A 57671-nucleotide genomic window follows, 5' to 3' on the forward strand; every position below is an offset into this window, starting at 1 on the left:
CGGCGTGTGTCAAGGTAGTTGTCGCGTCCGCCGCTATGCTGCTTTCCGGTACTCCTTAGGCTCCAGCTCAGCCCGCTCGGGGTTCAGGTAGACCACTGGATCCAGCTTCCAATTCCGGATTCCCCGCGACCAGCGCTGCGGGTGCCGGGCGCGCGCAGCCTGATACACCACCATTCGTCGCGCCAGCAGGGGTATCGCTTCCCCGCGGTGCCGCTGGTTCGGCGTGACATACTTCAGCCCGCTGTGACGGTGCTCCTCGTTGTACCAACGCACGAACCGATGCACCCATTCACGCGCCTGTTCCAGCGTATCGAATGGCCTCTCGGGCCACAGCGGGCAGTACTTGGCCGTACGGAACAACGCTTCGGCATAGGCGTTGTCGTTGCTCACGCGTGGGCGGCTGTATGACGGCACCACGCCCAGATCCTGCATCGCAGCGCGCATGCTCAGCCCCTTCATGACGCTGCCATTATCAGAGTGCAGCACCAGCGGCCGCCCAGCCGTTTGCTCGCGCAGACAGCCCAGTTCGAGCAGCCGGCGGGCATGCTCCACCGACTCGCTCTCGTGCACTTCATTGACCACCAGCTTGCGGCTGTAGATGTCCTGCATCATGTACCAGTAGAAGAAGCGACCCTTCACCGTAGTGGGCATCCACGTGATGTCCCAGCACCACACCTGATTGGCACCGTCTGCACGATGCGTGGTCGGCGCGCGGGGCTTGGCATTGTGACTGCGTCCACGTCGCCGGCTCTGCCCTGCAGCCCGAAGCACACGGTAGAACGTCGATTCCGACGCCAGGTAGCGGCCCTCGTCGGCCAACTTCGGCACGATCTGGTGCGGCGTCAGGCTCTCGTAGCCAGGCTGGTTGGCCGCTGCCAGCACGGCCTGCCGTTCTGCCTCGCTGAGCTTGTTCGCCGGCACCGGGCGCTGCGCTCCCGGGCGGCCATCCTCTGGCGCATGGCGCCAGCGCTGCAAGGTGCGCTCACTCAAGTCCAGTTCCTCGCAGGCCCTGGACTGGCGTGCACCGCTCTTTACCGCTTCATCGATCAACGCAATGGCATCGCGGCGATCCGAGACGTTGATCAGTCTTCCTCGTCCCTTCCCCAGATCGCCTCGGCTTTTTTTCTCAGCACCAGCAGCGCTGCTGTCTCAGCCAGCGCCGCATCCTTGCGCTTGAGTTCGCGCTCAAGATCCCGGATCCGCTTCTGAGCCGCCTGTTCCTCGCGGCGCTGCGCCAGGTCAGGCTTGTCTGGTGTCTTGGCATTGGCCTGCTCGCACGCGGCCCGCCACGCCCGGATCTGTTCCGGCTGAATACCCTTCCTGCGGCAGTATTCGGACAGCTCCGCCTCACTCAGGGGCGCCGTCTCCAGCACCACTCGGAACTTGTCCGCACTGGACCACTTATCACTTTGTTTGCCGTTGCCTGGCACAACCTTTCCTTGCTCTCGGGCCGCGTTGCGCCAGTTGCGCAGGCACACCGTTGTAATGCCTGTCTCCCTGGCCAACTCCGCCACCGACCGGTTCAAGGGCGGCTTCATCTGCTCGACCACCCATTCTTTGTACTCCGCCGGATAAGGCTTCATCTTCCAACCGTTACCGCCCCCCATTGTCCTTCATCGAAAGGCAGCGAGGCGACAACTATCCTGACATGGAGGGGAGCGACAAAAAGTAACCAAAAAACGCGTTTACCTGCGGGCACAAGCCCAAGCGCGTAGAACCCACCTCCTTCGAAATCGCTGATCTGGGAGTGGTGCCCCTTTCCAGCGACTGAGTCATTCCGGTCTCTCTCCCTGGTGCCGCCCATTTCGGCAAAACGATTAAAATCCAGGCTTCGCTTCCGCTACTGCCATGCACGCTCCTTTCGACGCCATCCTCCCCGCGCCTTTTGGCAAGGTCGGCGTACGTGCCGACGATGCGCAGATCCGCGAGATCTTCTATTTGCCTGCGAACGTGGAAAGCGTGGCGCCGCGCAGCGCGATCATCCTGCGGCTCGCTGCGCAACTGGACGCCTATTACGCTAACGCGGATGCGCCCTTTGACGTGCCGCTGGCCATTGCCGGCACGCCGTTCCAGCGGCAGGTATGGCAGGCGATTTGCGCGGTGCCGCGCGGCGGGCTGACTACCTATGGCGATATCGCACGCAAGCTAGGCGGCGTGGCGCGCGCGGTCGGCCAGGCCTGCGGGCAGAATCCGCTGCCGATCGTGATCCCATGCCATCGCGTGGTGTCCGCAAACGGCATCGGCGGCTTCTCCCACCATGCCGAGGACGGCTTCCACCTGGAAGTGAAACGCTGGCTGCTGCGCCATGAAGGCGCCATGCTGCTATGAAGCGTCCCGCCGGCACCAGCCGGACGACACGCAAGCCGCGCGCCATGCACGTCGATGCGGATGCCGCCGCACTCGATGCCGCCATCGCCCCCGAACTCGACCTCGTCGGCCGCTTCTGCGATGCCCTGTGGCTGGAGGACGGCCTGTCGCGCAACACCATGGACGCCTACCGGCGCGACCTCGCCTTGCTGGCGCGCTGGCTGCATCAAACCGGCAACGGTGGCCTGCTGGACATTGGCGACACCGAGCTGAATGCCTACTTCCTCGCGCGCCACCCCGAGACCCGCGCCTCGTCCTCGAACCGCCGCCTGGCCGTGTTCCGCCGCTTCTACCAGTGGGCGCTGCGCGAGCAGATGATCCAGGCCGATCCATGCATCCTGCTGCGCCCCGCCAAGCAGCCGCCACGCGTGCCCAAGACGCTCTCCGAAGCACAGGTGGAAGCCCTGCTCGAAGCGCCCGATACCGGCACGCCGCTCGGCCTGCGCGACCGCACCATGCTGGAGCTGATGTACGCGAGCGGCCTGCGCGTGTCGGAACTGACCCAGATGAAGACGGTGGAGATTGGCCTGAACGAAGGCGTGGCGCGCGTGGTCGGCGGCAAGGGCGACAAGGAACGCCTGGTGCCGTTCGGCATGCAGGCCGGCGACTGGCTGCGCCGCTACCTGGCCAGCGCGCGTCCCGCGCTGCTGGCCGGCCGCGCCTGCGACGCGCTGTTCGTCACGCAGCGTGGCGAAGGCATGACGCGCCAGGCCTTCTGGCACCTGATCAAGCGCCATGCGTTCGATGCCGGCATCAACGTGCCGTTGTCGCCGCACACGCTGCGGCATGCGTTTGCCACGCACCTGCTCAACCACGGCGCCGACCTGCGCGTGGTTCAGCTGCTGCTGGGCCACGCCGATATCTCCACGACACAGATCTACACCCACGTGGCGCGCGAGCGGCTGCGCGAGCTGCACCAGCAGCACCATCCGCGCGGCTAACGATCTGTTGTCCCGTCCTGCCTGCAACCCGACATGAGCAAATCGAAACATATCTCGGAAACCCCGGCTACCCAGTTCCTGCGCCGGCAGGGCACCGCCTTCGGCGAGCATCCGTATGAATACGTGGACCATGGCGGCACCGGCGAATCGGCACGCCAGCTTGGCGTGCCCGAACATGACGTGGTCAAGACCCTGATCATGGAAGACGAGCGCGCGCAGCCACTGGTGGTGCTGATGCACGGCGACTGCTCCGTGTCGACCAAGAACCTGGCGCGCCAGATCGGCTGCAAAAGCGTGCAGCCGTGCAAGCCCGAAGTCGCGCAGCGGCACAGCGGCTATATGGTCGGCGGCACCTCGCCGTTCGGCACGAAGAAGCGCATGCCGGTGTATGTGGAGGCGACGGTGCTGGAGCTTGAGAAGATCTATATCAACGGAGGACGGCGCGGCTACCTGATCAGCCTGGACCCGAAGCTCCTGACCACGCTGGTCGATGCAAAACCCGTGGAGTGCGCGCTGCCCGACTGACCCGCCGATGTCGGTGGCGGATATTGGGGAAGTCACGCTCGTGGCGAACCCGCCGCCGCGCTACAATCCCGCCAATTCCAGACAAGGCAGCCACTGCCCGCGCATCCCCTCATGGCCAACCTGCTATTCGCCCTTGCCGCCTACCTGATCGGGTCGGTCTCCTTTGCGGTCGTCGTCAGCAAGGTCATGGGCCTGCCCGATCCGCACAGCTACGGATCCGGCAACCCGGGCGCGACCAACGTGCTGCGCACCGGGAACAAGAAGGCGGCCATCTTCACGCTGATCGGCGACGCCCTCAAGGGCTGGCTCGCGGTCTGGCTGGCGAGCCGTTTCGGGCCCGCGTACGGCGTCGATGACAACGGCCTCGCCATGGTGGCGCTTGCTGTGTTCCTCGGCCACCTGTTTCCGGTGTTCCACCGCTTTGCCGGCGGCAAGGGCGTCGCCACGGCGGCGGGCATCCTGCTGGCCGTCAACCCGATCCTGGGCCTGGCCACGCTGGCCACCTGGCTCATCATTGCGTTCTTCTTCCGCTATTCGTCGCTGGCCGCACTGGTCGCAGCGATTTTCGCGCCGTTCTTCTACGTACTGATGGAAGGCATCGACGCCATGGCCGGCGCGATCCTGGTAATCGGCATCCTGCTGATCGCGCGCCACCGCCAGAACATCACCAAGCTGCTCACCGGCAAGGAAAGCCGCATCGGCGAGAAGAAGAAGGTCTGAGCGCCGCGCTGCTCTACTCCATCAGCGCCGGACCGAAATGCCGCCACGGATCGAATGGCGTCGCGACTGGCTGACGGGCTGCAATAAAGATGATGCGCGAGCGTGCCGGTGACTGGAGCAGCGCCGGCGCCTCAAGCGTCCAGCGCTTGCCGCAGATCTGCAGTAGCCGCGGCGCATCCTCACCTTCCAGGAACACCATGCCCTTGCCGCGCAACACGTGTGCGGGCAAGGCGTCGAGCGCGCGCTCCAGTTCGGCACGCCGGAAGCGGATCGACGAGGCAAAGCTGCTGCCGGCGAAGACATCGGCATGGTCGGCCCCGATGGTTGCGGCTTCATTGCCGATACCGCCCGCCATCGCGGTTGCGCCCAGGTCCGGCCCCAGGATCAGGCTCGGGTCGACCTCGCCGTGCCGGCATGCGTGCACGCGCGCATCCGGCACCTCCGCAGCCAGCCAGTCGCGCACCGCTTCCAGCGATGGCGCATCGACCAGATCCGCCTTGTTCAGCAGCACCAGGTCGGCCGCACCCAGCTGCGCACGCACGGTGTCGCCGACATAGCGGTCGGCAGCCAGGCGCCGCACGGCTGCGGCGTCCACCACCGTCACCACGCCTTCGCAGCGAAAGCCGGCATTGGCACGGCCGATCTGTGCGATGCGGGCCGGATCCCCCACCCCACTCGCTTCGACCAGTACGCGCCCGGGCGGATCGGGCAGCTGCAGCACCTTCAGAAAGGCCTGCATCAGGTCGCCGCCGACCGCGCAGCACACGCAGCCGTTGGTCAGGCTGATGATGCCCTCGGACATGCCCGGGGCACCACGGGCGATCAGTTCGGCGTCGATGTTGATGGCGCCGAAATCATTCACCATCACCAGCACGCGCTCGCGCTGCTGTGTGCGCAGCAGGTGGTTGAGCAGGCTGGTCTTTCCGGCGCCGAGAAAGCCGCCGAGCACCGTCAGCGCAATGTCCGGGCGTTGCATCAGGCATTCCCCGGCGCCGGAAAGACCTTGCCGCCCAGCACCGTGCCCCAGACGGGCACGTCGCGCAGGTTCGCTGGCGGCACCGCGAGTGGATCGTCTTCCAGCACCGCGAAATCGGCATGCTTGCCCACTTCGATGCTACCCACCAGATGATCCATGCGCAGCGTATAGGCGGCACCCAGGGTCATCGCGTGCAATGCGTCCTGCACCGAAATGCGCTCGCCCGCGCCCAGGACGCGGCCGCTCGCGGTCTGGCGGTTGACCGCGCACCAGGCGGTGAACAGCGGCCCGATCGGCGTGATCGGCGCGTCCGAGTGCAGGGAGAACGGCACGCCGCTGCGCAGCGCGCTTTGGGCGGCGTTCATGCGATTGGCGCGGTCCGGCCCGACCGTCATGGTGTAGTGCGCATCGCCCCAGTAGAACAGGTGGTTGGCGAACAGGTTGGCGCACAGGCCCAGCGCCGCCATGCGCCGGAACTGCGCGGGGGACGCAAGCTGGCAGTGCTGCAGCGTATGGCGGTGGTCCCAGCGCGGATGCTTGCGCAGCACGCCTTCGACCGCATCCATGGCCAGCTCGGTCGCTTCGTCGCCGTTGGTGTGGATATGCACCGTCAGGCCAGCGCGGTGATAAACGGCAAGCACCTCTTCTACCTGCTGCGGCGGCATCACCCACAAGCCGTTGGCGGCGCCGTTGTAGTAGCCCGGCCAGCTCATGCGCGCGGTAAAGCCCTGGATCGATCCGTCAATCACAAGCTTGACCAAACCGAAGTGCAGCTTGTCGGTATTGCCCTCCATCGCCTGCGCCACGCGCTGCGCGCCACCGCCTTCCTGATCGCGCAGCGGTGCGTAAGCCGGCACCATGCGCACGGGGAAATCGGGGTCCGCGGTGACCCGGCCCAGGTTGGACACGGCCTCCGCATCGAGGCTGTTGACCAGATCGGTCGCGGTGGTCACGCCGGCCTGCTGCGCCACGCGGCCAAAATTGCGGATGCCCTCCTCGGTTTGCCCGGCATCGAAGAACACATTGCCGAGCAGCCTGAACACCAGGAACATCGCGGCAAATTCCTGCAGCTCGCCGGTCGGCAAGCCGTCGCTGTCCTTGGCGATGCCGTCCACCGGCGTTGCGGCATCGATGCCCGCCGCTTCCAGCATGGCGGTGTTGACGTTCATCAGGTGCATGCTGGCATGCATGACCACGATGCGGCGCGTGGCCGAGACCTGGTCCAGGTGCCGCGCGGTCATGCGCGCTCGGCCGAAGTGGATCGGATCGAAGCCCCATGCCAGCAGCGGCTGTCCGGAGTCCTGCAACTGCGCCTGCGCTTCCCGCAGGCGTTCCACCACGGCGTCAAAGCTCTTCAGGCCGGGCCATACGCGCCCGTCCGGGCCGCGGCGGTCGTAGTAGCCGACATAGACGAACTTCCACATGCCGCCTTCGAGCAGATGCGAATGCCCTTCGATCAAACCGGGCATCAGTACTTTGTCGGCAAAGCGCGTGTCGAGCGTCGCCGTGCCCCAGCCGGCCAGGTCCTCGGCACAGCCTACGCCCAGGATGCGGCCGTCGCGCACGGCGACATGCGTGGCGACGGGTTGCATCGGATTCATGGTGAGGATCTTGCGCGCCGCGTAGACGGTGATGGGCGACTGGCTCATATGGGGTCTCCGATTATTCGTGTTGAAAGTCGTTGATGTCGTTGCGGCTCACGCAGCGGCCAGCGCCGGCTTGCTTGCCGGCACGCAACTGGCCATTGGCGAACGCGGCATGCCCTGCACCAGCTCGACGCGATGGCAGGCCACCGCATGGTCCGCGCCAAACTCGCGCAGTACGGGAGCCTCGGTCCGGCAGCGCGCCTCCGCCACCGGACAGCGCGTGTGGAAGCGGCAGCCGGCGGGCGGATTCAGCGGGCTGGGCGGATCCCCCTCGAGCCGGATGCGCGCACGGCTGGCCAGTTGCGCGGGATCCTTCACCGGCTCCGCGGACATCAGCGCGTGCGTGTACGGATGCAGCGGCGCACCGAACAGCCGCGCGCGGCTGCCGCGTTCGACGATCCGGCCGAGGTACATCACTGCAACCTCGTCGCACAGGTGCTGCACCACCGCAAGGTCATGCGAGATGAACACATAAGTCAGATCGCGCTCGTGCTGGATGCGCGCGAGCAGGTTGATCACCTGCGCCTGGATCGCCACATCGAGCGCCGATACCGGCTCGTCGCACACCACCAGCGACGGATTGACCGCCAGCGCCCGCGCAATGCCGATGCGCTGCCGCTGCCCGCCCGAGAACTGGTGCGGGAACAGTTGCTTCTGGTCCGGGCGCAGGCCGACCAGCCCCATCAGCTCGTCGACGCGTGCATCGATCTGCCGCGCGTCCATGCAGGTCAGCTGGCGCATCGGCTTGGCGATGATGGCCTCGACACGCTGGCGCGGATCGAGCGAGGAGTACGGGTCCTGGAAGATCATCTGGACCCGCCGCCGCATTTCAAGCTGTGCGGGTCCGCGCTCACGCAGCATGTCGATGCCATCGAGCATGGCATGGCCGCCCGTGCTCTGGATCAGCTGCATCAACGCCAGTGCGGTGGTGGACTTGCCGCAGCCGGATTCGCCGACGATGCCAAACGCGCTGCCGCGCCGCACCTGGAAGCTGATGCCGTCGACGGCATGGATCTTGGGCACCTTGGCGAAAGGATGCGGCCGGCGCAGGTTGTAGTGCACGCGCAAGTCGCGCACGTCGAGCAGGACATCCTGGTTCGAAGGCAATGGCATGGTTCAACCCTCCACGGCCACGGTGGCCGGTACAGCGCCGGCAGCTTCGCGCAGCCAGCAAGCCGCCAGGTGGCCGCCGTTATCGAACATCGGCGGCCGATCGCCGCAGCGGCTGGCCGCGCGCGTGCAGCGCGGCGCGAAAGCGCAGCCGGCGCCGAGCTGGTCCAGCGCCGGCACCACGCCCGGAATCTCGGGCAGAGGCGCGGGCCTGCAATCGCGCAGCGCACTGGCGGCATCCACATGCAGCACGCAGTCGAGCAGCCCACGCGTGTACGGATGCGAAGGCCGCGCCAGCACCGTATCGACGCGTCCTTCTTCGATCTTGCGGCCCGCGTACATCACCATCACGCGGTCGGCCAGTTCGGCAATGGCGCCCATGTTGTGGGTGATCAGGATGATGGCGGTGCCGAGCTGGCGCCGCACATCGCGCAGCAGGTCGAAGATCTGCGCCTGCACAGTGACGTCCAGCGCGGTGGTGGGCTCGTCGGCGATCAGCACCTTGGGACGGCCCGCCAGCGCCATGGCGATCATCGCGCGCTGGCGCATGCCGCCCGACAGCTCGTGCGCATACTGGTCAACGCGGCGGGCCGGCTCGGGAATCTTCACTGCATCGAGCAGCGCCACCGCTTCGGCGCGCGCGGCGCGCATGCCCATGCCGCGATGGCGCACGATGGTCTCGACGATCTGCTGGCCCACGGTGAAGACCGGGTTGAGCGCGGTCATCGGCTCCTGGAAGATCATGCCGATATCCCGGCCGCGCACGTCGCGCATGCGTGCGGGCGGCAGCGCGAGCAGGTCCTGGCCGCCAAGGCGGATGGTGCCTGCGGTGATGCGGCCCGGCGCTGGCACCAGTTGCAGCAGCGACAGGCTGGTCATGCTTTTGCCACAGCCCGATTCGCCGACGATGCCGAGCACCTCGCCGGCATCCAGGTGGAATCCCACATCGTCCAGGACGCGCACGGGTCCCTTGGCAGTGCGGAACTCCACGCACAGCCCCTCCACTTCCAGCAACGGCTTGCGGTCTCTTTCCATGCGGGCTCCTTCAGCGCTGGCGCAGTTTCGGGTTGAGGGCATCGTTGAGGCCATCGCCCACGAGACAGATGGCCAGCACCGTGAAGAAGATCGCCATACCCGGGAACATCACCGACCACCACGCTTCGAAGATCTGGTCGCGCGAATTGCCGATCATGTAGCCCCAGCTGGTGATATCGGGATCGGACAGCCCGATGAACGCCAGCCCGGACTCGAACAGGATGGCCACGCCGACGTTGAGCGCCAGCGCCACGATCAGCGGCGGCGAGGCATTCGGCAGGATCACGCGGAAAATGATATTGGCGTTGCTGGTGCCGATGGCGCGCTCGGCACGGACGAACTCGCGCTCGCGCAGCTTGAGGAATTCGGCGCGCGTCAGACGCGCCAGCGGCGGCCAGCTGACCAGCCCGATCACCACGATCACCGTGCCGATCTTGGCGCCGAACACCGCGACCAGCACCATCGCCAGCACGATGGGCGGCAGCACCTGGAAGAACTCGGTCACGCGCATCAGCACGGTGTCGATCCAGCCACGGTGATAGCCAGCCAGCGCGCCGACCAGCACGCCAATCACCAGCGTGGTCGCGGTGGCAGCGAGTCCGATGGCCAGCGTCACGCCGGCGCCGTGGATCAGTCCGGCAAGCACGTCGCGGCCGAGGTAGTCGGCGCCCAGCGGCGCATCCGCCGATGGCGGCGACAGCGGCGCGGCCACCACGTCCTGCGGATTGACGGCATAAAGCGCGGGTCCGATCAGGCCGGCCAGCGCAATGGCCAGCAGCACGAGCGCGCCGAGCACCGCGCCACGGTTATGCAGGAACAGTTTCCATCCGGTGTTCATTTCAGTCTCCGGTGCGAATGCGGGGATCGAGCAGGCTGTACAGGTAGTCGGTCAGGATGTTGGCCACCACCACCATCGCGCTGGACATCAGCAGGATGCCGAGCATCAGCGGATAGTCGCGGTTGAGCACGGCGTCCGAGGCCAGGCGGCCAAGCCCGGGCCAGTTGAACACGGTCTCGACCAGCACCGCGCCGGCCAGCGCGTGCGAGAACTGCAGCCCGGCCAGCGTGACGATCGGCAGCAGCGTGTTCTTGAGCGCATGGCGGTAGACCACCACGCGTTCGCTCATGCCCTTGGCGCGCGCGGTGCGGATATAGTCCGCGCCGAGCACGTCGAGCATCGTGGCGCGCGCCTGGCGGCTGTATTGCGCCAGGTAGATCATCGCCAGCGAAACCACCGGCAGCACCAGATGGTGCAGCACGTCTGCCGCCAGGGCCCAGCCCTCGGCGCGCTGGCCCATGGTGTACATGCCCGACGCCGGAAACACCGGCAGCCAGTAGGCGAAGGCGATCAGCAGCATCATGCCGCTCCAGAACACCGGCGCGGCAAAGCCTGCCAGCGACAGGAACGTCACCAGGCCGCTGACGGCGCCGCGCGGACGATGCGCCGACAGCGCACCGAGCAAGGTGCCGATCACCACGGCGAGCAGCAGCGCGGGCAGCACCAGCATCAGGGTATTCGGCACGCGATCGAAGATCAGCGTGGTCACGGGCTGGTGGAAGAAGAGCGAGTCGCCCAGGTGTCCGGACAGCACGTTGCCGACATAGGCCACCAGGCGCTGGCCCAGCCCGGCATCCAGGCCCATCTGCGTGCGCAGGGCCGCGAGCTGTTCGGCGGTCGCGCCGCCAGACTGCGCCGCGATCACGTCCGCTACGTCGCCGGGCGCGGCCGACAGCAACAGGAAATTGAGCACCACCACGGCCAGCACCATCAGGGCGCCGGCGCCGAGGCGGCGCGAGAGGTAGATCAGGGTATGCATGCGGAGCGGCCCGTTGGTTGATGATCGACGTGAGCGGCCCGCCGCGCCCATGGCACGGCAGGTCCCTTGTCCCTTCGGTACGGCCGGGCCTATTTGGCCCAGTACACTTCGTCGAACGGCGCGAACGCGCCCCAGATGCTGCCCGGCAGCCCGCGCAGTTTCTTGTTGGCGACCGAACTCACCGGCGCGGTGTTGAGCCACGCGACCGGTACCTCGCTGTTGACGATCTTCTGGAAGCGGTCGTAGAGCGCGGCGCGTTTGGCGGTGTCGGTCTCGGAGGCGGCCTCGGCAAGGATCTTGTCGACCTCGGCATTGGCATAGCCCTGCGTGTTGGACCAGATCACGCCCTTCTTGATATTGCCCGACTGGTAGGTGCGCGCGACGCCGATCACCGGATCGCCCCAGTTGAAGACCGAGTCGGTGGTCATGTCGAAGTCCCAGCTGGCGATGCGCTGCGACCAGGTCGGGAAATCCGGCGAGGGGCGCAGTTGCGCCTGGATGCCGACCTTGGCCAGTTGCGGGCGCAGGTACTCCGCCACCAGTTGCGAGGTATCCGGAGCGCCCGGCAGGAAGTCCAGGCGCAGCGCGAAGCGCGTGCCGTCCGCCTTCTTCGGATAGCCCGCCTCATCCAGCAGCTTGTTGGCGCGTGCCAGGTCCACCTTGTAGGGGTCCAGCGTCTTGCTATAGAACGGGCTGGCCGGATGGACCGGGCCCCAGGCCGGTTGCGAGCGGCCGCGCTGCAGCTTCTGCGAGATGAAATCGCGGTCGATGGCGTAGGAGATGGCCTGGCGCACCTTCACGTTGGCGAGCGGACCCTGGCGCGTGTTGAAGGCCAGCCAGTTCAGCGAGCCGACGCCCTCGTAGCCGCTGCGGGTGACCGTGAGCTTCGGATCGGCCGCGAGGCGGTCCACATCCGCGATACGGAACGGAGCGAAAGCAACGAAGTGAATGTCTCCGCGCTGCATGGCCAGCGCCGCCGCCGCGCGATCGGGCACGATGCTGTAGGTGATCTTGTCCAGGTACGGCTTGCCCTTGCGGAAGTAGCCGTCAAAGCGCGCCAGCGTGAGGTATTCGCCGGGCTTGTACTCGACGAAGCGGAACGGACCCGAACCGACCGGCGCGTTGTTCTTCGGGTTCTGGCGGATCGGCCCGTCGCTGTAGACATGCTTGGGCAGGATCGGCATCAGTGCCGGTGTCGAGCACGCGAGCAGCAGCGCCGGATTGGGCTGCTTGAGCCGGAACACTGCAGTGTGAGCGTCCGGTGTCTCGACCTTGTCCAGCGCTGCCAGCATCGCGGGGCCAAACGGATGATTGGCCTTGACGGTCTCGGCCGAGAACGCGACGTCGGCAGAGGTGATCGGCTTGCCGTCGTGGAATTTTGCGTCCTTGTTGAGCTTGAACGTGTAGGTCAGGCCGTCCGGCGACACGCTCCAGCTATCGGCGAGATACGGGTGGAACTGCCATTTCGCGTCGGCCTGCAGCAGGCTGGCGAACAGCTGCGATGCGGGCACACCCGTTGCCACGCCCGACTGGATGGCCGGGTTCAGCGAGTTGATCGCCGTGATCGAAAGCACATTGAGACTGCCGCCGCGCGTGACTTCCTCGCTGTGCGCGTGGGCAGCGGCGGACATCAGCAAGGCGGCGGTGCCGAGGCGCGTGCTCGCACGCACGATCTGTTTGAAGCTCGTCAACATCGGTTCTCCCTTCGTATCCGGCGTGCCGGCGCAAGCACCGGCAATGCCAGACCTGGCACGACCTAGAGGGTCCGTCCGCCCGGCAATGCGGCGGCGGCGATATCACTGACTTGAGGCGGGATCGAAGCGTGCTGTCTTGCACCGGCCCTCTGGTCTTATAGGCGAGGCGGCGCTGGACTCGATAGGTCCAGTTAAGGGGATTCGGTGGGGCCAGAGTCAGCGTGCCGTGAGCTACCCGTTGCAGGAGCGAGGCTGAGAGGAGATCGGTGAGTTGTCAATCGAGGTAATCCTGAGCCGCCTGTTCCCGCCCTGCTTCTTCTCGCGCCATATTCCGCTCGAAGCAACGGACACGAACTGAGCTCTTGCTTCGCGTCTTCCGCGAAGCACTGCAGAAATTCCTGCAGTGCAAATTCGAGTCTTCCCCATCCGCTTCGAAGCCGGTTTCGCCATTCTCGACCTGTTGCGTGGCGCAGGCACTTGCTTATTCACGCGCGCCCGACGGCCGTCCGCGTGGATTCTTGGAGGCCCCAATAAATGATGCAAGAACCTAGATGGCGGCCTGGACAAACTCAAGGTTGTCTTTGCTGCCGGTTCTGCAAAAGAACAGAAGGGATCTGATGCGAGAACCAACAAACGATCAGTGGAAAAGTATGGCGCCAGAACAAAAGAAGACCTACAAGGTCTTCATTGGCGTAGTTTTAATTCTTCTGGCCATACTTTTGATCAGGAAGTTGGTCTTTTGAATGACTCACCTCCGGTCCCGGATCGACGCCCCAGTGCCTCGGCATGTGGGCTCGCAGCCTGTCTCCATCTTCCCCTACGCCGCCGCCCCCCCAAACAACATCTCAACCCTAAACCCCCCATCCTCGGCATTCACAAGGTTAAGCTTCCCCCCCGCCTGCCGCACAAGCCGATCCACGATAGCCAGCCCCAGCCCCGAATGAGCATTCCCGCCGCGCGCTGGATCCAGCCGCACGAACGGCAGCGTAACGCGTTCCTTGTCCGCCTCAGGAATCCCCGCCCCCTGGTCTTCCACCACCAGCAGATACCCGTCCGGCGTGCGCGTCGTCGCGATGCATACCGGCGGCTTGCCATACACATAGGCGTTGTCGACAAGATTGCCGATGATCCGATCCAACTGCGTGGCAATCATTCGAAATCCATCACCGGCACCCAGCGACAGCACCACCTGCCGTTCCTGCTCCGCGAGCGAGGCAGCCAGTTCATTCACCCGACGGTCCACCGGCACCGGCCGCGCAGTCGGCTCACTGGTCTGTGCAAAGCTCAGAAACTGTTCCACGATAGCCGCCATCGAATCGACATCGCGCGTCACGCCCGCCGCCGCCTTCGGGTCCGACAACATCTCCGCGCGCAGCCGCAGCCGCGCCAGCGGTGTCTTCAAATCGTGCGCAATGCCGGCCAGCATGGTGTTGCGCTCCTGGTCGATGCGCGTCAGGTCCGCCACCATGCGGTTGAATCGCTCGATCAACTGGCGCAGCTCATGCGGCCCGCGCTCGCGCAGCGGCGCTACCGGCTGCTGCCGGGACAACTGCTCCGCAGCCGCCGCCATGTCGCGCACCGGCCGCTGAATCTGCCACGCGATCAGCAGCGCAAAGATGATGGCCACGCCCACGACAAGCATCACGCCCGGCACGAGCCGGTTGTCGGGCGGAGGATTGTGAACCCAAAGGATCGGCATGGCGATCCAGTTGTCGCGCGTCGGCAGCTTGATCCACAGCCGCGGCGTGGCTTCGTCCTCGACCCGGATCTCGGTGCCTTGCGGCAGGCGGGTGATGAACTGCTCCACCAGCCGCCGCGAGCGGCCCTTGGGCACGATGGTGTGTTCTTCGGCGCTGGCCTCGCTGGCCACCTCCACCAGGCTCGGCAGCGGCACGGGCGGGCGCGCATCGAGCGCGCGCTGGATGCTGGCGAACTGGAACAGCATCTGCTCGACCGAATAATCCACCTGTTGCTGGCGCCGGTCCATGCGCAGGATGGCCAGCCAGGAGAAATGGCTGATCACCAGCACGGCAGCGATCAGCAGCGCGATGCGGCCGAACAGGGTATCAATACGCAACTTCATGTCGGGCTCGTCGTTGCCGCCATGCCGTCAGATCGACAGCCGCGGCGGCATGGGCGTCACTGCGGAATGTCTTCGGCTTCGTCGGGCACGAACGTGTAGCCGCGCCCGCGCACGGTCTGGATGTAGCGCGGCCGCTGCGCGTCTTCGTCGAGCAGCCGGCGCAGGCGCCAGATCTGCACGTCGATGCCGCGATCGCTGATGCCACTGGCGGTGCCGTACATCAGCTCGACGATGCGCTCGCGCGAAAGCACTTCGAGCGGATGCATCAGCAGCAGCTTGAGCAGCGCGAACTCGGTGTCGCTGATCGACAGCACCTGGCCCGCGCGCTGCAGCGAGCGCTGTCGGAAATTCACGCGGAACGGCCCGAACGCGATCGACTCGCGGTCTTCGGGCGCAGCCGCCGGACGCGCCAGCTTGCGGCGCAGCACGGCATTGATGCGCGCCAGCAGCTCGCGCGGCGAGAACGGCTTGCCAAGATAGTCGTCGGCGCCGATCTCCAGGCCCACGATACGGTCGATCTCGTCGCTGCGTGCGGTCAGCAGGATCACCGGAATATCGTCGTTCTTGGCCCGCAGGTTGCGCAGCGCGGTCAGGCCATCGACCTTCGGCATCATCAGGTCCAGCACGATCAGCGCCGGACGTTCGCGCTCCAGGCGCGCCTGCAGGCCGTCGCCGTCGTGCAGCACGGAGACGGCAAAGCCTTGCTGGGTCAGGTACTCCCGCAGCAGGTCGCGCAGTTCAGGGTCGTCGTCGACGACAAGGATCTGGGTGGGCTGGTTCGTTCGCATAGGCACATGATAGTCAGGCTGGCCGCTTTCCTGCCGAATCGGGCTGGCGGCTTTGTTTCCGGAGATTACACGGGCGGCGCTGGTAATCCTCTGTAATAAACGCAGGCCGCGCTGAAACACGTGCATCCGGCGTCTCACATTATCCTTGCGGCATGGCATGCCTTTGCGCTGCCCGGCCTACCCGCAGGCCGCTGCCCCACGTGGGCAGAACCCCACGCCAGATGGGGCTAGTGCCGCACCTGATGCGGCATACTGCAAGCATCGCCGCGCCCGAGACCGCGCGAAGAACGCCGGCGCATAACGCGCCGCTCCCATGGATTCCGGACATGTCGAACCCCGAACAAGGCCAACACCTCACCCCGCCGTCCCGTCCACCGCAGGATCCCGGTCGCTCGCCGCGCCGCAAGCTGATCGCCACAGCCCTCGTCGTGCTGCTCGCCGGAGGCGGCTGGTACTGGTACAGCCACCGCGGCGCCGGCCCGGGAACGCAGGCGACCCCCGGCCCCGGCGGCGCCAGTGGTCCGGGCGCGCCGGGACGTGGCGGCGCCGGCGCGCCTCGCTCGCCGGTCGTGGTATCCACGGTCGCGCAGCGCGACATGGACGTAGTCCTGAACGGGCTGGGCAACGTCACGCCAGTGTCCAACGTCACCGTGCGCGCCCAGGTGTCGGGCCCGCTGCTCAAGGTGCTGTTCAAGGAAGGCCAGATGGTCAAGGCCGGCGACGTGCTGGCCGAAATCGACCCGCGCCCGTTCCAGGCCGCCGTGGACCAGGCCGTCGGCCAGCTGGCTCGCGACCAGGCGCTGCTGCAGAACGCGCGGCTGGACCAGAAGCGCTACAAGACCCTGCTACAGCAGGACTCGATCTCCAGCCAGCAGGTCGATACACAGGACGCGCTGGTGCGCCAGTACGAAGGCGTGGTCAAGACCGACCAGGGCAACGTGGATAATGCGAGGCTGCAGCTGGGCTATACCAAGATCGTCGCGCCGGTGTCGGGCCGCATCGGCCTGCGGCAGGTGGACCCTGGCAATATCGTCAATACGTCCGACACCAACGGCATCGCGCTGATCACGCAGATCCAGCCGATTGCCGTGCTCTACACCATCCCCGAAGACAACCTGCCCGCGGTGCTGAAAAAACTCAACACGGGCGAGAAAATGCCGGTGCAGGCGTGGGACCGCCAGATGCGCAACCAGCTTGGCGACGGCGCGCTGCTGACCACCGACAACCAGATCGACACCACCACCGGCACGGTCAAGCTCAAGGCGATCTTCCCGAACGCCGACGGCATGCTGTTCCCGAACCAGTTCGTCAATGTGCGCACGCGCGTCGACACATTGAAGGACGCCACCGTCATTCCGGTGGCCGCCGTGCAGCGCGGCCAGCAAGGCACCTTCGTCTACGTGGTCGACGACAGCAGCAAGGTCAAGGTGCAAGTGGTCACGCTCGGGCCCGGCGACGGCACCCGCACCGCCGTGCTCAAGGGCGTGGAGCCTGGCCAGCGGGTGGTGGTCGATGGCGCCGACCGGCTCAAGGAAGGCATGACCGTGGAAGCCGTGGACCCCGCCGCACGCGCGGCCCAGCTGGTGCCGGCCAGCCAGCCGCGCGGACGTGGACGCCGCCGTGACGGCAGCGGCTGGGGTGGCGCCAGTGGCGCCCATGCCGACGGCGGCGCGAGCGCGCCGCAGGGCGAACACCGCCGCCAGCGCGAAGGTGCCGGCACGGGCGGTGCCAGCGGCGCCGCGGCCGATGCCCCCGCCGCGCGCCGCCAGCAGTAAGGATTCCGCATGAACCCGTCACGCCTCTTCATCGAGCGCCCGGTAGCCACGGCGCTGCTGATGCTGGCCATCCTGCTCTCCGGGCTGGTGGCCTACCGGCTGCTGCCGCTGTCCGCGCTGCCCGAGGTGGACTACCCCACCATCCAGGTCACCACGCTTTATCCGGGCGCGAGCCCCGACGTGATGACCTCGTCGATCACCGCGCCGCTCGAACGCCAGTTCGGGCAGATGCCGGGGCTCAAGCAGATGTCGTCGTCCTCGTCGGGCGGCGCATCGGTGATCACGCTGCAGTTCGAGCTGACGCTGCCGCTCGACGTGGCCGAGCAGGAGGTACAGGCGGCCATTAACGCCGGCAGCAACCTGCTGCCGTCCGACCTGCCGATGCCGCCGGTCTACAGCAAGGTCAACCCGGCCGACGCGCCGATCATGACCATTGCCATGACCTCCGACACGCTGCCGCTGCCCAAGCTGCAGGACATGGTCGACACGCGCGTGGCGGCCAAGATCTCGCAGATCCAGGGCGTGGGCCTGGTCACCATCAGCGGCGGCCAGCGCCCCGCGGTGCGCATCCAGGCCAACCCGACCGCGCTGGCGTCGCTAGGCATGTCCATCGACGACCTGCGCACAGCCATCGGCGCGGCCAACGTGAACGGCGCCAAGGGCAGCTTCGACGGGCCGGCGCGCGCCTCGACCATCGACGCCAACGACCAGCTGCGCTCGGCCGACGAGTACAAGCAGATCATCATCGCCTACCAGAACGGCGCGCCGATCCGCATCACCGACGTGGCCGATATCGTCGACGGGCCCGAGAACAGCCGCCTGGCCGCATGGGCCGGCGGCAACCCGGCCATCATCCTCAACATCCAGCGGCAGCCCGGCGCCAATGTGATCGAGGTGGTGGACCGCATCAAGACGCTGCTGCCACAGCTGCGTACCGCGCTGCCGGCGTCGGTGCATGTGCAGCTGATGACGGACCGCACCACCACCATCCGCGCGTCGGTGCATGACGTCCAGTTCGAGCTGTTCCTGGCCATTGCCCTGGTGGTGATGGTCATCTTCGTGTTCCTGCGCAACGTCTCGGCCACCATCATCCCCGGCGTGGCCGTGCCGCTGTCGCTGGTCGGCACGTTCGGCGTGATGTACATGGCCGGCTTCTCGATCAACAACCTGACGCTGATGGCGCTGACCATCGCCACCGGCTTCGTGGTCGATGACGCCATCGTCATGATCGAGAACATCATGCGCTACATCGAGGAAGGCGATTCCCCGATGGAAGCGGCGCTGAAAGGCTCGAAGCAGATCGGCTTCACCATCATCTCGCTGACGTTCTCGCTGGTGGCCGTGCTGATTCCGTTGCTGTTCATGGGCGATGTGGTCGGCCGCCTGTTCCGCGAATTCGCCATTACGCTGGCGGTATCGATCCTGATCTCCGCCGTGGTCTCGCTGACGCTCACGCCGATGATGTGCGCGCGGCTGCTGCGCCACGTGCCGGAGGCACAGCAATCGCGCTTCCACAAGGCCACCGGGCGCTTCTTCGATAACGTGATCCACCGCTACGGCATTGCGCTCGAATGGGTGCTCGACCGCCAGAAGGCCACGCTGGTGGTGGCCATCGCCACGCTGGTGCTGACCGTGCTGCTGTACATGCTCGTGCCCAAGGGCTTCTTCCCGGTGCAGGACACCGGCCTGATCCAGGGCATTACGGAAGCCGCGCAAACCACGTCGTTCCAGGCCATGGGGCTCAAGCAGCAGGCGGCGGCCAAGGTGGTGGCGGAAGACCCGGCCGTGGCCAGCGTGTCTTCCTTCATCGGCGTCGACGGCTCCAACACCACGCTCAACGCCGGGCGCATGCTGATCAACCTGAAGCCCAAGGGCGAGCGCGAATCGATCGGCGTGGTCTCGCAGCGGCTGCAGCACGCGGTGGAAAGGCTTGGCGGCATTTCGCTGTACACGCAGCCGGTGCAGGACCTGACGATCGAAGACCGCGTGTCGCGCACGCAATACCAGTTCACGGTGGAGGATCCCGATCCGCAGAACCTGTCGACGTGGGTGCCGCGCCTGGTCGAGCGCCTGCGCCAGGAGCCCGAACTGCGCGATGTGGTCAGCGACCAGCAGAACAACGGCCTGCGCGCCTATGTGGATATCGACCGCGACGCCGCGGCGCGTTTCGGCATCACCACGGCAGTGATCGACAGCGCGCTGTACAGCGCCTTCGGCCAGCGGCTGGTGTCGACCATCTTCACGCAGTCGAGCCAGTACCGCGTGGTGCTGGAGACCATGCCCGAATTCCGCAAGGACCCGCAGTCGCTCGCGGAACTGCGCCTGCCTTCCTCGTCCGGCGGACAGGTGCCGCTGGGCGCGTTCGCGCGCATCAGCGAACGCACGGGGCCGCTCGTGGTCAACCACCAGGGACAGTTCCCGGCGGCGACCATCTCGTTCAACCTGGCACCGGGCGAATCGCTGGGCGCCGCGGTCGACAAGATCAGCAAGGTGGAGCAGGAACTTGGCCTGCCGATCTCGATGCAGACCGAGTTCCAGGGCGCCGCGCTGGCGTTCCGCGCGTCGCTGTCGAACACGCTGTGGCTGATCCTGGCCGCGGTGGTGACGATGTATATCGTGCTGGGCGTGCTGTATGAAAGCACCATCCACCCGGTGACCATCCTGTCGACGCTGCCGTCGGCGGGCGTGGGCGCGCTGCTGGCGCTGCTGCTCGCGGGGCAGGACCTGGGCATCATCGCGATCATCGGCATCATCCTGCTGATCGGCATCGTCAAGAAAAACGCCATCATGATGATCGACTTCGCGCTCGAGGCCGAGCGCGAAGCCGGCATGGCGCCGCGCGACGCCATCTTCCAGGCCTGCCTGCTGCGTTTCCGTCCGATCCTGATGACTACCATGGCCGCGCTGCTGGCCGCGCTGCCGATGATGCTCGGCACCGGCATCGGCTCGGAACTGCGCCGGCCTCTCGGCGTGACCATGGTCGGCGGCCTGCTGGTGAGCCAGGTGCTGACGCTGTTCACCACGCCGGTGATCTACCTGGCCTTCGACCGCGTGGCCTATCGCCTCAAGGACTGGCGCAAGCGCCGCTTCGGCGACCCGGAAGAAGGCGGCCCGGATGAAGGCGATCCGTCGGCAGCGGGGCCGCGATGAACCTGTCCGCCACGTTCATCCACCGGCCGGTCGCCACGGCGCTGCTCACCATCGGCATCCTGCTGGCGGGGCTGGCGGCGCTGCGCCTGCTGCCGGTGTCGCCGCTGCCGCAAGTGGACTTCCCAACCATCTCGGTATCGGCCTCGCTGCCGGGCGCGAGCCCCGAGACCATGGCCGCCACGGTGGCCACGCCACTGGAGCGTGCGCTGGGCACCATTGCCGGCGTGACGGAGATTACCTCCAGCAGCTCGCTCGGCTCGACCCGCGTGACGCTGCAGTTCGACCTGTCGCGCGATATCGACGGCGCCGCGCGCGACGTGCAGGCGGCCATCAATGCGTCGCGCGCCACGCTGCCGACCAGCCTGCCGAACAACCCGACCTACCGCAAGGTGAACCCGGCCGACGCGCCGATCATGATCATCGCGCTGACCTCGCCGACCATGACGCGCGGCCAGCTCTATGACGCGGCGTCGACGATCCTTTCGCAAAAGCTGTCGCAGGTGGAAGGCGTGGGCCAGGTGACCATCGGCGGCTCGTCGTTGCCGGCGGTGCGCGTGGAACTGAACCCGACCGCGCTGAACAAGTACGGCATCTCGCTCGAGGACGTGCGCAATACCATCAGCGCGACCAATGCCAACCGGCCGCTGGGCACGCTGGAGAACCGCTCGAGCAACTGGCAGGTGTACGCCAACGACCAGGCGATGAAGGCGAGTGACTACATGCCGCTCGTGATCCGCTACGCCACGCCAGGCACGTTCTCGTCGGCGTCGGCCGGCGCGCTGATCGCCAGCACCGCCAACGCCGCGGCCATGGGCGGCGTGAGCACCAAGGTGGTCAACGGCGTGACCGTGACCACGATCACCACCAGCAGCGGCACCACCACCGTGACCAGCGGCGCCACCGGCGGCAACAACGCCACCAAGGGGCCCAACGCCTTCGCCGTGCCGGTGCGCCTGCAGGACGTGGCGAGCGTGGTCGATTCGGTGCAGGATATCCGCAACGCGGGCTCCGCCAACGGCAAGCCGTCGGTGCTGCTGGTGCTCAACCGCTCGCCGGGCGCGAACATCATCGAGACCGTCGACCGCGTGCGCGACATGCTGCCCAAGCTGCAGAAGATGATCCCCGGGGCCATCGCGATGGACGTGATGATGGACCGCACGCCGACCATCCGCGCGTCGCTGCGCGAGGTCGAGCACACGCTGATGATCTCGGTGGCGCTGGTGATCATGGTGGTGTTCCTGTTCCTGCGCAATGTGCGCGCGACGTTCATCCCCAGCGTGGCCGTGCCGGTATCGCTGATCGGCACGTTCTCGGTGATGTACCTGGCCGGATTCTCGCTGAACAACCTGTCATTGATGGCGCTGACCATTGCCACCGGCTTCGTGGTGGACGACGCCATCGTGGTGCTCGAAAACATCTCGCGCCATATCGAGGAAGGCATGAAGCCGCTGGCGGCCGCGCTGCGCGGCGCGCGCGAGGTCGGCTTCACGGTGCTGTCGATGAGCCTGTCGCTGATCGCGGTGTTCATTCCGCTGCTGATGATGGGCGGCATCGTCGGGCGCCTGTTCCAGGAATTCGCCATCACGCTGTCGGTGTCCATCCTGGTGTCGCTGGTGGTGTCGCTGACCACCACGCCGATGATGTGCGCGCGACTGCTGCGCCCTGCGGTGCCCGAGCAAGAACAAGGCCGCTTCTTCCGCGCCAGCGAACGCGTGTTCCGCTGGCTGCATGACGGCTATGCGCGCACGCTGGCCGTGGCGCTGCGCTACAGCGCGGTGGTGTGGCTGGTGCTGCTGGCCACGGTGGCGCTCAATGTCTGGCTGTACGTGATCGTGCCCAAGGGCTTTTTCCCGCAGCAGGACACGGGCCGCCTGATCGGCTTCATCCGCGCCGACCAGGCCACCTCGTTCCAGGCCATGCAGCCGAAACTGGACAACTTCATCCGCATCGTCCAGTCCGACCCGGCCGTGGAAAACGTCACCGGCTTCACCGGCGGCTCGCAGCGCAACACCGGGCAGATGTTCGTCACGCTCAAGCCGCTGTCGCAGCGCAAGGAAAGCGCCGATGCCATCATTGCGCGGCTGCGCATCAAGCTGGCCAAGGAGCCCGGGGCAAGCCTGTTTCTCACGCCCGTGCAGGACATCCGCGTCGGCGGCCGGCAGAGCAGCTCGCAGTACCAGTTCACGCTGCAGTCGGACGACCTGCAGGTGCTGCGCGACTGGGAGCCGAAGGTGCGCGCGGCGATCTCGAACATCAAGGGCATCGAGGACGTCGACACCGACACCAACGACAAGGGCCTGCAGACCTCGGTCATCATCGACCGCGATGCCGCGTCGCGCCTCGGCGTCACGGCGCAGCAGGTCGATGCGGTGCTCAACGACGCGTTTGGCCAGCGGCTGGTGTCGACCATCTACAACCCGCTCAACCAGTACCGCGTGGTCATGGAACTGAGCCAGGAATACTTGCAGGGGCCGCACGCGCTGAACGACATCTACGTGGTCACGGGCAACGGCCGCCGCGTGCCGCTGTCGGCGTTCGCCACGGTCATGCCGACCAGCACGCCGCTGGGCGTGAACCACCAGGGGCAGTTCGCCGCGTCGACGATCTCGTTCAACCTGGCCGAAGGGTTCTCGCTGTCGCAGGCCACCGATGCGGTCAAGCGCGCCATGGCCCAGATCGGCGCGCCCGAGACGCTGCAGGCCAACTTCCAGGGCGGCGCCAAGGCGTTCCAGGACTCGCTCAAGAGCCAGCCGGTCCTGATCCTGGCGGCCATCATCACGATCTACATCGTTCTTGGCATCCTGTATGAAAGCTATGTCCACCCGCTGACGATCCTGTCGACGCTGCCATCGGCGGGCGTGGGGGCGCTGCTGGCGCTGCTGGCGTTCCAGACGGAGTTCAGCATCATCGCGCTGATCGGCGTGATCCTGCTGATCGGCATCGTGAAGAAGAACGCGATCATGATGATCGACTTCGCCATCGATGCCGAGCGGCGCAACGGCCTGTCGCCGCGCGATGCCATCCACCGCGCCTGCCTGCTGCGTTTCCGCCCGATCCTGATGACCACCATGGCCGCGCTGCTGGGCGCGGTGCCGCTGGCCATCGGCCGCGGCGACGGCGCCGAGCTGCGCGCGCCGCTGGGCATCTCGATCGTTGGCGGACTGGTGGTGAGCCAGTTGCTGACCCTGTACACCACGCCGGTGGTCTACCTGACGCTGGACCGCTGGCGCCTGAAAGCGAAGGCCTGGCGTGAACGCCGCCGCGGCGGTCCGCGCGATGCCGCGCCCGCGACCGGCACTGAATCATGAAGACGATGATGAACTCCCTCTCCCGCCTCCTCACCCGTGGCGCACCCGTGCCGCTGGCCTGCGCGCTGCTGCTCGCCGGCTGCGCCGTGGGTCCCGACTACAAGCGGCCCGATGCGCCGGTCTCGACCGCGTTCAAGGAAGCGCCTGCCGACGCCGAAGCCTGGACCGGCGAGTGGAAGACCGCCGAGCCGCAGGACGCCCACGCGCGGCCACAGTGGTGGCAGGTGTTCGGCGACAGCCAGCTCGATGCGCTGATGTCGCAGGTGCAGATCTCGAACCAGAACATCAAGGCCGCGGAGGCGCAGTACCGACAGGCGCTGGCCTCGCTGCAGGCCGCGCGGGCGGGCTTCTTCCCGACCGTGGATGCACAGGCGGGCGTCTCGCGCGCGCGCGGCGCGAGCGGCAACACGCTCAATGGTCAGAGTGCGACGCTGGGCGCGACCTGGGAACTGGACGTCTGGGGCCGCGTGCGGCGGCAGGTGGAAAGCAGCGAAGCGACCGCGCAGGCCAGCCAGGCGGACCTGGCCTCGACCCTGCTGTCGACGCAGGCGACGCTGGCGCAGAGCTACTTCCTGCTGCGCATTGCCGATGCACAACGGGCGCTGCTGGACCGAACCGTGGCCGACTATGCGAAGTCGCTGCAGCTCGTGCAGAACCAGTACAAGGCTGGCACCGCGCAGCGTTCCGACGTACTGCAGTCCGAAACGCAGCTCAAGAGCGCGCAAGCGCAGCAGCTCGATATCCAGATCACGCGTGCGCAGCTTGAGCATGCGATTGCGGTGCTGGTGGGCAAGCCCCCTTCGGACCTGACACTCGGCCAGGCAGATCTCGCCAGCGCGCCGCCACGCGTGCCGGCGGCGGTACCTTCGCAACTGCTTGAGCGGCGTCCCGACATTGGCGCAGCGGAGCGTCGCATGGCGTCCGCCAACGCGCAGATCGGCGTAGCGCAGGCCGCTTATTACCCGACGCTGTCGCTGTCGGCCAGCGGTGGGCTGACGGCCAGCACGCTGGCGCGGTGGATATCCCTGCCGGACCGCGTCTGGTCAATCGGCGCGGGGCTGGCCGGCACGCTGTTCGATGGCGGCCTGCGTAGCGCGGCCAAGGCGCAGGCCGTGGCCGCCTATGACCAGACCGTTGCCAATTACCGGCAGACCGTGTTGGGGGCGTTCCAGGAAGTCGAGGACAACCTCGCCGCGCAGCGGCTGCTCGAACAGGAATCGGTGGTGCAGAACGACGCGGTGCGGGCGGCGCGCGATGCGCTGGCGCTGGTTAACAACCGCTATCGGGCTGGTACGGCCAGCCTGCTTGATGTGCTCGTCGCCCAGACCACGGCTTATACGGCCGAGCGCACGGCGCTGACGCTGATGGGCCGGCAGTACACGGCTAGCGTAGTGTTGATCAAGGCGTTGGGGGGTGGGTGGCATCAGGAGGAATTGGGCGGTGGCGCGGCTGCTACTGTCGGGCAGAGGTGAATGTGATTTGACGAGGTGTCGCCCTTGGCTGGCGTGGCTGTTTCGCCGGCGTAGCCGGCGACCTACTTTTGTCCGAGCGACAAAAGTAGGCAAATGCGCGTCTTCGTGGTCGACGAACGGCTCAATGGATACTGACGGTACAGGGCATAGCCACACTGCCTGCCGCGTAGATGATCAGGATAGAGGCGTCGGAAGAGCAAACCCGGATTACTTGGTGGCCCCTGCTAACCGCGTCATCGGTTGGACGCCTACGGCTGCGCTGCGCGCGTGTCGGAGTCCGGATTCTTTGGCCGCGGCAATGCCTGCCCACATATCCTCTCCCGTAACCACCGCGCCGCCTTGCCAGGCGGGCGCTGCTTCTGCCACACCAGTTCCAGCGCCACTGGCCAGTCCTGCTCCTGGAACGCCAGCGGCGGCGATACGAGCTGCGCCGCCGCAGGTGAATTGGCCACAACGTGCCATGGCACGAACGCCCATCCAAGCCCCCGTTTGACCAATTCGACAATCACCCACTGGCTCTCGACCCACCAGACGTCCGATGCCACGCGCAGTCGCATCTTTTCCTCGCTGTCAGTGCGCGTCGCGACCATGAGCTGACGGTAGCGCTTCAATTCTTCCCAGTCGACACGCTGGCCGCCCGCAAGCGGATGGTCCGGCGCGCACAGGATCTTCATCGGCACCCAGCCCAATGCATGGAAACCCAGCGCGGGCGGCAAAATCTCCTGCCGCCACATGATGCCCAGATCCGCGCCGCCTTCAATCACCAGCCGGCTGACGTCCTCCATCAAGGGAAACAGCAACTCCAGCTCGACTGCGGGAAAGCGACCGGAAAATTCCTCAAGCAGCATGCCGAGCGTCTCTTCGGGATACAACTCGTCCACCGCCAGGACCAGCCGCGTCTCCACGCCCTCGCCAAGGCTCATGGCCACGCCACGGAAATGCTCGCAGCGCTCCAGGATCACGCGCGCCTCGACCAGCAGCCGTTCGCCGGCCGGGGTCAGCACCGGATAGCGGCCGGAACGGTCGAACAGCGCATTGCCAATATCGATCTCGAGATTCGCCACCGCCGTGCTGATCACCGACTGAGCCTTGCCCAGCCGACGCGCTGCAGCGGAGAAGGAACCTGTCTCGGCCGCTGCCGCAAAGGCCTGGAGCTGCTCAAGGGAAAGGGACATGGCGGATAAATTGGCGATGTATCTGTTTTAGCGATACTACCTAACTTGGCACCCCCATCAAAGCAGATAGACTCCATGCCATCGAACATTCTGCAGGAGAGCCCATGCGCAACACCCGTGACCGGATCCGCCACGCCGTCGGCTTCGAAGTCATCGGCTTGCTGGCGTTCGCGCCGCTTGCCAGCGTGGTGTTCGGCTACGAGCTGCACCAGATGGGGTTGATCGGCGCGGTCGCGTCGCTGATCGCGGCGGTCTGGAATTACGTCTACAACGTGCTCTTCGACAAGGCCATGCTGCGGTTCACCGGGCAGCTGCGCAAGCCGGTCTTTGTACGCGTGCTGCATGCCGTGCTGTTCGAGCTTGGCCTGCTGGTGGTGTTCCTGCCGTCGGTGGCCTGGTACCTCGATATCAGCCTGGTCGACGCGCTGATCATGGACATTGCCGTGGCCGGCTTCTATATGATCTATGCGCTGATCTACAACTGGCTGTACGACATCGTCTTTCCGGTGCCGTCGCTCAAGGCCGACAAGCGGGAAAGCGGCGCCGCGCTGGGCTGACATCGCGCCCGCGTCACGCGGGTATTCCCCGACGCCGAGGCGCCTTGTCCGGCCGGATCGAATAGTTATACTCCATAACGAAATTCGAGCCGACCGGACTAGGCGCCTTTTTGCATGGTCCCGCTGTCGCGCCATGACGCGGAGACCACATGAAGATCGCAATCGCCGGCGGCGGCATCGGCGGACTGACGCTGGCGCTGCTGTGCCACCAGCAAGGCATCGAGACTGAAGTCTGGGAGGCCAGCGAAACCCTGCGCCCGCTGGGCGTAGGCATCAACCTGCTGCCGCACGCGGTGCGCATCCTGTGCGCGCTGGGCCTGCGCGACGGGCTGGCCGCGATGGCGGTCGAGACCTCGTCGCTGTCCTATTTCAACAAGTTCGGCCAGCGCATCTGGCATGAGCCGCGCGGCCTTGCCGCCGGCTATGAATGGCCACAGTTCTCGATCCATCGCGGCGAGTTCCAGATGCTGCTGCACCGCACCGCCGTCGAACGCCTCGGCGCGGACCGCGTGCATACCGGCCATGCGTTCGAGTCGGTATTGAGCACCGGTACGCACGCCGGCGAGCCGGTGCGCTTCAGCCTGCGGCGCCGGCACGACCAGGCCGAGGTGCAAGCCAGCGCCGACATCCTGGTCGGCGCGGACGGCATCCATTCGGCGGTGCGCCGGCAGTTCTACCCGAGCGGCGACGCGCCGCGCTTTTCGCGCCGCATGCTATGGCGCGCCGTCACCGAAGCGCCGCCTTATCTCGACGGCCGCTCGATGTTCATGGCGGGACACCAGGACCAGAAGTTCGTCGCGTATCCGATCTCCGAGCCGCTGCGCCGGCAGGGACGCTCGCTGATCAACTGGATCGCCGAGCTGCGCGTTCCAGGCGATGTCTCCGACACGCCGCCGCGCAGCGACTGGAACCGCCAGGTCGACAAGTCGGTGTTCCGCGACGCGTTCGCCGGCTGGCAGTGGGACTGGATCGACATTCCCGCGCTGATCGACGGCGCCGCCGCCATCTACGAATTCCCGATGGTCGACAAGGACCCGCTGCCGCGCTGGACCTTCGACCGCGTCACGCTGCTCGGCGATGCCGCGCACCCGATGTATCCGATCGGCTCGAACGGCAGCGCCCAGGCGATCCTCGATGCGCAGTACCTGCTCCAGAGCCTGCTCGGCACGCGCGACATGGCCTATGCGCTGCGCGAGTACGAGGCCGAGCGGCTGCCGCGCACCGCCGGCATCGTGCTGCGCAATCGCATGAACGGTCCGGAGCAGGTCATGCAACTGGCCGAAGAACGTGCGCCGCAGGGCTTTGCCGATATCGAGCAGGTGATTGCGCGCGCCGAGCTGGAGGCGATCGCGCTGCGCTACAAGCAGTTGGCAGGTTTCGACCCGCAGTCGCTGCAAGCGGCCCGGCGCTGAAGGCCGGACAACGGACAAGCGACTCACAACCCATAACAACGAGAGGAGACAACCACCATGACGCCCCTGCGCCCGCGCATCCTTCCCCTGCTGATCCACTTCGCTGCCGCCGCGGCCCTGTCCGGCGCGGCCGGCGTGGCGATGGCCGACGTGACCGTCGGCGTGAGCCTGTCGACGACCGGGCCATCGGCGTCGCTGGGCATTCCGCAGAAGAACAGCATGGCCTACCTGCCGGAACGCATCGGCGGCGAAGCGATCCGCTACGTGGTGCTCGACGATGCATCGGACCCCACGCAGGGCACCAAGGTGGCGCGGCGCTTCGTCACGGAGGACAAGGTCGACATCATCCTCGGCTCGTCGGCGGTGGCGCCATCGATCGCCATTGCGGAAGTGGCCGATGAAAGCCAGACCGTGCAACTCGCGTTCTCGCCGATCGAACTGAAACCCGGGCGCGGCGCCTGGACCTTCCGGCTGGCCCAGCCGGTGCGCCTGATGGCGGAGGCGCTGGCCGCCACGGCAAAGGCCAATGGCGTAAAGACCATGGCCTTCATCGGCTTTGCCGACGCCTATGGCGAGACCTGGCTCAAGGACTTCACCACGGCCGCGAACGCGGCCGGCATCCGCCTGATCGCCACCGAGCGCTACGGCCGGGCCGATACCAGCGTGACAGCCCAGGCCATCAAGCTGATCGCCGCCAGGCCGGACGCCATCATGATTGCCGGCGCCGGCACCGGTGCGGCGCTGCCGCACACCACGCTGCGCGAGCGCGGCTACAACGGCCCGGTCTATCACACCCACGGCGCGGCCACCAGGGACCTGATCCGCATCGGCGGCCGCGCGGTCAATGGCGCCATCCTGCCGGCCGGGCCGGTGATCGTGCCGGAGCAGCTGCAAGCCGGCAATCCGGTACGGCAGCCGGGGCTGGACTATGTCGGCCGCTATGAAAAGCAGTACGGCGCCGAAAGCCGCACGCAGTTCGGCGCGCATGCCTATGACGCCGGGCTGGTGCTGCAGCGGATCGTTCCGGTCGCGCTCAAATCCGGCAAGCCGGGCACGCCGGAATTCCGCCAGGCTCTGCGCAAGGCGCTGGAGACCGAGCGCGACATCGTGGTGTCGCACGGGGTACTTAACTACAGTGCGCAAGACCACTATGGCTTCGACCAGCGTGGGCGCGTTATGCTGATAATCGAGAACGGCAACTGGAAGCTGCTCAAATGAGCCCTGAACCGTCAGACGCCCCAGTCGACATGGCACCGCATCCGGTCGCCACGGCCGCCGCTGAGCGCGGCACGCCAAAGCGCACGCGCGCCGCGGCCCCGCGGCGCAAACCCCGCGAGCCGCTGGCGCCCGATCCCGCGACGCCCGGGACGGCGGCCGACAGCGGCTTCGACCCGCATGTGCCGGATATCGACTACGGCGTGCTCGACACCCTGGTCGGCTACGCAATCCGCCGCGCGCAGATCCGCATCTACGAGGACTTTGTCGCGTCGCTGGCGCAATGGCAGATCACGCCACCGCGTTTTTCGGCACTGGTGATCATCTCCCGCAACCCGAAACTGAAACTCACCGAACTGGCGCGCATCCTGGGCATCGCGCGCTCCGGCGCGGTGTTGCTGGTCGATGCGCTGGAAGAGATGAACCTGGTCGCCCGCCGCCCCGCTCCCGAGGACCGCCGCGCCTACAGCTTGGTACTGACACCAACCGGCAAGCGCACGCTCGCGGCCGCGAAGCAGGCGGTCGTCGCCCATGATGCGCACGTGGCCTCGGCACTGACCGAGCAGGAGCAGGCCACACTCAAGTCGCTGCTCGGACGCCTGGCGCCGCCGCGGGCGCAGTAATTGCCGGCGCGTACGGGATGGCTGCGATGGCTGCCGGACGTGTCATCCGGCAGCCCCCGGCCATGCGTTAACATGGCCGCCATGCCAAGAAGAATCACCGTGTTTTGCGCGGCCGCCGTCCTGCTGCTTGCCGCCGCCCAGCCTCCCGTCCTCGCCCGTCCCGCCAAGGCCGCCAGGATTTCCGCCAGCATGCCGGCCGATGCCCCGCTGGTGCGCGCCGGCCTGCCGGCCCAGGTCGCCGCGGCGCTGCAACGCGCGCACGTGCCGGCCAGCGCGGCCAGCTTCTACGTGGTCAAGGTCGGTGCCCCATCGGCGCGCGCGAGCTGGAACGCGCAGCAGCCGATGAACCCGGCCTCGACCATGAAGCTGGTCACCACCTTCGCGGGCCTGCAGCTGCTTGGCCCCGACTACCGCTGGCAGACCTCGCTCTACGCCGACAGCCAGCCGGACGGCTACGGCACCGTCAACGGCAACGTCTACCTGCGCGGACGCGGCGACCCGAAACTGGTGCCCGAGGAAATGGCCAAGCTCGTGGCCAGCGCGCGCGCGGGCGGCGCCACCACGATCAATGGCGACCTGGTGCTCGACCGCAGCTACTTCGCCGACGGCCTGAACGGCAACGGCACCATCGACGGCGAAGTGCAGCGCGCCTACAACGTCGGCCCCGACGCGTTGCTGTACGCGTTCAAGACACTGTCGTTCACGCTGACGCCCGATGACGCGAACCGGTCCGTCGCGGTGACGGTAACGCCAGCCCTCGCGCAACTGCGCCTGGACAATCGCCTGACGCTGACCAACGGCCGCTGCGGCGACTGGCAATCGAGCGCCACGCCGACCGTGGCGCCGCAAGGGGACGGCACGGTGGTGGCGTCGTTCTCGGGCGCCTATGCGAGCGATTGCGGCGAACACGTGCTCAATATCGCAGCGCTGTCGCACAGCGAATTCGCGTGGGGCGGCTTCGTCGCCGAATGGCAGGCCGCGGGCGGGCGCTTCGCGCACCTGCCGGCCCTGCGCCGCGGCACGGTCCCGCGGGGCGCGGTTCTGCTGGCGCGGCACTACGGCCAGCCCCTGGGCGCGATCGTACGGGACATCAACAAGTACTCGAACAACGTGATGGCGCGCCAGCTGTTCCTGACCATCGGCGCCGAAATCGACCGCGGCGGCCCTGCCAGCACGGCGCGCTCCACGCGCGTGGTGGAGCGCTGGCTGAGCCGCCAGGGCCTGGACATGCCAGGGCTGGTGCTCGACAACGGCTCGGGCCTGTCGCGCGAGGAACGCATCAGCGCCTATGACATGGCGCGGCTGCTGCAGCAGGCGGTGGCCAGCAATGTCGGCCCGACGCTGCTCGATTCGCTGCCGATCCTCGGCGTCGATGGCACGCTGCGCAACCGGCTCACGCGCGCCAACGCGGCCGGCAATGCCTATCTGAAGACCGGCACGCTGCAGGACGTGCGCGCACTGGCCGGCTATGTGGATGCGCTCAACGGCGACCGCTATGTGATGGTGAGCTTTATCAACCACCCCAACGCGTCGCAGGCGCAGGAAGCGCACGATGCGCTGATGCAGTGGGTGTATCGGGGCGCACCCTGACACGCGCTTGTCAGCACGCCGCGCGGGCCAGCGTGGGGGCCAGCCAACGCTGGCCCCGATTTTGTTAAGTATCCACTTACCAGGGCCGCGCCCGCCCCTATAATGGCGCAATGCCGGCAGCCCTCGCTGCGCCGGCGCCCTCCGCGCAGTTCCCCCGACATTGCCCATGAATTCCCCTCAACCCTCGGCCTGGTTGCGCCTCTGGCATCGCATTGCACCCGCCGAGCGCGCCTCGTTTATCGAAGGCGTGCGCTTCTTTGCACCGTCGCTGCCCGCCGTGTTCTCGTGGGGCCTGGTCACGGGCGTGGCGATGAGCAAGTCCGTGATGACGGTGCCCGAGGCCATCGGCATGTCGCTGCTGGTCTATGCGGGCTCGGCGCAGCTCGCGGTGCTGCCGCTGTTCGCGGCCGGGCTGCCGTTGTGGACGGTGTGGCTGACCGCGGCCATCGTCAACCTGCGCTTCGTGATCTTCAGCGCGGGACTGCAGCCGCATTTCAGCTATATGCCGCTGTGGCGCCGCACGCTGCTCGGCTCGTTCAACGGCGACCTGCATTTCGTCTATTTCATGCAGCGCTACAGCACGCCGGGCTACGAGCCCGGCAAGGAAGGCTATTTCTGGGGCATGGCGCTGGCCAACTTCGCCATGTGGCAGGCCTCGTCGATCATCGGCATCGTGCTGGCGAGCCTGTTCCCGGACAGCTGGGGCCTGGGGCTGGCCGGCACCATGGCGCTGATCCCGGTGATGTTCGCCACCATCAATTCGCGCTCGACGCTGCTGGCCGTGGTGGTCTCGGCCATCCTCGCGCTGCTGTGCTTCGACCTGCCCTACCGATTGAGCCTGGTGGTGGCGGTGATCGGCGCCATTGCCGCCGGCATGGCCAGTGACGAGCTGGCCGCGCGCGCCACGCTGCGCCGCATCCACAGCCGCAAGACTTCCGCGCAGCCGACGGGCGAGTCCGCGGTCACGCCGGCGGAACAGGGAGACCGGGCATGAGCCACACGGAAATCTGGATCGCGCTCGCCGGCATGGCGGTGATCACCATCGTCACCCGCGCGCTGTTCCTCATGGCGGGCGAACACGTGACCGTGCCGGACCGGCTCCAGCGCGCCCTGCGTTACGCGCCGGCAGCCGCGCTCGCGGCCATCATCCTGCCCGACCTGATGACCTGGCACGGCCATTTCACGCTGGCGCCGTCCAACTACAAGCTCGTGGCCGGCATCTGCGCGGGCGTGTTCTACCTGTTCACGCGCCGCATGGTAGGCATGATCGCGATGGGCATGGCGGTCTACACGGCGCTACGCCTGCTCGCCTGACGGCGCCTGCCCGGCGCCCAGCACCACGCCAAGCCGCGTCAGCAGGTGCGCCAGTTGCGCCTGCGTGCCGGTGCCGGTCTTGGTGAAGATCGCCTTGAGCTGCGTGCGGCTGGTCTCGCGCCGGATGCCAAGCTGCTCGCAGGCCTCCGGCAGGCCGATGCCCGTGGTCAGCAGCATGGCCAGCCGGCTCTCGGCGGGCGTGAGTCCGTACAGTTCGCGCAGCACGCCGGCAATGCCCATGGCCTGCGCGCCGGCCTCATGCACCGCCACCAGCACGGCCGGGTGCTGCCAGTCGACGGCCAGATGGTGGGCCACCGGCAGCGGCAGCACCACGACCTGGGCCTCGCGGCCGTCCGGGCCGGTCGCGCGCAGCGCCTGCGCCGGCTGCACGATGGCCGGATCGACGGCGGTGCGCAGCACCTCGGGGAACGGTCGCGACAGCCGCCATTCTTCGGCCTTGAGCGATCCCGCGGCAGCGCCGGCCCCAAGCGCCACAATGGGCAGCAGCCGGCGGCTCCACGCCTCGCCGGCCTGGTTCGCCAGCAGGACCTGGCCGTCCTCGGTAAACACAATCACGGCAAAGGGCAGCCGCTCCAGCAACTCCGCCGAGACATGCGCGAGCGTCGACACCTGGCGCGTGCGGTCGCGCAGCGCGATGGCGTGGCGCACGTGCGGAATGGCCCAGTCCAGCGCGCGGGCATCTTGCGTCGAATAGCGCGCACCGCCCTGTGGCCGCTGCAGGGACAGGAAGACCTCGTAGTGCGGCTGCCGCTCGATCAGGCAGGCCATCAGCGACGACAGCCCGTACTGCCGGAAGAATTCGCCATAGAACGGCAGGCTGCGCATGGCCTGCTCGCCCAGTTCGCGCGAGTCGATGTACCAGTTGCCCACGGTCAGCTGCGAGACGAACGGGATCGCCGGATCCAGCGCCTCGTAGTAGTCACGGTAGGCGGCGACTTCTTCGGGCACCGGGTTGACCACCTGGTTGACCAGCACACGGTCGCGCACCGTATCGCGCACCACCAGCGCCGCGTGGATGCTGCCGCTGGACTGGCACAGCGCGGCCAGGCTGCGCTGCCAGGCATCGGCATCGAAGATGCCCTGGTAGAGCGCGCGAATGGTGTCGTGCATCTCGTCTTCGTTCATTGCCTTTCCTGCTTGTTCTTGTCAGGGCAATTGCCGGGCCGCGGCGGGTTCAGTCCCCTTCCAGTGCCGCCGCCAGCCGGGACAGCAGGTGCGAAAGCTGCGCCTGGCTGGTCGTGCCGGTCTTGTGGAATACGGCCTTGAGCTGGGTGCGGGCGGTCTCGTGACGGATGCGCAGCTGCTCGCTGGTTTCGGGCAGGCCCTGCCCGGTGACCAGGGCGGTGGCAAGGCGGGTCTCGGCCGGCGTGAGGCCGTACAGTTCGCGCAGCACCGTGCCCAGCTTCGGCGGCGTGGGGCCGTCTTCATGCACGACCACGAGCGCGGCAGGCTCCTGCCATTCGGAGGCGAAGGCGTGTGCCGGCGGCAGCGGCAGCACGATCACCTGCGCGCCGTTGCCGTGGCCGTCGGTGGCGTGCGCGGCCTGCGCCGCGGCGGCGCGCCGCGGATCGCAGGCGGCCTGCAGCATCTCGTCGAACGGGCGCGACAGCGTCCATTCCGATACCTTGCCGGCCGGGTCCAGGCGCCGCGCCCACTGTTCGCCGGCGCGATTGCCCATCAGCACCTGCCGCCGCGGCGACATGACCAGCAGCGCGAAGCTCAGGCGCTCCACCAGCTGGGACGACAGGCTGGCCAGCGTCGACAAGCTGTGCGTGCGGTCCCGCAGGGCCATGGCGCTGCGCATGTGCGGGATCGCCCACGCCAGGCCGCGCGTATCGTCGCTCGAGAAGACCGGCTGCGACATGGCGCGCTGCATCGAGAAATAGACCTCGTAGTGCGGCTGGCGCGCGACCAGGCAGGCCACGTAGGAACGCAGGTCGAACCGGTTGAAGAAATCGCGGTAGAACGGATGGCGCGACATGGCGCCCTCGCCGAGGTCGCGTGCGTCGATATACCAGTCACCCGGCTTCATGCGCGGCGCGAAATGCTTGGCCGGGTCGATGGACTGGAAGTTGCTCTCGTATTCCCCGAACAGCTCCACCACCGGATTGACGATCTCGTTGACGGTGACCTGGTCGCGCACGGTATCCCACACCATCATCGATGCGTGCGCGGTACCTGCCATCTCGGTCAGGATGCGCAGGCTCCCTTGCCACGCACCAGGGTCAAGAATGCCCTCGTACAAGCCACGGATCGCTCCATGCATGTCCGCTTCGTTCATCTGCTTCCCCTGCATTCACGACGAATTGTCCGCCCGGCAGGCTTGTGGCTCGCCCGGTGGCTTATTGTTGTTATGGCCGCTGTAGACCGGCTCTGTGCTCCTACGTGTCTGACAATGCAGACTTTGCATACATTACCGCACTCGGGGCAGGAGCACGATATACCCGGCACCCTGCTTTGGTGGGGAGCGATGTCGGCCAGCACACGCTCGAGACAAGGCTTGTGCACAAACAAGCACATCAATGGTGCAGGTTGGTCCGGAATCGTCTAGGCAATGACCACGATCAGGTAAAATGCTTGTTTCCCCGAAATTTCAGCGAAATCTCGCGCCATCACACCGTCATGACCTCCGTCTTGCGTCTATCCGACCTCATCTCCCAAGGCAAACTCTCCGGCAAGCGTGTCTTCATCCGCGCCGACATGAATGTGCCGCAGGACGACGCCGGCAATATCACCGAGGACACCCGCATCCGTGCGTCGGTACCCGCCATCGAGGCCTGCCTGGCTGCCGGTGCCGCGGTGATGGTCACGTCGCACCTGGGCCGCCCGACCGAGGGCGAATTCAAGCCGGCCGATTCGCTGGCGCCGATCGCCAAGCGCCTGTCGGAACTGCTCGGCAAGCCGGTGCCACTGGCGCAGAACTGGGTCGATGGCGTGCAAGTCGCGCCGGGCCAGGTGGTGCTGCTGGAAAACTGCCGCGTCAGCAAGGGCGAGAAAAAGAACAGCGACGAACTGGCGCAGAAGATGGCCAAGCTGTGCGACGTCTATGTCAATGACGCATTCGGCACCGCCCACCGCGCCGAGGCCACCACGCATGGCATCGCCAAGTACGCACCGATCGCCTGCGCCGGCCCGCTGCTGGCCGCCGAGATCGACGCGCTGGGCAAGGCGCTGGGCCAGCCGGCGCGTCCGCTGGTGGCTATCGTCGCCGGCTCCAAGGTGTCGACCAAGCTGACCATCCTGAAGTCGCTGGCCAGCAAGGTGGACAACCTGATCGTCGGCGGCGGCATCGCCAACACCTTCCTGCTGGCCGCCGGCCTGAAAATCGGCAAGTCGCTGGCCGAGGCCGACCTGGTCGCGGACGCCAAGGCCATCATCGACATCATGGCCGCGCGCGGCGCCTCGGTGCCGATCCCCGTGGATGTGGTCTGCGCCAAGGAATTCAGCGCCACCGCCGCTGCCACGGTCAAGGACGTCAAGGACGTGGCCGATGACGACATGATCCTCGACATCGGTCCGAAGACCGCCGCGCAGCTGGCCGAACAACTGAAGGCCGCCGGCACTATCGTCTGGAACGGCCCGGTGGGCGTGTTCGAGTTCGACCAGTTCGGCAACGGCACCAAGGTGCTGGCCGAAGCCATCGCCGATTCGAAGGGCTTCTCGATTGCCGGTGGCGGCGATACGCTGGCCGCCATCGCCAAGTACGGCATTGCCGACCGCGTGGGCTATATCTCGACCGGCGGCGGCGCGTTCCTGGAATTCCTGGAAGGCAAGAAGCTGCCCGCGTTCGAGGTGCTGGAGCAACGCGCGGCCGGCTGAGGCCAGATTCGCCCATGTCCGCACAAGGATCTCCCGTCATGACCCGCTCGACCAAGATCGTTGCCACCATCGGCCCCGCCTCCAGTTCGCTGGAAGTGCTGACGCGCATGATCGCGGCCGGGGTGGACGTGGTGCGGCTGAACTTCTCGCATGGCACCGCGCAGGACCATATCGACCGTGCGAAGCTGGTGCGCGAAGCCGCGCAGGCGTGCGGGCGCGAGGTGGCCATCATGGCCGACCTGCAGGGCCCCAAGATCCGCGTAGGCAAGTTCGAGAACGGCAAGATCACGCTCAAGCCGGGCGATCCGTTCGTGCTCGATTCGGCGTGCCAGCTTGGCAACGAAGGGCGCGCCGGCCTTGACTACAAGGACCTGCCGCGCGACGTGGGCCCGGGCGACCTGCTGCTGCTCAACGACGGCCTGATCGTGCTGGTGGTGGACCGCGTGCTCGGCAGCGAGATCTTCACCACCGTGCGCATTGGCGGCGAGCTGTCCAACAACAAGGGCATCAATCGCCAGGGCGGCGGCCTGTCGGCGCCGGCGCTGACGGCCAAGGACATGGACGACATCAAGACCGCCATGGCCCTGGGCGCGGACTATGTCGCGGTGAGCTTCCCCAAGAACGCCACCGACATGGAAATGGCCCGCCAGCTCGCGGCCGTGGCCGGCCAGCCGCACGGCCAGAAGGCGCGCATGATCGCCAAAATCGAGCGCGCCGAAGCCATCAACCCGGGCGTGCTGGAAGAGATCCTGCAGGCTTCGGACGGCATCATGGTGGCGCGCGGCGACCTGGCCGTGGAAGTCGGCAATGCCGCCGTGCCGGCGCTGCAGAAGCGCATGATCAAGCTGGCGCGCGAGGCCAACAAGCTGACCATCACCGCCACGCAGATGATGGAAAGCATGATCGTGAACCCGGTGCCGACGCGCGCCGAAGTCTCCGACGTGGCCAACGCCGTGCTCGACGGCACCGACGCCGTGATGCTCTCCGCCGAGACTGCCGCGGGACGCTTCCCGGTGGAAACGGTCGAGGCCATGGCCGCGGTCTGCATCGAAGCCGAGAAGTCCGAAGTCGTTCAGCTCGACACGGACTTCCTCAACCAGACCTTCTCGCGCATCGACCAGTCGGTGGCGATGGGCGCGCTATTCACCGCCTATCATCTGCAGGTGAAGGCGATTGCCGCGCTGACCGATTCGGGCGCGACCGCGCTGTGGATGAGCCGCCACCGCATCCACGTGCCGATCTACGCGATGACGCCCAACGTGGCGTCGCAGCGCAAGATGCAGCTGTACCGCAACGTGGTGCCGCTGCCGCTGCAGGCCAGCACCGACCGCGACACCGCGCTGGAGCAGGCCGAAGCGCTGCTGCTCGCGCAGGGCGTGGTGCAGCGCGGCGATTTCATCGTGCTGACCATCGGCGAGCCCATGGGCCAGCCCGGCGGTACCAACACCCTCAAGATCGTCAGGGTGGGAAGTTGAAGCAGTTTTTGCGGCGGCAGGCTGTGCAGGATTGCCCGGCCGCCCGGCATGGCGCAAAGCGCCATCAGAACAAGATACAGAGACACCCCATTTACCTTCAGGAGTTTTGACATGCCACTCGTATCGATGCGCCAGCTGCTCGACCACGCTGCCGAAAACGGCTATGGTCTGCCGGCATTCAACGTGAACAACCTCGAGCAGGTCCAGGCCATCATGCAGGCGGCCGACGAGGTCAATGCCCCGGTCATCATGCAGGCCTCGGCAGGCGCCCGCAAATACGCCGGCGAACACTTCCTGCGCCACCTGATCGAAGCCGCGGTCGAAGCCTATCCGCACATCCCGGTGGTGATGCACCAGGACCACGGCCAGTCGCCGGCGATCTGCCAGGCCGCGATCGACCTGGGCTTCTCGTCCGTGATGATGGACGGCTCGCTGCGCGAAGACGGCAAGACGCCGGCCGACTACGAGTACAACGTCGACGTGACCCGCAAGGTCGTGCAGCTGTCGCACGCGATCGGCGTGACCGTCGAAGGCGAACTGGGTTGCCTGGGCTCGCTGGAAACCGGTGAAGCCGGCGAAGAAGACGGCATCGGCGCCGAAGGCAAGCTGGACCACTCCATGCTGCTGACCGATCCGGAGCAGGCCGCCGACTTCGTCAAGGCCACCCAGCTCGACGCGCTGGCCATCGCCATCGGCACCTCGCACGGCGCCTACAAGTTCACGCGCAAGCCGACCGGCGACATCCTGGCGATCAACCGCATCAAGGAAATCCACGCGCGCATCCCCAACACCCACCTGGTGATGCACGGCTCGTCGTCGGTGCCGCAGGAACTGCTCGAAGAGATCCGCAAGTTCGGCGGCGACATGAAGGAAACCTACGGCGTGCCGGTCGAGGAAATCCAGGAAGCCATCAAGTACGGCGTGCGCAAGATCAACATCGACACCGACATCCGCCTGGCCATGACCGGCGCGATCCGCCGCTTCTTCGCCGAGAACCCGAGCAAGTTCGATCCGCGCGAATACCTGAAGCCGGCCCGCGAAGCCGCCAAGCAGGTTTGCAAGGCCCGCTACATCGCCTTCGGCTGCGAAGGCCAGGCCGGCAAGATCAAGCCGGTGTCGCTGACGGATATCGCCAGCCAGTACCAGTCGGGCAAGCTTGCCCAGGTTGTGCAGTAATGTCCCCTGACCGCCATCCGCGCATGCGGATGGCGGTTTGACGTTCCGGCCGCCGCGGCAGCTTCTTGCGCCCGGCGGCTTCGCCGTTTTATCGGAACCACCATGTCCAACGCTCTCTACCAGTCCTCCATCACTTCCCTGCCGCTGCTTGGCCACGGCAAGGTGCGCGACAACTACGCCGTCGGCGAAGACAAGCTGCTGATCGTCACCACCGACCGCCTCTCGGCCTTCGACGTCATCATGGGCGAGCCGATCCCCGACAAGGGCCGCGTGCTGAACCAGATGGCGAATTTCTGGTTCCGCAAGCTCGCGCATATCGTGCCGAACCATGAGACCGATGTCGCCGCGGAAACCGTGGTGAAGGCCGAGGAAGTCGCGCAGGTGCAGGGCCGCGCCGTGGTGGTCAAGCGCCTGAAGCCGATCCTGGTCGAAGCCGTGGTGCGCGGCTACCTGGCCGGCAGCGGCTGGAAGGACTACCAGGCGACGGGCAAGGTGTGCGGCATCGAGCTGCCGGCCGGCCTGCAGAACGCGCAGAAGCTGCCCGAGCCGATCTTCACGCCGGCCGCCAAGGCCGAGATGGGCGAGCACGACGAGAACATCTCGTTCGGTGAAGTCGAGGAACGCATTGGCGTGGCGCTGGCCCGCCAGATGCGCGACATCTCCATCCGCCTGTACAAGGAAGCGGCCGAGTACGCCGCCACGCGCGGCATCATCATCGCCGACACCAAGTTCGAATTCGGCCTGGACGAGAACGGCACCCTGACGCTGATGGACGAAGTGCTGACCGCCGATTCGTCGCGCTTCTGGCCGGCCGATTCGTACCAGGTGGGCACCAACCCGCCGTCGTTCGACAAGCAGTTCGTGCGCGACTGGCTCGAAGCCGTGCGCATCGACGGCAAGCCGTGGCCGAAGACCGCGCCGGCGCCGAAGCTGCCGGACGACGTGATCGAGAAAACCGCGGCCAAGTACCGTGAGGCGCTGACGCGTCTGACGGGCGAAGAACTGAAGTAAACCACTTCGTCATTCCCGCGCAGGCGGGAACGACAACAGAAGGAACAGATAACGTGAGCCAACAAGACAAGCCGCTCGTCGGCGTCGTAATGGGCAGCAGCTCCGACTGGGACGTGATGCAGCACGCCGTGGCCATGCTGAAGGATTTCGGTGTGCCGTTCGAGGCCCAGGTGGTTTCTGCGCATCGCATGGCCGACGACATGTTCCGCTATGCCGAGACCGCGCGCGGCCGCGGCATCCGCGCGATCATCGCCGGTGCCGGCGGTGCCGCGCACCTGCCGGGCATGATTGCCGCCAAGACCATCGTGCCGGTGTTCGGCGTGCCGGTGCCGTCCAAGTACCTGCGCGGCGAGGACTCGCTGCTGTCGATCGTGCAGATGCCCAAGGGCGTGCCGGTGGCGACGTTCGCGATCGGCGAAGCCGGTGCCGCCAATGCGGCGCTGCACGCCGTCGCCACGCTGGCCACCACCGACGAGGCGCTGGCCAATGCCCTGGAAGCCTTCCGCGCGAAGCAGACCGAGGCTGCCCGCGCCATGACGCTGCCGCTGTAATCCACCGAGCTGTAACCCCGGAAACCACGGAACCGAGCAATGCCGACCGATATCCATCCCTACCTCTCCGAAGCCCACACGCCGGAGTCGCGCGCCGAGTTCGGTGTCGACAACCCCAGCGCGCCCATCCTGCCCGGCGCCTGGCTCGGCATGCTCGGCGGCGGTCAGCTTGGCCGCATGTTCACGCATGCGGCGCAGAGCATGGGCTATCGCGTCTGCGTGCTCGACCCGGACCAGGACAGCCCTGCCGGTTCCGTGGCCGACAAGCACATCTGCGCGCCCTACACCGATGAGGCTGCGCTCTCCGAGATGGCTCGGCTGTGCCAGGCTGTCAGCACGGAATTCGAGAACGTGCCGTCGCTGTCGCTGGATCGTCTGGAACAGCTCGGCTCCTTTGTCGCGCCGCGCGGCTACTGCGTGTCGATCGCGCAGAACCGCATCGGCGAGAAGAAGTTCTTTGCCTCGTGCGCCGAGCGCACCGGCGTGCCGACCGCCCCGCACTGGGTCATCCAGCACGATGCGGACGTCGACCAGTTGCCCGACACGGTGCTGCCCGGCATCCTGAAGACCGCCCGCATGGGCTACGACGGCAAGGGCCAGGCCCGCGTGAAGACGCGCGAAGACGTGCGCGCCGCATGGAAAGCCATGCAGCACGTCCCGTGCGTGCTGGAGCAGATGCTGCCGCTGGCCTACGAGGTCTCGGTGCTGGCCGCGCGCGCCGCCGACGGCAGCACCGCCACCTGGCCGCTGGCCGAGAACGTGCATCGCGACGGCATCCTGTTCTCGACCACGATGCCGTCCACCAGCGTTTCGGCCGACATCGCCGACCGCGCCCGTGCCGCCGCCGCCATCATTGCCACGGAAATGGGCTATGTGGGCGTGCTGTGCATCGAATTCTTCGTGCTCACCGACGGCTCGCTGATCGCCAACGAAATGGCGCCGCGCCCGCACAACTCCGGCCACATCACCATGGATGCGTGCGAGACCAGCCAGTTCGAGCAGCAGGTGCGCGCCATGGCGCGCCTGCCGCTGGGCAGCACGCGCCAGCATTCGGCCGGCAAGATGCTGAACCTGCTGGGCGACGTGTGGTTCGAGTTCGGCCTGGAACGTACGCCGGCATGGGATGAAGTCCTGGCCCAGCCCGGCGCCAAGCTGCACCTGTACGGCAAGAGCGACGCGCGCCCGTCGCGCAAGATGGGCCACGTGAACTGCATCGGCGACAACGCCGAGGCCGCCGAGCAGGCATTCCAGGTGGCCGAGCAAGCGCTGCATATTCCGGTCTGAACTACGCTACGCTAGCTTCTAGGAACAAGATGTCTCGCATGCCTACGGCCGCCGAACTTGACGAAGCGGTCCGCCTGCTGGAGGCCGGCCAGCTGGTCGCCTTTCCCACTGAAACCGTCTACGGGCTCGGCGCCGACGCCGAGAGCCCGGAAGCCGTGGCGCGCATCTTCGCGCTCAAGGGCCGGCCGTCGAACCATCCCGTGATCGTGCACGTGGTGGACGGCGCCGACATCGGCTATTGGGTCGACGAGGTGCCGGACGCGGCAAACAAGCTAATCGAAGCGTTCTGGCCCGGCCCGCTCACGCTGATCCTCAAGCGTGCCGCGCATATCGATGCGGCAGTGGCAGGCGGCCAGGACAGCATTGGCCTGCGCTGCCCATCACATCCCGTTGCACAGGCGCTACTGTCGCGCTTCAAGCGCGGCCGTGGCGGCATTGCCGCGCCCTCTGCCAACAAGTTCGGCCAGGTCAGCCCGACCACGGCGCAGCACGTGCGCGACGAGTTCGGCGATGCGGTCTATGTGCTCGAAGGCGATGGCGTGGAAGTGGGGATCGAATCCACCATCGTCGACCTGTCGCGGCTGGATCAGGGCATTGGACCCGTGCTGCTGCGCCCGGGTGCGATCACGCCGGCGATGATGGCGCAGGTGCTTGGCGAAGCGCCCTTGCCTCCCGACGCCGCGGCGCCACGCGCTTCGGGCACGCTCAAGGCGCACTACGCACCGCATACCCCGCTGGTGCTGGCCGATGCGGCAGAACTGGTGGCGCAACTGCCCACCCTTGCTGCCGATGCCCGCGTGGCGTGGGTCGGCCGTGCGCCGATCGACGATGCCCGTTGTACCTGGGTGCAGGCGCCCGCGGATGCTGCTGCCTATGCGCGCGAGCTATATCGGCTGCTGCGCAAGCTCGACAAGCAGGGGTACTCGCGGCTGGTGTTCGAGCCGCTGCCGGACGGGCATGAATGGGCAGGCGTCAGGGATCGGCTGCAACGAGCGGCGGCGGCGTTCGGGGGGTAAGGCTCTCGCCGCTCTTCGCAGCCGCGATGAGCCGACTTGTTGTGATTGAGCGAAGCTCCTTCCCTTGCGGGCTGGACGGTCCGCTCGAACGCGATGCCCCCTACTGTCCCGACAAATCCCGTTGCAGGATCGACCCTCAACCTGAAGATCCGGCGGGTTACCTTCGAGCAACACTGCACTATTCTGGCTGGCGTATGCGCACCAAATCGGCCTGCTGAGACGAATCTTCGCTCACATTTAGTCATGCCAGTGGCCGGGCCACGCGTCACTACGCGCAGCCCGGTAATCCAGGCATCCCGATCAATCGATCGAAGCCCCCACCGTCTTCACCACCCCCGCCCATTTCTGCCGATCCGCCTTCACCGTCGCCCGGAACTGCTCCACGCTTTCCACGCGCGGCGAATTGCCTGCGTCGATCAGTTTCTGGCGGATAGCCGGTGTTTCCAGCGCGACCTTCACCGCATCGTTGATCTTGCGCGAGATTTTTGGATCCATCCCCTTCGGCCCGAAGAAGCCGAACCAGATGGTGCTGTTGAAGCCCGGCAGTCCGCTTTCGGCGATGGTTGGCACTTCCGGCACCACCGGCACGCGCTTGCTCGTGGTCACGCCAAGCAAGCGGACTTTGCCGGCGCGATATTGCGGCAGCACGCTCTGAACCTGGTTGAAGATGCAGCACACTTCGCCCTTGAGCACGGCCTGCAATGCATCGGGGCCGCCCTTGTAGGGGACGTGAACCATATCGAGGCCCGCGCGCGCATTGAACTCGGCGAATGCCAGGTGCGTGCCGGTGCCGTTGCCCGTCGACGCATAGTTGTACTTGCCCGGATTGGCCTTGACCTTCTCGATGAACTCCTTGACCGACTTCACATCGATCACGGCCGGGTTGATGGTCAGCACGTTGGACACTTCGACCAGCGGTGCGATCGGTGTGAAATCGGCATCGGCATCAAACGGCAAGGTCTTGTACAGCGCAGGGTTGATGCCATGCGTGGCAGCAGTGCCCAGCAACAGCGTGTAGCCATCCGGCTTGGCATGCGCCACGACTTCCGAAGCAACATTGCCGCCGGCGCCCGGACGGTAGTCATAGATGATCGTGGTCTTCAGCGACTTCTGCAGCGACTCCTGCAACGTGCGGCCCACCATGTCCACGCCCGAGCCGGCGGTGAAACCCATCAGGATCGTCACCGGCTGGTTCGGCCATTCGCCTTGCGCCTGGGCGGGCGCGGCAATGGCGCAGGCGGCGACCAGGCCGACAGTCAACTGGAGTGCTGAACGGAGGAAGAAGCGCGAGGGCAGGCGGGACATAGGGGGCACCGTCGAAGGAAATGAATGACAGGGGCGCCGGAACCAGCGCGACGCCATCACGAGCCAGGGTCTTGGCGCCCCGGACCGAAAGCCACACGATAGCAATGTTCGGGCCAAAACCAAACGACCGAGTTCGCTTGAAGGTATGCCGAGCCGGCATATGGTCGTGCCGCAGCAACGCTCAGCGCCGCAGCAGCCCGACCAGCTCATCGACGTCAGGCAATGCCGCGCCGATGCCAGCCACGGCGTCCTCGCCGGCCTCCAGCACGCCATCGGCCAGCGCCCGTTTGTCCTTGTGCAACTCGACAATGCGCTCTTCGATCGTCCCCGCCGTAATCAGCCGGTACACCGTGACGGGACGCAGCTGGCCGATGCGATGGGCGCGGCCCATGGCCTGGTCCTCGGCGGCGGGGTTCCACCACGGGTCGGCGATGATCACGTAGTCGGCAGCCGTCAGGTTCAGGCCGAAACCGCCTGCCTTCAGGCTGATCAGGAAGACATCGCCCTCGCCGGACTGGAAGGCCGCCACGCGCCGCGTACGCTCCGCGGCCGGCGTGGCGCCGTCCAGGTACTGGAGCGCCAGGCCCGCGCGCTCCAGCCCTTGGCTGAGCAGACGCAGAAAATCTACGAACTGGCTGAACACCAGCACCTTGTGCCCGTTGGCGGCAAGCTCGCTGGCCAGTTCGACGAAGGTGCGCAGCTTGGCGCCCTCCTGCCCGATCTCGGGCGTGACCAGCCGCGCATCGCAGGCGGCGCGGCGCAGCCGCATCAGTTGCGCCAGCACGTGGATGCGCGCCTGCGCCTGGAACTGTGCCTGCGCGATGGCCCTGGCCCGCGCGCCTACCGGTGCGCCGCGCGTGGCCTTGCGCGCGGCTTCTACACGTGCCAGCGCGGCTTCGGCGTGGGACTGGGCCTGGCGGCGCAGCGCTTCGTAGTGGGCTGCCTCGACCGGCTCCGGCTCCACGCGGATGACCACCTCGGTGCGCGCGGGCAGATCGTCGAGCACCTGGGCCTTGGTCCGGCGCAGCACGAACGGCGCGATCATTCGCCGCAGCCGCTGCCGGACTTCAAGCGCGCCGCTGCGCTCGATCGGATTGGCGAAATGCTCGTTGAAACGTGCGAGCGAGCCGAGCAAGCCCGGGTTGCAGAAGCGCATCACCGACCAGAGTTCGGACAGCCGGTTTTCCACTGGCGTGCCGGACAGCGCCATGCGAAACCCTGACGGCAGGTCAAACAGCGCCCGCGCGCGGCGCGAAGCGGCATTCTTGATGGCCTGCGCCTCGTCGGCCACCACGGTGTGCCACTCGCGCGCGCAGAACGCGTGATGCGCCTGCTGCAGCAGTGTGTAGGAAACGATCACGAGGTCGCCGGCCCCGGCTTTTGCGAGCAGGGTCTCGCGCTCGCCCTCGGCATAGACATGAACGTCAAGCGTCGGCGCGAATCGCCGCGCCTCGGCGACCCAGTTACCGCACACGGAAGTCGGTGCGACCACAAGGCCCGCACCACCGCCCGCGCGGGCCAGCAGCACCGCCAGCGCCTGCAGCGTCTTGCCCAGGCCCATGTCGTCGGCCAGGCAGGCGCCGAGCCCGGCCGCGGCCAGCGTCATGGCCCAGCGGAAGCCGTCATGCTGGTACGGGCGCAGTTCCGCTGCCAGGTTGGCCGGCACGGCGATATCCGCCTCGCGCGCGGCGCGCAGCCGCGCGAGCCGCTGGCGGAAATGCGCATCGGGATCGATCCCCGCGCCGGCCAGCACGTCGTCCAGCCACGGCGTCGCCATCAGTGGCACGCGGATGCCATCGGGCACGCGGTCGGCCACGCTGGCCAGGTCGCGCAAGCGGCCGCGCAGCGTGCGCGTGAGTGCTATGTAGACGCCCTGCCCCATCGGCACGAAGCGGCCGGCGTGGCTGCCGGTCCAGTCGATCAGCTTGCCGAGTTCGAGCACGAGCCCCTCGGCCACGCGCAGCTCGCCCACCAGCCGGTACCAGGCGTTGCGGGTTTCGACGGCCACGCTGAGCTGCGGCAGGTCCGCGGCCAGCACGCGCATCTCCTTGCCGCGCGGCCACTCCAGCGCCTGGACGGCCGGCAGGCGTGGCAGCGCTTCGACCACGGCCAGTGCGTCTTCGGCATCGTCGAGCATCCAGTTGTGCTCGCCGCCGGGCGGGGCGAGCGGCACCAGGAACGGCAGTTCGGCGAAGACCTCGGCCACGTGGGCCAGTTCCGCCTCCAGGTCGCGCTGCGTGGCCAGCGTTTCGCCACGCACGGTGGCCATCAGCCGCTCGCGTCCCGCCCCCGGCGCCAGGCGCGGGCCGAGCGGTCCCAGCGGCGTGACCACCAGCCGCAGCGCGATGCCCTGGCCTCGTGGCGCCACTTCGGCGCGCAGCCGCGACTCGGGCTCCAGTTCGCGTACGGCGCCGGTCGGGTCCGCCTCGACCTGGAAATGCCCGGCCAGCGCGCGCAGCGTGCGGTCCAGTTGCGCGCGGCCGGCTTCGGGTATGGCCAGCCCGTCGGCAATCAGCCGAGCTGCCCCTTGTTGCGCGGGCGTGAAGCGAATCACGCGCAGCCTCTGCGGTCCATCGCGCAGCACGGTGATCTGCCGCAGGGCCTCGGCATCCTGGCGTGCCGCGGCCGGCAGGAAGGCATCCATGTCGGGCGCTTCGCGCAGCGGGGGATAGATGCGCAGCACATAGCGGCCGTCGGTGTGCACGGCCTCCAGCGCGGGCGATCCTTCGATCACCTCCAGCGGCTGCTCCGGCGATCGGGCCAGCACCACGGCCGGATGTCCGATCAGTGCGACGATAGCCGCCGCCCGGTCGAGCACGTAGCGCCGGTTGTGCGACTGGTCGCGCCGGATGGCTTGCGCGACGCGTGTATCCCAAGGTTGCAGTTGACCGTCCTCCGCCACGCGCGCCAGCGCTATGGGCCGGGGCTTGCCCCAGCCGCGCGCGCCGCGCGACTGCTCCAGCGGCTCGATCGCGGCGACGGCGCCGTCGGCATCCAGCGTCAACGCCCATAGCAAGCGGCGATCGTGCGCGTTGCCGGCGGCCGCGCTGCCGCCAGCGAGCTCCTGCAACGCTTCCAGCGCCTGTTGCCAGGCCGGCGAAGCGCTGTCGGGGCGAGCTGCGGGGTCGGGAGGGAGGGCCGAAGGCACGGGAACCGGTGCGGACAGAGGAATTTGGGGAAGAACGACGGGAAAGCGGGCATTTTAGACCGCCTTTCCCCGTCAGCCGCGTTGGCACCCATGTCGCCGCAGCTTACAATGTGTGCTTTTGCCGCAGCCGGGTTTCCGGTGGGATCGGCAAACCAGACAAGAAGTGGCTGACGTTTCATCCGGCCTGGCCGGCACGGCGACAGCCCGACCCAAATCCGAAGCACGACACCCCGCAACACCATGACGCAAACCGCCAACATCGTAGAAATCGGCGCTGAAGACATTCCGCTGCACTGCCCCACCGCCAATACGCCGGCCTGGAACTACCATCCGCGCGTCTTCCTGGATGTGGTGGATACCGGTGAAGCCAAGTGCCCGTACTGCGGTACGGTGTACAAGCTCAAGCCGGGCACCGTGCTGAAGGGCCACCACTGAGCGGCGCGCGCCGCTCCCGCGGCACCCCGACGCTCCGGGCCGCCTGGCGGCGCTCCGGGGCGTTGACGTTTCCGCCCGTCGCGCTCAAGCGCGGGCAAGCTTCGCCCCATTCATGAAAAAAGCCCTCGTCATCGCCCCCGACCGGATCAGCGACGCGCTGATGGCCCAACCGCTGCTGGCGCTGCTCAAGGCACGCCATCCGCGGCTGGTCATCGATGCCCTTGCGCCCAAATGGGTCGGCCCCGTGCTGGCACGCATGCCGGAGATGGGCAGGGTCTTTCCGAGCGACCTGACGCACGGCAAGCTGCAGCTCTCGGCCCGCTTCATGTTTGCCCAGCAGCTCAAGAACGAAGGCTACGACATGGCCTACGTGCTGCCGGAGACGCTCAAGTCGGCGCTGATCCCATGGCTCGCCGGTATCCCGCTGCGCGTCGGCTACCGTGGCGAATCGCGTTTCGGCATGCTGAACGTGAGCCACGCCAATCCGCCGCGCAACGGCCGCCCGGTCATGGCCGAGCACTACGCCCGCCTGGCGCTGCGGCCCGGCGCCAAGCCGCCGGCGGAATTATCCGAGCCGCGCCTGCGCACCGACCCGAACCGTATTGCCGCCACCGCGGAGCGCTTCGGCATCCCACCGCAGACGCGCCTGATCGCCTTCTGCCCGGGGGCCGGCTTCGGCCCCGCGCGGCGCTGGCCGGCCGCGCATTTCGCCAGGCTGGCGCAGATGCTGCGACGCTCGTACCCGTATGCCCTGATGATCACGCTGGGCGCGGCGGCCGACGCTGATGCCGCGGCCGAGATCACGAAAGAGGCGCCCTTCGTGCGCAACCTGTGCGGGCAGACCTCGCTCGACGACGCCATCGACTTGCTTGCGCTGTCCGAGGCCGCGGTCTGCAACGATACCGGCCTGATGCACATCGCCGCGGCGCTGAACCGGCCGCAGGTGGCCGTGTTCGGCTCCAGCGATCCGCGCCAGACGCCGCCCCTGTCACAGGCTGCGAGTATCATGTGGCTGCAACTTGAATGCAGTCCGTGTCTCAAACACGAGTGTCCCTTGGGACACCTGCGCTGCCTGAAGGACATCGAGCCCGAGATGGTGTTCGTCGAGCTGCGCAAGCTGCTGCACCGGCCCTGACTCCTGACATCGCGACCATGCCCCGTTTTGCCCGTCTGTTCGATTCCGCGGAAGACATTGTCCAGGCCTTCCGCGAGGCCATGAAACTGCGCGATGCCGAGGGCGCGCTGCGGCTGTGGCTCGACGAAGACTCGATCACTTGCATCATGCCTGACGGCCAGCGCCTTATCGGCCATGAACACCTGCGCCAGGCGTTCTTGCAACTGCTCGAAGAACAGCCGGTGCTGATCGATGCGATCGAGACCAGCAGCCATGCGTCGCTGGGCGTGTCGATCTTCGACGTGACCGAGGCCCTGCGCTTCGGCGCGGACCGGGTCGAGGCCGACCTGTACGTGCACACCACCTACGTGCTGATGCAGAACCACGAGGGCTGGCGCCTGGCCCATATCCACTGCAGCCCGGCCAATGCCGTCCAGGTAGCCTCCGTGGCCGCGGCGCCGGGACAGGCGCTGCACTGAAAGCCGCCACCAGCCGCGCGCCTGCGCGAGCGGTCCTTCGCATGATCCAGCCGGCATGACGCAGCTTCCGCACCATCGCCTGCCCCCCAACACCCAGGCCAGTACATCCGCCCATGCTTATGGGGATGGCATCGCCATGCCGTGGTGGCTGCGTGGCGGCCACGCCCAGACCATTATTCCGGCGCGTTTTACGCAGCGGCCGCCGCGCGTGCACTTTCGCCGCGAGCGCTGGGAAACGCCGGACCAGGACTTTATCGAACTGGACTGGACCACGCACGCCGTGCGCGCCAACACGCCGCTGCTGGTGATGTTCCACGGGCTGGAGGGCGACTCCGGCAGCCACTACGCGCAGGCGCTGATGCACGCATTGCAGCCGCGCGGCTGGCAGGGCGTGATCCCGCACTTCCGCGGCTGCTCGGGCGAACTCAATCGCGCGCCGCGCTTCTATCATTCGGGCGATTCCGCCGAGATCCGCTGGGTCCTTGAACGCCTGCGCCGCGAGCATTGCGCCGATGGCAGGCCGATGCTGGTGGTCGGCATTTCGCTGGGCGGCAACGCCTTGCTGCGTTACCTTGGCGAACAGGGCAGCGCAGCTGGCTATCTCAGCGCTGCCGCGGCTATCTCAGCCCCGCTGGACCTGGCCGCCGGCGGCGCGGCGCTGTCCGCCGGGTTCAACATGCTTTACACGCGCATGTTCCTGCAGACGCTCAAGCGCAAGTCCCTGGCCAAGCTGGAGCAGTTTCCCGGTCTGTTCGACCGCGACGCCATGCTGGCGAGCCGCGACCTGTACGCGTTCGACAATATCGTGACCGCGCCGCTGCACGGCTTTCGCGATACCGACGACTACTGGAAACGCGCATCGAGCAAACCCGTGCTGGGCGAGATTGCCGTGCCCACGCTGGTGCTCAATGCGCGCAATGACCCGTTCTTGCCGGCTCGGTATCTGCCTGGCCCCGCCGACGTCAGCCCACAGGTCTGGCTGGAGCAGCCCGAGCACGGCGGGCACGTTGGCTTCATGACACCGCGCACCGGCCTGCTGGGACAGTTGCCGCTGCTGCCGTTCAGCGGGCATATCGAATGGCTGCCTGCAAGGATCCTGCGCTTCTTCGACAGCATGTCCTGAAGCCGGCCCGCAAAGAGGAGACACGACGATGGATGAATCCGTCCGGCAAGCGATGGCGCGCTGGCCCGATGTGCCGAACTGCTACGGCTGGCTAGCCCTGGACCGACGCGGCCAATGGCGCCTGCGCAACGAGTTCGCGCAACAGCACGGCCTGTCGGGCGACCCGATCCGGCACGAAACGCTGGTGGCGTTCATCGAGCGCAACTACCTGCATGACGAGCGCGGCGCGTGGTACTTCCAGAACGGGCCGCAGCGCGTCTTTGTGTCGCTGGCTTATGCGCCGTGGGTCGTGCGGCTGCATGAAGGCCGCCTGCGCACGACCACGCAGCGCGCGTTTGCCGTGCAAGCCTGCTTTGCCGACGAACAGGGCAATGTCGTGCTGGCCGGCAAGATCGAAGGCGAGGAAGGTGATTCGCACGCGGCGCTGCTGCACGACCACGACCTGGACCTCTTCAGCGGCACCTGCGAGTGGCATGGCGACGCATGCGGCGCGGATCTCGGCGTGTTCCGCCATGACGGCCGCGACATTCCGATCGAACCGATTGGCGCCGACGAGGTGCCGAAGCGCTTCGGCTTCGTGCGCGACCCGCAGGCGCCGGCCGCCTGATCGGGCCGGCCAGGATCAGTTGGGCATGCCCTTGTTGTCCTGCCGTTCCTCGCGGTATTGCCGCTGGAGCTGGTGCAGCCGCGCATCGACCTCGGACAACGTGTAGAAATCGCCATCGCCGGCCTTGCGCGCGATCTGCAGCTGTTCGATCGCGGCCTGGAAGGCGCCCTCCATCGCATACTTCTCCGCCAGCGCCTGGTGCTGCTGCACACGCTTGCCTTGTCCGGCGTAGGCACGCGCCAGCATGTCCCACCATTCGCTGCGCCCGGTCTCTTGCCGCGTGCGCTCGCGCAGGAACGCGACCGCCGCATCGTACTGGCCGGTGCCGAGCAGCGTGTCCGCATAGGCAAGCGCCACGGCGTGCGACAGCGGGAAGGCCTTCATCGATGCCGTGGCCTGGCTCATCGCCTCCGGCACGCGGCCCTGCTGGCGCGCGAGTTCGATCGCCATCACGTCGAGCATCGGGCTGCCCGAACTGGCGCCGGGAATATTTCCGTAGAGGCGGCGCGATTCGGCCAGCTCCTGCTCGGCGGCAGGGTAGCGGCCCAGGCGCTGTTCGATGAAGGCCAGGCCGTAGTGCAGCGCCGGCGAGCGCACCACGGAGGCGCCGGCCAGTTGCGCGCGTATGGCAGTGCGCAGGTTCTGCAGATCGCTGGGCGAGCTTTCCTGGATGACGCGGGCGCGCATGCGCGCAAACTCGTAATCGGGCGTGTTCGACACCTTGCGGGCCATCACGTGGCTGACGCGGTCCTGCATGTCGGCAATCCGCTCGGACGTAAGCGGGTGGGTGCGTACATATGAGGGCACCGAATTCTCCGCCGTACCCGATGAGCGCTGCAGCCGCCGGAAGAAGTCGGGCATGCCCTGAGGATCGAACCCGGCAGCCGCCATGATCTGGAAGCCGACGCGATCGGCTTCGCGCTCGGCGCCGCGCGAGAAGGACAGCTGGTTGGCAATGGCCGCGCCCTGCCCGCCCATGGCGAGCGCTGCGGCGGCATCGGGACTGCGCGTGGCCGCCAGCCCGGCCAGCACCATCGAGGCCAGTGCGATCCACATCGACTGGTCCTGCTGGGTGATGCCGCGCGCGATATGGCGCTGCATCACGTGGCCGATTTCGTGGCCGAGCACCGACGCGAGTTCCGACTCGGTCTCGGATTGCACCAGCAGACCGGTATGCACGCCGACATAGCCGCCCGGCAGCGCGAAAGCGTTGATGCTGCGGTCGCGCACGGCAAACAGGTCGAAGCCGGTGGCGAAGGTCCCGGAGCCGTTCGAACCCGAGATGCTCTGGCGCCGCGCGGCCTGCACCAGCCGGTAGCCAAGCGCGTTCAGATAGTCGGACAGCAGTGGGTCGGCCACATAGGCCGGATCGCGCCGGATATCGCGGATGATGCGGTCGCCCAGGCGCTTTTCCATATCCGGCGACAGCGCCGCCGTGGACGGATCGCCCATGTCCGGCAACTGGACGCCGCCAACATCGACCACCGGATTATTGGTGCGCAGGCCGAACTCGGATTTCTGCCCCGCCTTGACGCTGCGATTGAGGTTGTCGTAGACCTGGTCGCTGGTTTCGACGGGGGGCGCGATCGCCACCTTGGCCGCGGCGCCCGACGCCCCCGCCGGCGCGCTGCCCTGCGGCCACGCGGGCGTGACCATGGTCAGCGCGATCAGCGCCACCAGCGAGCGGCGCCATGGCCTCGCATGCCGTGCCGGGACATGTGATGCCGGGCCGGCAGGCGTAGCGCCTGGCCGCCCGCAAAGGCCGGCGGGGCCGTGCCTGCGAAGCAATGGGGTCTTGGGCATGTTGCTATGATAGCGGCCTCCGCAAGCCGTTCCCATTAGCGGTTTGCCGCACGTTGCCGTACAGGAACCCGCCATGACGCAGCTTACCCATTTCGATACTGCCGGACAGGCCCACATGGTCGATGTCGGCGACAAGGCCAGCACCCATCGCGTGGCGGTGGCCACCGGCACCATCACCATGCTGCCCGATACCTTTGCGCTCGTGCGCGACGGCACCGCGAAGAAAGGCGACGTGCTGGGCATTGCGCGGATCGCCGCAATCATGGCAACCAAGCGTACCGCCGACCTGATTCCGCTGTGCCACCCGATCGGCCTGACCAAGGTGGCAGTGGACTTTGCGCTGGACGAGGCGGCCGCCAGCGTGACCTGCACGGTCCGCACCGAAACGCGCGGCCAGACCGGTGTGGAGATGGAAGCGCTGACCGGCGTGCAGGTCGCGCTGCTGACGATCTACGACATGTGCAAGGCGGTGGACCGGGGCATGGTGATGGGCGGTGTGCGCCTGATGGAGAAGCACGGCGGCAAGTCGGGCGACTGGGTGGCCGGCGCCTAGACGGAAGCCTTCACAACCGGAGGTCTACGGCGCCTCCGCCCAGTCGGCAAGAGTCTGATGCCCGTCCGATGACGCTGAATCGTAAATCGTCAGCGGAAGAGAACCGGCCACGCGTCCGACGGCTGCATCGGACCATTCGCTGCACCGGATACTGTTGCGGCCCGCTTCCTTCGCTTCATACAGCAGGGCATCGGCTGCGGCAATCAAGGTCTTTTCGGTGGCACCGTGCCTCGCCACCGAAAAATCCACGGCCAGCACGCCAAAGCTGGCGGTCGTCGGGATCTTGCCGCTGGCGGCGTCGGCAGTCGGATTATCCACAATTGCCGCGCGCAACCGCTCGGCGACGGACAAGGCACCGTCGAGATCCGTTTGCGACAGGACCAGCAGGAATTCTTCCCCGCCGTAGCGCACCACGCTATCGACATGCCGGCGCGTCATCGCCTGAAGCAGGTCCGCCACATGTTGAAGCACGGCATCGCCGGTCTGATGGCCGAAGGTATCGTTGATGCGCTTGAAGTGGTCGATATCGCAAACCACAAGGGTCAGCCAATACTTGTAGCGCTCCGCCCTCGCAATTTCCATCGGCAGCAGCGTTTCATGCAAATGGCGCCGGTTGTAGCACCCGGTGAGATGGTCCCGGGTCGACTGGTGCTTCAGCTCGATCAGCGCCCGGTATTCGTCGCGCCATAGCCGGTGGTAACGGCGGGCTGCCACCAGCCCGAAGCTATTGGCCAGCAGCAAGAGCATCGTCATGGTCAGGGCATCCGAATGGGTCAGGCTCCCCTTCTTCACCGCGATCAGGATGAAGACCGCAGTGGCAGCGATAGCGATGCCCTTTGCAATGACCAGCCGGTTGGGAATAAAGATATAGACAACGATCAGCATGATGCACAGTGACATCGCATGCCATGGAATCTCGCTGGGCCGGTACCAGACGATCAGCATGAAGGTTGCCATGCCCACGACCTCGGCGGCACTGGCCACGAACCAGTGCGCCGCGATGGATTCGGACTCGTCGCGCAGCAGATACAGGCCCATGACCGCCGTGATCGCGACCAGCATGCGGCCGACGAACAGGATCAGCGCCACGCGCCCATAGCCCAGCGCCGCGACATCCGTCATGGAAAAAGCCAGATAGAAGGCCGAGCAGAACAGCAGTGTCAGGTGCAGGGACGACCGGCTGCGCGTCAGATGGTGGCGCTGGAATGCCAGCTCCGTTTCTGCCCGGCGGAACTCCACGCGCAACGGGTCAATGGCAAATTCAGATGGGGATTCGAGGTTCACGGTCTTGTGTGCGTGATAACTTCGAAACACTTTATTACAAATTCCGCCGCAGTGCGGTGAAGTAGAAAAATCAAAGTGCATTTTGCAACGCCCCGGCGAACGGTGGATCGCACTGCGTACGGTCGGCGCATCGTGCCGTAATAAAGGTAACGCAGCATTTCACGGGGCCTGCGGCACCGCCGGCGGGCGTAAATTGGTATTCAATATCAATCAGGCCAGCATGGCCGGACAGGCCGCGGCACCGTAGTGCCGGCGCGGCCTGGCGCATTCGCATAGGTGAGATCCATGAACGGGCGCAAGCTTTGCCAGTTGGCGCTGGCTCTGGCGGCGGTCACCACCAGCGGCGCGGCAGTCGCCGGCCGGGCCTATTATCACGGCGGCGGCGGCTACTATCACGGTGGCTATTACCACGGCGGTTACTATCACGGCGGTTACTACCCGGCGCGTGTCGGCGTGGGCGTGTATTTCGGCCCGGGATTCGTGTACGGGGGGTATCCCTATGGCTACTATCCGTACCCGTACTACTATCCGCCCGCGGTCATGGCCGCACCGGCGTCACCGCCGCAATACATTGAACAGGGTCCCAACGGACCGGTAGCCGCGCCCGGACCGGAAGGCGGCATGCCCGGACCTGAAGGCGCCATGCCCGACGCACCGGCGCAGGCGTGGTGGTACCACTGCAACCAGCCGGAAGGTTATTACCCCTATATCCACGCATGCCCTGGCGGCTGGCAGAAGGTGCCGGCGCAGCCGCCGGCCGGTTCCGTCCCCCATGACCCGGGTGCAACGGGGATGTCGTCATGAAGGCATGTGCTTGCGTTATCCGTCGTCCGCTGGCCGTTCCACTGGCTGTGGCAACGCTGGCATTGGGTGCCTGCGCCGTGATGCCATCGGGTCCCTCCGTCATGGCGCTGCCGGGTACTGGCAAGAGCTTTGACCAGTTTCGGATTGACGACGGCAACTGCCGCCAGTACGCATTCGGACAGGTGGGTGGCGTCAGTTCCGCGCAGGCGGCGAATACCAGTGCGGTCGGCAGCACGGTGGTGGGTACCGCGCTGGGCGCGGCGGCGGGCGCGGCATTCGGCGGCGGCGAGGGTGCAGCCGTGGGTGCCGGCGTAGGTCTGCTGACCGGTGCGGCATTCGGCGCGAGCAATGCGCAGTACTCGGGCTACGGCACGCAGCAACAATATGATGGCGCCTACCTTCAGTGCATGTATGCCAGCGGGCACCGCGTGCCGGTCCACGGCAACATGGCAACGGTGGCGCGGCCAGCGCCGTCTTACTACTATCCGCCGCCTCCGCCACCGGGGTACGGCGGGTCGTATTGAGCGGTCAGTCCGGTTCGGGCATGTGCCGCGCCTGCTGGCGGATCCATCGACAGAATTCGCGCGGCCGCGCCGTATCGGAGACTTCGCCGCAGGCTTGGTCGAGCGCGGCGTACTGTGCCGCCTCATCCCCCACGTAGTAGTAGCGTAGCCGCTCCAGCCACGCGCGGCCTTGCGCGGGATCGCCCGTCAGCGCCATCAACCATGCGGTGCGGGCAATCATCGTCGGCGTCGGCAGCAGATGCACGGCGGCGATATGGGAAGGCAACAGTTGTGCGGCATTGGCGGGCGTGATGATCGCACGCTCGGCGACATCGGCCGCCGCATATTGGCGGAACCAGTATGCCGGCATCGGCAGCGTGGCGCGACGCTCGCGGGTGGCATATTCACGCGCCTCGGCGCGCCGGTAGTCCTGCCACATCGTGGCGAGCACGATCACGCTGACCGCGGCGAAACCCGCCAGCAATCCTAGCGACAGCCAGCGCGGCATGTGCCATCGCCCGAAACCGCGCGGTTCGAGCCAGCCCAGCATGAAGCAGAACGGCAGGAAGAAGTACAGGTAGTGCAGCGGATACTCGAGCATCGAATGCGCGCAAAGCATGGCCAGCCATGTCAGGACGACGACGGTTTGCGCTCGTTCGTCGTTATTTGCCTGGATCAGCCGGACACGCACCACGCGCCACAACCATCCCGCCAACGCAATGGCCACGCCAGCGGTCCCGACAATTCCAGTCTTGGCCAGCAGGTCGAGTATGGCGTTGTGGGAATGCAGGGCCATCTCGACCTTCACGCCGACCTGCGGCAACTGCTGGAACTGGGCCCAGCCGAATTCGCCCCAGCCTACGCCTA

The 57671-nt window shown here is 66.9% G+C and carries 48 protein-coding genes (1 of these 48 running past the window's edge); 30 read left to right on the forward strand and 18 right to left on the reverse strand.

The window, feature by feature from the left end; translation table 11 throughout:
* Positions 1–33: 33 nt before the first annotated feature.
* Positions 34–1583 (reverse strand): IS3 family transposase gene (locus tag AC3FKG_RS07920; protein ID WP_488742417.1). Its coding sequence is split into 2 segments (ribosomal slippage): positions 34–1097 and positions 1097–1583, totalling 1551 coding nucleotides; the frame shifts between segments, so codons are not numbered across the junction.
* A gap of 265 nt (positions 1584–1848) precedes the next feature.
* Here AC3FKG_RS07920 and AC3FKG_RS07925 point away from each other — a divergent pair.
* The 4 genes from AC3FKG_RS07925 to plsY all read left to right on the forward strand — a co-directional run bounded on the left by AC3FKG_RS07925 (position 1849) and on the right by plsY (position 4553).
* Entirely contained in the window at positions 1849–2328 is a 480-nt protein-coding gene (locus AC3FKG_RS07925) for a methylated-DNA--[protein]-cysteine S-methyltransferase (RefSeq protein WP_483710549.1), read from the forward strand.
* A 44-nt stretch (positions 2329–2372) separates the two neighbouring features.
* Complete coding sequence (gene xerD, locus AC3FKG_RS07930; RefSeq protein WP_483711456.1) at positions 2373–3308, forward strand: site-specific tyrosine recombinase XerD; 936 nt, start codon at positions 2373–2375, stop codon at positions 3306–3308.
* 33 nt (positions 3309–3341) lie between these two features.
* Entirely contained in the window at positions 3342–3833 is a 492-nt protein-coding gene (locus AC3FKG_RS07935) for an aminoacyl-tRNA deacylase (protein ID WP_488742808.1), read from the forward strand.
* A gap of 111 nt (positions 3834–3944) precedes the next feature.
* Positions 3945–4553, forward strand: coding sequence for a glycerol-3-phosphate 1-O-acyltransferase PlsY (gene plsY / locus AC3FKG_RS07940; RefSeq protein WP_488742809.1), 609 nt, complete (start codon positions 3945–3947; stop codon positions 4551–4553).
* 13 nt (positions 4554–4566) lie between these two features.
* Here the strand turns inward: plsY and AC3FKG_RS07945 are convergent, their stop codons facing one another.
* The 9 genes from AC3FKG_RS07945 to AC3FKG_RS07985 all read right to left on the reverse strand — a co-directional run bounded on the left by AC3FKG_RS07945 (position 4567) and on the right by AC3FKG_RS07985 (position 15702).
* A complete protein-coding gene (locus tag AC3FKG_RS07945) occupies positions 4567–5529 on the reverse strand; it encodes a CobW family GTP-binding protein (RefSeq protein ID WP_488742810.1) in 963 nt (320 codons plus the stop codon).
* On the reverse strand, positions 5529–7178 hold the full coding sequence (locus tag AC3FKG_RS07950; protein WP_483710545.1) for an amidohydrolase: 1650 nt from the start codon (positions 7176–7178) through the stop codon (positions 5529–5531). The genes AC3FKG_RS07945 and AC3FKG_RS07950 overlap by 1 nt, the downstream gene beginning before the upstream one ends.
* Before the next feature lie 48 nt (positions 7179–7226).
* Positions 7227–8288: an ABC transporter ATP-binding protein gene (locus tag AC3FKG_RS07955; RefSeq protein WP_488742811.1), complete on the reverse strand. Its 1062-nt coding sequence runs from the start codon at positions 8286–8288 to the stop codon at positions 7227–7229.
* 3 nt (positions 8289–8291) lie between these two features.
* Positions 8292–9320, reverse strand: a complete 1029-nt coding sequence (locus tag AC3FKG_RS07960; RefSeq protein ID WP_488742812.1) for an ABC transporter ATP-binding protein — start codon at positions 9318–9320, stop codon at positions 8292–8294.
* Positions 9321–9330: 10 nt separating this feature from the next.
* A complete protein-coding gene (locus tag AC3FKG_RS07965) occupies positions 9331–10158 on the reverse strand; it encodes an ABC transporter permease (RefSeq protein WP_483710542.1) in 828 nt (275 codons plus the stop codon).
* 1 nt (position 10159) lies between these two features.
* Positions 10160–11137 carry an ABC transporter permease gene (locus tag AC3FKG_RS07970; RefSeq protein WP_483731349.1) on the reverse strand — a complete coding sequence of 326 codons (978 nt, stop codon included), beginning with the start codon at positions 11135–11137 and terminating at the stop codon, positions 10160–10162.
* 89 nt (positions 11138–11226) lie between these two features.
* Positions 11227–12831 carry an ABC transporter substrate-binding protein gene (locus AC3FKG_RS07975; RefSeq protein ID WP_483710540.1) on the reverse strand — a complete coding sequence of 535 codons (1605 nt, stop codon included), beginning with the start codon at positions 12829–12831 and terminating at the stop codon, positions 11227–11229.
* Positions 12832–13648: 817 nt separating this feature from the next.
* Positions 13649–14914 (reverse strand): ATP-binding protein, encoded by a 1266-nt coding sequence (locus AC3FKG_RS07980; protein WP_488742813.1) that lies wholly within the window; start codon positions 14912–14914, stop codon positions 13649–13651.
* A 56-nt stretch (positions 14915–14970) separates the two neighbouring features.
* Positions 14971–15702, reverse strand: coding sequence for a response regulator (locus AC3FKG_RS07985; protein WP_483710538.1), 732 nt, complete (start codon positions 15700–15702; stop codon positions 14971–14973).
* A 326-nt stretch (positions 15703–16028) separates the two neighbouring features.
* Between AC3FKG_RS07985 and AC3FKG_RS07990 the strand changes: the two genes are divergently transcribed.
* From AC3FKG_RS07990 to AC3FKG_RS08005, 4 genes are read left to right on the forward strand one after another with little or no spacing between them, the layout of a single operon-like run.
* Positions 16029–17477 carry an MdtA/MuxA family multidrug efflux RND transporter periplasmic adaptor subunit gene (locus AC3FKG_RS07990; RefSeq protein WP_488742814.1) on the forward strand — a complete coding sequence of 483 codons (1449 nt, stop codon included), beginning with the start codon at positions 16029–16031 and terminating at the stop codon, positions 17475–17477.
* A 9-nt stretch (positions 17478–17486) separates the two neighbouring features.
* The gene (locus AC3FKG_RS07995; RefSeq protein ID WP_488742815.1) at positions 17487–20627 is read left to right on the forward strand and encodes an MdtB/MuxB family multidrug efflux RND transporter permease subunit; all 3141 of its coding nucleotides are present in this window, start codon (positions 17487–17489) and stop codon (positions 20625–20627) included.
* A complete protein-coding gene (locus tag AC3FKG_RS08000; RefSeq protein ID WP_483710535.1) occupies positions 20624–23935 on the forward strand; it encodes an efflux RND transporter permease subunit in 3312 nt (1103 codons plus the stop codon). The genes AC3FKG_RS07995 and AC3FKG_RS08000 overlap by 4 nt, the downstream gene beginning before the upstream one ends.
* An 8-nt stretch (positions 23936–23943) precedes the next feature.
* Complete coding sequence (locus tag AC3FKG_RS08005; RefSeq protein WP_483711455.1) at positions 23944–25407, forward strand: efflux transporter outer membrane subunit; 1464 nt, start codon at positions 23944–23946, stop codon at positions 25405–25407.
* Positions 25408–25655: 248 nt separating this feature from the next.
* Here the strand turns inward: AC3FKG_RS08005 and AC3FKG_RS08010 are convergent, their stop codons facing one another.
* Positions 25656–26582, reverse strand: coding sequence for a LysR family transcriptional regulator (locus AC3FKG_RS08010; RefSeq protein WP_488742816.1), 927 nt, complete (start codon positions 26580–26582; stop codon positions 25656–25658).
* A 104-nt stretch (positions 26583–26686) separates the two neighbouring features.
* Between AC3FKG_RS08010 and AC3FKG_RS08015 the strand changes: the two genes are divergently transcribed.
* The 7 genes from AC3FKG_RS08015 (at position 26687) to AC3FKG_RS08045 (ending at position 33293) form a co-directional block, all read left to right on the forward strand.
* Positions 26687–27139 carry a PACE efflux transporter gene (locus AC3FKG_RS08015; protein ID WP_483710533.1) on the forward strand — a complete coding sequence of 151 codons (453 nt, stop codon included), beginning with the start codon at positions 26687–26689 and terminating at the stop codon, positions 27137–27139.
* A 149-nt stretch (positions 27140–27288) separates the two neighbouring features.
* The gene (locus AC3FKG_RS08020) at positions 27289–28551 is read left to right on the forward strand and encodes a flavin-dependent oxidoreductase (protein ID WP_483710532.1); all 1263 of its coding nucleotides are present in this window, start codon (positions 27289–27291) and stop codon (positions 28549–28551) included.
* Positions 28552–28608: 57 nt separating this feature from the next.
* Positions 28609–29769, forward strand: a complete 1161-nt coding sequence (locus tag AC3FKG_RS08025; protein WP_488742817.1) for an ABC transporter substrate-binding protein — start codon at positions 28609–28611, stop codon at positions 29767–29769.
* A 29-nt stretch (positions 29770–29798) separates the two neighbouring features.
* A complete protein-coding gene (locus AC3FKG_RS08030; RefSeq protein ID WP_483710530.1) occupies positions 29799–30389 on the forward strand; it encodes a MarR family winged helix-turn-helix transcriptional regulator in 591 nt (196 codons plus the stop codon).
* A gap of 72 nt (positions 30390–30461) precedes the next feature.
* The gene (gene dacB, locus AC3FKG_RS08035) at positions 30462–31979 is read left to right on the forward strand and encodes a D-alanyl-D-alanine carboxypeptidase/D-alanyl-D-alanine endopeptidase (protein ID WP_488742818.1); all 1518 of its coding nucleotides are present in this window, start codon (positions 30462–30464) and stop codon (positions 31977–31979) included.
* Positions 31980–32145: 166 nt separating this feature from the next.
* On the forward strand, positions 32146–32973 hold the full coding sequence (locus AC3FKG_RS08040) for an AzlC family ABC transporter permease (RefSeq protein ID WP_488742819.1): 828 nt from the start codon (positions 32146–32148) through the stop codon (positions 32971–32973).
* On the forward strand, positions 32970–33293 hold the full coding sequence (locus AC3FKG_RS08045) for an AzlD domain-containing protein (protein WP_483710527.1): 324 nt from the start codon (positions 32970–32972) through the stop codon (positions 33291–33293). Before AC3FKG_RS08040 ends, AC3FKG_RS08045 begins: the two co-directional genes overlap by 4 nt.
* On the opposite strand, the gene AC3FKG_RS08050 is transcribed toward AC3FKG_RS08045, so the two are convergent.
* Both AC3FKG_RS08050 and AC3FKG_RS08055 read right to left on the reverse strand, forming a co-directional pair.
* Complete coding sequence (locus tag AC3FKG_RS08050; protein ID WP_483710526.1) at positions 33276–34439, reverse strand: helix-turn-helix transcriptional regulator; 1164 nt, start codon at positions 34437–34439, stop codon at positions 33276–33278. The genes AC3FKG_RS08045 and AC3FKG_RS08050 overlap by 18 nt on opposite strands.
* Before the next feature lie 49 nt (positions 34440–34488).
* Positions 34489–35595, reverse strand: a complete 1107-nt coding sequence (locus AC3FKG_RS08055) for a helix-turn-helix transcriptional regulator (RefSeq protein ID WP_488742820.1) — start codon at positions 35593–35595, stop codon at positions 34489–34491.
* Between the two features lie 341 nt (positions 35596–35936).
* Here AC3FKG_RS08055 and AC3FKG_RS08060 point away from each other — a divergent pair, with 341 nt between their 5' ends.
* From AC3FKG_RS08060 to AC3FKG_RS08090, 7 genes are all read left to right on the forward strand, one after another.
* Positions 35937–37133, forward strand: a complete 1197-nt coding sequence (locus tag AC3FKG_RS08060) for a phosphoglycerate kinase (protein ID WP_488742821.1) — start codon at positions 35937–35939, stop codon at positions 37131–37133.
* 38 nt (positions 37134–37171) lie between these two features.
* A complete protein-coding gene (gene pyk, locus AC3FKG_RS08065) occupies positions 37172–38608 on the forward strand; it encodes a pyruvate kinase (RefSeq protein ID WP_483710523.1) in 1437 nt (478 codons plus the stop codon).
* Positions 38609–38719: 111 nt separating this feature from the next.
* Complete coding sequence (fba, locus tag AC3FKG_RS08070) at positions 38720–39784, forward strand: class II fructose-bisphosphate aldolase (RefSeq protein WP_488742822.1); 1065 nt, start codon at positions 38720–38722, stop codon at positions 39782–39784.
* A gap of 102 nt (positions 39785–39886) precedes the next feature.
* Entirely contained in the window at positions 39887–40795 is a 909-nt protein-coding gene (locus AC3FKG_RS08075; RefSeq protein ID WP_483710521.1) for a phosphoribosylaminoimidazolesuccinocarboxamide synthase, read from the forward strand.
* Between the two features lie 53 nt (positions 40796–40848).
* Positions 40849–41346 carry a 5-(carboxyamino)imidazole ribonucleotide mutase gene (gene purE / locus AC3FKG_RS08080; protein WP_483710520.1) on the forward strand — a complete coding sequence of 166 codons (498 nt, stop codon included), beginning with the start codon at positions 40849–40851 and terminating at the stop codon, positions 41344–41346.
* A gap of 39 nt (positions 41347–41385) precedes the next feature.
* Positions 41386–42630 (forward strand): 5-(carboxyamino)imidazole ribonucleotide synthase, encoded by a 1245-nt coding sequence (locus AC3FKG_RS08085; protein WP_488742823.1) that lies wholly within the window; start codon positions 41386–41388, stop codon positions 42628–42630.
* A 29-nt stretch (positions 42631–42659) separates the two neighbouring features.
* Positions 42660–43646 (forward strand): L-threonylcarbamoyladenylate synthase, encoded by a 987-nt coding sequence (locus tag AC3FKG_RS08090; RefSeq protein ID WP_483710518.1) that lies wholly within the window; start codon positions 42660–42662, stop codon positions 43644–43646.
* Between the two features lie 300 nt (positions 43647–43946).
* On the opposite strand, the gene AC3FKG_RS08095 is transcribed toward AC3FKG_RS08090, so the two are convergent.
* Entirely contained in the window at positions 43947–44960 is a 1014-nt protein-coding gene (locus AC3FKG_RS08095) for a Bug family tripartite tricarboxylate transporter substrate binding protein (RefSeq protein WP_483710517.1), read from the reverse strand.
* 172 nt (positions 44961–45132) lie between these two features.
* Positions 45133–48099 carry an SNF2-related protein gene (locus AC3FKG_RS08100; protein WP_488742824.1) on the reverse strand — a complete coding sequence of 989 codons (2967 nt, stop codon included), beginning with the start codon at positions 48097–48099 and terminating at the stop codon, positions 45133–45135.
* 240 nt (positions 48100–48339) lie between these two features.
* On the opposite strand from AC3FKG_RS08100, the gene AC3FKG_RS08105 reads away from it, so the two are divergent.
* The 5 genes from AC3FKG_RS08105 (at position 48340) to AC3FKG_RS08125 (ending at position 51857) form a co-directional block, all read left to right on the forward strand.
* A complete protein-coding gene (locus AC3FKG_RS08105) occupies positions 48340–48534 on the forward strand; it encodes a zinc-finger domain-containing protein (RefSeq protein ID WP_211948900.1) in 195 nt (64 codons plus the stop codon).
* Positions 48535–48646: 112 nt separating this feature from the next.
* Positions 48647–49669: a lipopolysaccharide heptosyltransferase II gene (waaF, locus tag AC3FKG_RS08110; protein WP_483710515.1), complete on the forward strand. Its 1023-nt coding sequence runs from the start codon at positions 48647–48649 to the stop codon at positions 49667–49669.
* 17 nt (positions 49670–49686) lie between these two features.
* Positions 49687–50127: a YybH family protein gene (locus tag AC3FKG_RS08115; RefSeq protein ID WP_483710514.1), complete on the forward strand. Its 441-nt coding sequence runs from the start codon at positions 49687–49689 to the stop codon at positions 50125–50127.
* A gap of 55 nt (positions 50128–50182) precedes the next feature.
* Positions 50183–51250 (forward strand): YheT family hydrolase, encoded by a 1068-nt coding sequence (locus AC3FKG_RS08120; protein ID WP_483710513.1) that lies wholly within the window; start codon positions 50183–50185, stop codon positions 51248–51250.
* A gap of 28 nt (positions 51251–51278) precedes the next feature.
* On the forward strand, positions 51279–51857 hold the full coding sequence (locus tag AC3FKG_RS08125) for a DUF2946 family protein (RefSeq protein ID WP_488742825.1): 579 nt from the start codon (positions 51279–51281) through the stop codon (positions 51855–51857).
* Positions 51858–51872: 15 nt separating this feature from the next.
* Here AC3FKG_RS08125 and AC3FKG_RS08130 read toward each other — a convergent pair whose 3' ends face one another.
* Positions 51873–53660, reverse strand: a complete 1788-nt coding sequence (locus tag AC3FKG_RS08130) for a beta-barrel assembly-enhancing protease (RefSeq protein ID WP_488742826.1) — start codon at positions 53658–53660, stop codon at positions 51873–51875.
* Between the two features lie 73 nt (positions 53661–53733).
* Here AC3FKG_RS08130 and moaC point away from each other — a divergent pair, with 73 nt between their 5' ends.
* Positions 53734–54213 carry a cyclic pyranopterin monophosphate synthase MoaC gene (moaC, locus tag AC3FKG_RS08135; RefSeq protein WP_483710510.1) on the forward strand — a complete coding sequence of 160 codons (480 nt, stop codon included), beginning with the start codon at positions 53734–53736 and terminating at the stop codon, positions 54211–54213.
* A gap of 24 nt (positions 54214–54237) precedes the next feature.
* Here moaC and AC3FKG_RS08140 read toward each other — a convergent pair whose 3' ends face one another.
* The gene (locus tag AC3FKG_RS08140; protein WP_483710509.1) at positions 54238–55578 is read right to left on the reverse strand and encodes a GGDEF domain-containing protein; all 1341 of its coding nucleotides are present in this window, start codon (positions 55576–55578) and stop codon (positions 54238–54240) included.
* A 204-nt stretch (positions 55579–55782) separates the two neighbouring features.
* Here AC3FKG_RS08140 and AC3FKG_RS08145 point away from each other — a divergent pair, with 204 nt between their 5' ends.
* Both AC3FKG_RS08145 and AC3FKG_RS08150 read left to right on the forward strand, forming a co-directional pair.
* On the forward strand, positions 55783–56301 hold the full coding sequence (locus AC3FKG_RS08145; RefSeq protein ID WP_488742827.1) for a hypothetical protein: 519 nt from the start codon (positions 55783–55785) through the stop codon (positions 56299–56301).
* Positions 56298–56825 (forward strand): hypothetical protein, encoded by a 528-nt coding sequence (locus AC3FKG_RS08150; RefSeq protein WP_488742828.1) that lies wholly within the window; start codon positions 56298–56300, stop codon positions 56823–56825. The genes AC3FKG_RS08145 and AC3FKG_RS08150 overlap by 4 nt, the downstream gene beginning before the upstream one ends.
* A gap of 4 nt (positions 56826–56829) precedes the next feature.
* Here AC3FKG_RS08150 and AC3FKG_RS08155 read toward each other — a convergent pair whose 3' ends face one another.
* Positions 56830–57671, reverse strand: the 3' portion of a protein-coding gene (locus tag AC3FKG_RS08155) for a PglL family O-oligosaccharyltransferase (protein WP_488742829.1). Its footprint extends 961 nt past the window's final position; 842 of the gene's 1803 nt are visible here — the last part of the coding sequence; its start codon lies off the right edge, out of view; it ends in the stop codon at positions 56830–56832.

Source organism: Cupriavidus sp. 22TCCZM04-2 (assembly GCF_057798895.1).

Coding starts and splice junctions, on each gene's coding strand:
- pyk (WP_483710523.1), top strand. CDS start 37,172: ATGACCCGCTCGACCAAGATCGTTGCCACCATCGGCCCCGCCTCCAGT.
- AC3FKG_RS08025 (WP_488742817.1), top strand. CDS start 28,609: ATGACGCCCCTGCGCCCGCGCATCCTTCCCCTGCTGATCCACTTCGCT.
- AC3FKG_RS07945 (WP_488742810.1), bottom strand. CDS start 5,529: ATGCAACGCCCGGACATTGCGCTGACGGTGCTCGGCGGCTTTCTCGGC.
- AC3FKG_RS07960 (WP_488742812.1), bottom strand. CDS start 9,320: ATGGAAAGAGACCGCAAGCCGTTGCTGGAAGTGGAGGGGCTGTGCGTG.
- plsY (WP_488742809.1), top strand. CDS start 3,945: ATGGCCAACCTGCTATTCGCCCTTGCCGCCTACCTGATCGGGTCGGTC.
- AC3FKG_RS08090 (WP_483710518.1), top strand. CDS start 42,660: ATGTCTCGCATGCCTACGGCCGCCGAACTTGACGAAGCGGTCCGCCTG.
- AC3FKG_RS08055 (WP_488742820.1), bottom strand. CDS start 35,595: ATGAACGAAGCGGACATGCATGGAGCGATCCGTGGCTTGTACGAGGGC.
- AC3FKG_RS08105 (WP_211948900.1), top strand. CDS start 48,340: ATGACGCAAACCGCCAACATCGTAGAAATCGGCGCTGAAGACATTCCG.
- dacB (WP_488742818.1), top strand. CDS start 30,462: ATGGCCGCCATGCCAAGAAGAATCACCGTGTTTTGCGCGGCCGCCGTC.
- AC3FKG_RS07980 (WP_488742813.1), bottom strand. CDS start 14,914: ATGAAGTTGCGTATTGATACCCTGTTCGGCCGCATCGCGCTGCTGATC.
- AC3FKG_RS08145 (WP_488742827.1), top strand. CDS start 55,783: ATGAACGGGCGCAAGCTTTGCCAGTTGGCGCTGGCTCTGGCGGCGGTC.
- AC3FKG_RS07975 (WP_483710540.1), bottom strand. CDS start 12,831: ATGTTGACGAGCTTCAAACAGATCGTGCGTGCGAGCACGCGCCTCGGC.
- AC3FKG_RS07985 (WP_483710538.1), bottom strand. CDS start 15,702: ATGCGAACGAACCAGCCCACCCAGATCCTTGTCGTCGACGACGACCCT.
- AC3FKG_RS08115 (WP_483710514.1), top strand. CDS start 49,687: ATGCCCCGTTTTGCCCGTCTGTTCGATTCCGCGGAAGACATTGTCCAG.
- AC3FKG_RS07955 (WP_488742811.1), bottom strand. CDS start 8,288: ATGCCATTGCCTTCGAACCAGGATGTCCTGCTCGACGTGCGCGACTTG.
- AC3FKG_RS07965 (WP_483710542.1), bottom strand. CDS start 10,158: ATGAACACCGGATGGAAACTGTTCCTGCATAACCGTGGCGCGGTGCTC.
- AC3FKG_RS08020 (WP_483710532.1), top strand. CDS start 27,289: ATGAAGATCGCAATCGCCGGCGGCGGCATCGGCGGACTGACGCTGGCG.
- AC3FKG_RS07950 (WP_483710545.1), bottom strand. CDS start 7,178: ATGAGCCAGTCGCCCATCACCGTCTACGCGGCGCGCAAGATCCTCACC.
- moaC (WP_483710510.1), top strand. CDS start 53,734: ATGACGCAGCTTACCCATTTCGATACTGCCGGACAGGCCCACATGGTC.
- fba (WP_488742822.1), top strand. CDS start 38,720: ATGCCACTCGTATCGATGCGCCAGCTGCTCGACCACGCTGCCGAAAAC.
- AC3FKG_RS08120 (WP_483710513.1), top strand. CDS start 50,183: ATGACGCAGCTTCCGCACCATCGCCTGCCCCCCAACACCCAGGCCAGT.
- AC3FKG_RS08030 (WP_483710530.1), top strand. CDS start 29,799: ATGGCACCGCATCCGGTCGCCACGGCCGCCGCTGAGCGCGGCACGCCA.
- waaF (WP_483710515.1), top strand. CDS start 48,647: ATGAAAAAAGCCCTCGTCATCGCCCCCGACCGGATCAGCGACGCGCTG.
- AC3FKG_RS07970 (WP_483731349.1), bottom strand. CDS start 11,137: ATGCATACCCTGATCTACCTCTCGCGCCGCCTCGGCGCCGGCGCCCTG.
- AC3FKG_RS07990 (WP_488742814.1), top strand. CDS start 16,029: ATGTCGAACCCCGAACAAGGCCAACACCTCACCCCGCCGTCCCGTCCA.
- AC3FKG_RS08075 (WP_483710521.1), top strand. CDS start 39,887: ATGTCCAACGCTCTCTACCAGTCCTCCATCACTTCCCTGCCGCTGCTT.
- AC3FKG_RS07925 (WP_483710549.1), top strand. CDS start 1,849: ATGCACGCTCCTTTCGACGCCATCCTCCCCGCGCCTTTTGGCAAGGTC.
- AC3FKG_RS07995 (WP_488742815.1), top strand. CDS start 17,487: ATGAACCCGTCACGCCTCTTCATCGAGCGCCCGGTAGCCACGGCGCTG.
- AC3FKG_RS07935 (WP_488742808.1), top strand. CDS start 3,342: ATGAGCAAATCGAAACATATCTCGGAAACCCCGGCTACCCAGTTCCTG.
- AC3FKG_RS08040 (WP_488742819.1), top strand. CDS start 32,146: ATGAATTCCCCTCAACCCTCGGCCTGGTTGCGCCTCTGGCATCGCATT.
- AC3FKG_RS08085 (WP_488742823.1), top strand. CDS start 41,386: ATGCCGACCGATATCCATCCCTACCTCTCCGAAGCCCACACGCCGGAG.
- AC3FKG_RS08000 (WP_483710535.1), top strand. CDS start 20,624: ATGAACCTGTCCGCCACGTTCATCCACCGGCCGGTCGCCACGGCGCTG.
- AC3FKG_RS08015 (WP_483710533.1), top strand. CDS start 26,687: ATGCGCAACACCCGTGACCGGATCCGCCACGCCGTCGGCTTCGAAGTC.
- xerD (WP_483711456.1), top strand. CDS start 2,373: ATGCACGTCGATGCGGATGCCGCCGCACTCGATGCCGCCATCGCCCCC.
- AC3FKG_RS08150 (WP_488742828.1), top strand. CDS start 56,298: ATGAAGGCATGTGCTTGCGTTATCCGTCGTCCGCTGGCCGTTCCACTG.
- AC3FKG_RS08045 (WP_483710527.1), top strand. CDS start 32,970: ATGAGCCACACGGAAATCTGGATCGCGCTCGCCGGCATGGCGGTGATC.
- AC3FKG_RS08130 (WP_488742826.1), bottom strand. CDS start 53,660: ATGCCCAAGACCCCATTGCTTCGCAGGCACGGCCCCGCCGGCCTTTGC.
- AC3FKG_RS08140 (WP_483710509.1), bottom strand. CDS start 55,578: ATGCACTTTGATTTTTCTACTTCACCGCACTGCGGCGGAATTTGTAAT.
- AC3FKG_RS08060 (WP_488742821.1), top strand. CDS start 35,937: ATGACCTCCGTCTTGCGTCTATCCGACCTCATCTCCCAAGGCAAACTC.
- AC3FKG_RS08005 (WP_483711455.1), top strand. CDS start 23,944: ATGAACTCCCTCTCCCGCCTCCTCACCCGTGGCGCACCCGTGCCGCTG.
- AC3FKG_RS08010 (WP_488742816.1), bottom strand. CDS start 26,582: ATGTCCCTTTCCCTTGAGCAGCTCCAGGCCTTTGCGGCAGCGGCCGAG.
- AC3FKG_RS08050 (WP_483710526.1), bottom strand. CDS start 34,439: ATGAACGAAGACGAGATGCACGACACCATTCGCGCGCTCTACCAGGGC.
- AC3FKG_RS08125 (WP_488742825.1), top strand. CDS start 51,279: ATGGATGAATCCGTCCGGCAAGCGATGGCGCGCTGGCCCGATGTGCCG.